The following is a 50,941-nucleotide window of genomic DNA, read 5'->3' on the forward strand; positions in this document are numbered from 1 at the left end:
AACGTTATATTTCAAATAGAAAGGATGGAAAAAGAGAAGGGTATAAATATTATTTTGAGCTCAATCAATGTAAAACTTGTCCGTTGCATGACCTGTGTACACAAGGGCGTGCAAGAAGAATTCTAACTATTGGGTTGAACACAACAGATTACTATGAAATGTCTCAATATCAGAAGACAGAAAAGTTCAAGGAAAAATATAAAAAAAGAGCTTCGATTGAAGGTAAAAATGCGGAGCTTAAAAGATTTCACGGCCTATCCAGAGCCAGGGGGTATGGTCTATTAAGTGTGTCCATACAATCAAAATTAGCTGCAATCGCAGTTAATATGAAGAGGATATCGGCAATAGTATCCTCTTCATATTCATCTGTTTTAATAAAAAAGCACATTTTTAAAGTGTCATGGTCATTCGAATAAAGGTTTATTAAGAAACATAGAAAAAAACGCTAGTTTTTCACTGGTCCCGAACCGTCCCCTGCTTCCACCTATTAAATCTCTATATCAACAACGTTACGTTCAACGATTCTGGCACTTTTTTTGCTAACTAAGCTACCACCTGCTGAAAAGAACACGTTTTGGGTAATGATTTCATCCATGGCCTGATCTATTGCTGCTGGGTCTGCAGGCTCAACTGGTTGATCTAAGGAAAGCGTAACGATTTTTTCTTCTTCATTTAGAAACTTTAGTTCTAATGTTTTCAATATACTCACCTCCTATATCTTTGTGTGTTGGAATGATTATTCAGCTGTAATAAGTTCTGTGTCATTACGTTTTACCGAATAAAGGGTTAGCTGCTGTAAAGGAACTAGAGCTGTTGTAACTGCTAGTAATTGATCTGGTGTGGCTGCAACTTTTACGTTGTTGAAGGTTTTGTTTTTAAGTATTACTTTACCACTTTCCAAATCAACACCATTTTCAAAGACTAACTGTAATCTTGAATCAATTGTTTGTGCGACTGCCATCTGCTGTCCACCTCCTTTCACATATATAATCGTTTGTAAGGTAGAAGGAGGTGTCTACTATTTAAAATTAATTGAACAAGGCGATGTTCAATTGAAACTAATTGGGAAAGGAACTAGATTTGGAATGAAGATATATTACTTCGAAGTAGCGGATGGTTCTTCTTTCTCGGTCCTTTATAAGAATAATCCAAAGTAAGTCAGAATATAAATATTGACATAAGATTTTAAACCTTGTATTATAATCCAAGTTAGTTAATCGGATTAAAAGGGTAAGCAGTTAAGCCGATTGGTTAAATATCAATTGACAGGGGGAGAAAAACAACATGGATACGTTATTTATTTTACTTAATATCATTATCATGCTTGCACTTATTGGTGTTTTATTTTACATGCAAAAGAAGCACGTTTCTTTTAGTAAGCGTGTGTTCACAGGTTTAGGTCTTGGTATATTACTAGGGGCATTGTTACAAATTGCTTATGATCCTGGATCTGAAATTGTTAGTACATCAACCGATTGGTTTAATGTTATCGGAAGAGGTTATGTAAGTTTATTAATGATGATTGTTATCCCACTCATCATGGTTTCTATTATTCAGTCGATTATTAACTTGGAAAAATCTGCTGAATTAGGAAAAATGTCAGCATGGATCATTGGCATTTTGGTAGCAACTGCAATGGTGGCAGCTTTTGTTGGTATTGGTGCAGCTTCTGTCTTTAATTTAGACGCTGGACAAATCGAAGCAGGTCAAGCGGAAAGCGATCGTGGTATTGCTTTAGAAGAACGTTTAGGAACGGTAGAAGATTTAACGATTCCGCAACAAGTATTAAGTTTTATCCCGTCTAATCCATTTTTAGACATGACAGGTGCTCGTGCTACTTCGACGATTGCAGTAGTAATCTTTTCTATTATTGTCGGTATTGCTGTTCTTGGTGTTCGTAGGAAACAACCAGAGCAAGCAAAGGTTTTTGTTGATTGGGTTAATGCTGTATATGCGATAGTTATGCGCATCGTAACACTCATTCTTCGCTTAACACCATTTGGTATATTAGGCTTAATGGCAAACACAGTAGCCAATACGGATGTGGCTGGTATTTTAGAACTTGGTAAATTTGTTGGGGCATCGTATGTAGCGTTACTCGTTATGTTTATTATACATTTAGTTGTCGTTGGTTTGTTTGGGCTTAACCCATTCACATTCCTTCGTAAAGTATTGCCAGTACTAGGATTTGCTTTTACATCTCGTTCTAGTGCAGGTACGATTCCGCTTAATATTCAAGCGCAGAAAAATAGTTTAGGAGTTCACCAGGGAATTGCCAATATGTCGGCATCGTTTGGTGCAACGATTGGGCAAAACGGTTGTGCCGGTATTTATCCTGCGATGTTAGCTGTAATGATTGCTCCATCACAGGGAATCGATCCACTTTCACCTGGATTTATTGTTCAATTAGTTCTAATTATTGGTGTTGCTTCATTTGGTATTGCTGGTGTTGGTGGCGGTGCTACATTTGCAGCATTAATCGTCCTTTCATCTATGAATCTACCAGTAGCTTTAGCGGGTCTACTTATCTCTGTAGAGCCACTCATTGATATGGGCCGTACAGCATTAAACGTAAATGGTGCCATGGTATCCGGTACCTTAACATCTAGAATCATGAATAAGTTGAATTTAAAAACGTTTAACGACCGCAATGCAATTGAAAGAGAAACAGGTCTCTAAATAGTTAAGGAATAAAAAAAGGACTTCCATCTTTGATTAAGTAGTTCCGATACTGTGGAGAAAATCTAAATAACAGGTGAAATAACTTACTAAAACACACTATGTTTAGCACCATAAATAACAGTACAAATAACAAAAAACAAACGCTTGGACATTAAAATGTTCAGGCGTTTGTTTTTTATATTGTCTTGTTAAACTAAAGCACCCAATACTTTAATAACGTCAGACAAGAAAGAAACTAGCGATTATTACTAAAACATATAAACAAGGTGCTATCTTATCTATTACACGTGTCTTAAAATTATGTTTCTTGTTGTACCACATTATTTTGACAATATCCATAATCAAAAATATTGTTAATAAGGGTACAAAGAAAACGATATAGAGTTGTTTATAACGAGAAATGAGGATACTTATAATAACTACCATTATAATTACAAACAAGAATTTAATACCTCTATACTTATTTTCGTTAAACAGCATCTCAATGACTTTTTCCTTTATTTTCAAATTATTATCGCTTCTTTATTCCACTAACCTGCTCCTTTACTTCAACAAGGAAAGGCGAATACCCTTGTTAAAGTTTCGCGCCTGTTCATTCAAGAACAATACTATAAAAGTTTCGACATATAGTATTCATCAACAAATTCATCATTTATAAGCAATGAATTTCTTTTTATTCCTTCAATTTCAAATCCTAATTTCTTATATAATGATAATGCTCCTTCATTTTTAGTTACGACTGTTAGTTCTAACCTACTAACATTTTGATTAGCGGCCCATTGATCTAGTTTGTTAATTAGTTGTTTTCCGATTCCCTTTCCTCTATAACCCTTCAAAATCCCAATAACTATGTAAGCCGAATGCTTATTCCGTTGTGCATTACCACCTATAACTATTAAGTAACCAACCAACTCATTATCCTTTTCAGCAACAAGTATAGTAGAGTTTTCAGCATTCTTAATGCCATCAATCATCTTTAATTGGTTTTCGGATTGAATATCTCTTTCCCCAGCTTCCCAAAGCATATACTGTGAACTTTCATCAACCTGCTTAATAAGATTTGCTAAATTTTCTGCATCAGAAGTTTCTACTTCTCTAACTATCATTAATTTTCGCTCCCTTATTTGTTTCACTCTTATTGAACTAATCGCGCCGTAAGTTTAAGAAAAACCCTTCACAAACTCTAAATTTATTTTAACATAAATTTACAATTACCTACTTGGTTAATAAAAATCAACATAGTAAATAGCACGTTGACAACAGAAGCTATTGTCAGTGTGTTATTTGGGTTGCGATTTCGTATGCTAATTCAAGTGTTCATATTCAATGAACATTGATATAGAGGGGGAAAAAAACAGATTAAATCTCATGTAATTTGGTCTGTCAATTAGTGTGCTACTTTAAAATGTTTCTCCACCGAAACGGAACTACTTAATCTTTGATGGGGATCCTTTTTAGAATGAAAAAAACTTATAGGAGACTTAACAAATTGATGTAGGTAAACTAGAAAAAACCACCTAAATGGCATAACTTATTCACTTAATGTAGTAAAATGGAAAAAAGGCTTCGGTAAAACATCATCCAACGTAGGCTTTTTCATTAAAATGGGAGGTTTGCTATTTATGACGATAACTATTGGTATAGTAGGAACGGGTAACTTTAGTGAAAAGCATGCACGCATTTTAGCCGAGATGGGAGATGTAAACGTGAAGGCGTTTTGCGGTACAAGTAAGCAAAAGGCCGACAGAATTGCATCTGAGTTTTCAGCAAAAGGGTATGACAACTTTGATGACATGTTAGATTCCACCAAATTAGATGCAGTGTATCTATGTGTGCCTCCGATGGCTCATGGTCAAATGGAAATGGAATTAATCAAACGTAACATTCCATTTTTTGTTGAAAAACCACTTGGGGTGGATAAAGAGATTCCAGGTGCAATTTTAGCTGAAGTGAAGAAAAAGTCATTGTTAACATCCGTAGGTTATCATTTCCGTTATAGTGAGTCGGTTCAACGGATGAAACAGGTAGTAGGTTCTCAAACAATCGGGATGATATCCGGTCAATGGGTAGGTGACATGCCTGGCGTATATTGGTGGAGAAATCAAGATTTGTCTGGGGGTCAATTTAATGAACAAACGACACATATTGTAGATATATTGCGTTATTTAGCTGGTGAAGTTGATGAAGTACATGCTTTCTTTGGAAACCGTATTATGCATGAAAAAGCTGAATCCGTTACTGTTGCTGATGTTGGTACGGTTAATTTAAAGTTTCAAAATGGCATTATTGCAAATGTTTCTAATGCATGTATTTCCCCTAGTGGGCAAAGCTCAGTTGGTGTAACAGTGTACACAAATCAAGGTAATATCGACTGGAAACCAACCGTGTTGAGAATGGAAACTGGTAATGATAAAGCAACGTATAATGATACAACGGATCCATATTTTATAGAAAATCAGGCATTTATTAACGCATTAAGGACGGGAGATGCTTCATTAATTCTATCCGATTATGAAGATGCATTCAAAACACAACAAGTAACCAGTGCTGCTGTAGAATCTGCAGTCAGTGGAAGGACAATTATTCTTTAGGGGGAGGAAGCATGGGGACGATTCTCTGCTTCCTTTTTAGGTTTCATCTGAATCGAGGTTCGGACTTTTACCAACGAGTTATAGACAATTTTAAATCTTTTTATGATTTAACGATAGTGTTGTAAACTAGGAGAAAGAATTCTATCTGGTATATTTGACAAGAAAGGATTGATACCAATGAAAGCCTACCAAATAAAAATAGAACTAGTGGATTCAACCCCTCTGATTTGGAGAAGGGTAATGATGCCAGCTGATGCTACATTCAACCGACTTCACGATATTATTCAAAATACGATGAATTTCCAGAGCGGTTATCCCTACGAACCGTATCATCTTTTTGAATTTGTATTACATGAAGATAACCTGGTGGTCACGATTAATGAAGAAGAATACCAAGAGAATAAAGCATACAAAAAGCTATATAAACATACGACACTGGATAAAGAGAAAGATCCATTTGGTGCGATTGCTCGTCATTTGAATACAACAATACGTAAGCCCCAAACACTAAAGATAGACCCGTATATAGAAAAAAACGGAGAATTAGATTATGTTTATGATTTCGGTGATGGTTGGAGAATTAAAGTTATATTAGAAGAGACGACAGAAGAATATTATTATGGCTACCCAACACTCATAGACGGTGCAGAGACTGCTCCTCCCGAAGATGTTGGTGGAATTCCAGGGTATTATGATTTTTTATCTATTTATCATGATGATCAACATCCGGATTATAAAATGATGAGAACTTGGGCTGATGAACAGAGATACAAAGAATATGATAAGGAATTTATTAATAGTTGTCTTAAAGCTATCAAATATAAGAAAACAGAATGGGACAAGCTGGGGAAAGATCCGTATAAGGGTTATTAGCAGTTAGTGAGGGATCATCATTTTAGATCCCTTTCTTTAAAAAATCAGTAATCAGTTGGAGTGTCATCATATGGTTTTTCGTTTCTTTGCCGTCTTCAGCCTGGGTTTGGTGCTCACCTGGGGATTTTCGTGGTAAATCTTCATGGAAATTACGACCTTCATACTAAGTGGTGGTAATACAATATCATGATACTATGTAATAGAAGATTTTAATTGTGTTTTAATATGCTCCATTGCTCCTGGATAAGCGGATAATAATTTACTGTTAATCATAATTGTTTCAGAATTATATAAATTAACGATATTGTTAATATCAATAGTGATGGTTTCTACACAAAGCTCTTCAGCATCTTTAATTCCTCAATCTTTTCTTCTTAGTAAGGCTTCCACATCCTCATCAGTCAATGACGAGCCTTTATTTTATGGAATCGTTAACAAATTTGTTTAGTCAAAACATAAAGATTATTTTATTATAGTAAAATAGTGATTGGATGTATGTAGTTTCTCCCACCCAATTATCAATATATACAGAAATATTCTCAACGTGCTTAACAAAAAAGCGCTTTCAGTCAATTTTTAATAAAATGAAAGCACTATCATCTAATGACTTATCTTAAATTATTTAATAACATGATATAGAAGGATTGGTGAAGCGTATGGACGATTTCTTAGCAAACTATGAATTAAAGGGAAGAAATGTGGATATTCCACTTCATTCACATCAAGAATATGAAATATTTCTGTTTCATAAGGGAACCTGTCGCTATTTAATTCATAATCAAATTTATGATTTAATACCAGGAGATATTCTTTTGATGGATGGACTTGCTCTTCATAAACCGAACCTGCCTGCTCATAGTGATTACGTTAGAAGTCATATTCACTTTAATCCACAAACAATCATGCCTTTATTAGAAGCGTTAAATGCCAGTCATTTATTAGAAGCTTTTGAAAGGTTGCATCATTGTTTGATCAGACCTACTGATTCTATTATTAGCAACCAAATTGCAAGCGTTATCAAGTGTATGCAAGAAATCAGCAAAGATGAAAACCGAACAGATGCTGAAAAGAAAATGGAGTTAAAGGTATTGCTCGTTGAAATTTTAATCATGGTTAACCGAATTGGTTTAGCTGATTCAACTATGCACCTTTCCGAAAAAAATGAGAAGGCAATACATGCTGAAAATATTGCTGCGTATATTCAGCAATACTTTTCAGAAAAATTGACCATTGAAAAAATTGCAGATGATTTAAATTTAAGTAAATCCTATGTTTCCCATGTTTTTAAAGAAATGTCAGGGTACACAGTGATGGAGTATGTAATGGCTTGTCGTCTGCAACAGGTCCAGTACCTCTTAGAAGCAGAACCAGACAAAGCTTTAAAAGATATTGCTTATCAAACAGGCTTTGAAAGTATATCTCATTTTAGTCGTTATTTTAAATCGAAAATCGGGGTTACACCTCGGGAGTACCGACGTGAACGCCTGAAAATATATCAATAAGGAGTTGTATAGAATGGAAAAAGTAAAATTAGGAGTTATCGGATTAGGTCAACAGGGTTTCACTTATGCGAACTTTATTAAAGAGGGAAGAGTTCCAAACATGGAATTGGGTGCAATTTGTGACACAGACACAGAAAAGAAAAAAGTTTCCGAAGAGAATTACCCAAATGTTCCATTTTTTGATGATTACAAAACAATGATTGATAGTGGAAAAGTGGATGCAATTGTTACATGTGTTCCACACTACTTGCATCCTGAAATGGGCATAGAAGCACTATCAAAAAATATTCACGCACTTCTTGAAAAACCTGCAGGTGTCTATACGAAACAAGTAAAAGAAATTAATGATTTTGCAAAGACAAAGCCAGAACTTACGTATGCGATTATGTTTAATCAACGTACAAACGAATTGTACCGTAAAGTAAAAGAAATTATTGATAACGGCGAAATTGGTGCAATCAGACGTACCAACTGGATTATCACGACATGGTGGAGACCACAAGCATATTATGATCAAGGTTCATGGCGCGCAACGTGGGACGGTGAAGGTGGAGGAGTTCTGGTTAATCAAGCACCACACCAAATTGATCTAATGCAATGGATTTGTGGTATGCCTAAAAAAGTTTATACAAAAGCACAGTACGGTTATCAACGCGATATCCCAGTAGAAGATGATGTAACAACTGTATTTGACTATGGTAATGGTGCAACTGGTGTTTTCATTACGTGTACGCATGATGTAATGGGTACGGACCGATTTGAGATTTTAGGAGATAAAGGAAAAATAGTCGTTGATGATAGTAAAAAAGTTACTATTAAGCGTCTTCATAAATCTGAAAAAGAAATGAGCGATTCCTTGTCTTGGCAAGAAACGATGAAATTATTTATGGGAGAAGGACCTGGTGCTATTTTTGAAGAAGAAGTATTGGATTTCGAAAGTGTATGGGGTGGACAACATGCCAGTGTGCTTGAGAATTTTGCAGCGAACATTTTAGATGGTACAGAGCTTATTGCACCAGGTAGTGATGGCATTAATGGTGTGACATTAGCGAATGCGATGCATTTATCCAGTTGGTTAGGAAAAGAAGTAGATTTACCATTAGATGAAGAATTGTATTTAGAAGAATTAAATAAATTAAGAGCTCAAGAAAAGTAATAAAAGACAATAGGTGGTGTCAAATAGATGCTCCAAGTAGCGATAATAGGATTAGGTGATATTTCTACTATTCATATTGATGCAATTCAAAATAGCAGTATAGCAACATTAGTAGCTGCTTGTGATGTTGAAGAATCGTTAGGAAAAAAAGCAAAAAACGCAACTTTTTATATGGATTATAAAGAAATGATCGAAAAAGAAGACTTGGATTGTGTACATGTATGTTTGCCACACTATTTACATCGTGAAGTAACAGAGTATTGTGTAAAACATAATGTACATGTCTTTTTAGAAAAACCTTTAGCTAGAATACCTGAAGAGGGCATATCAATTGTGGATGTGGAAAAGAAATTCCCACAATCAAAAATATGCGTGTGTCTGCAGAATCGCTTTAATAAAACGGTTGAAAAGTTACTTGAAATTGTTGCTAGCGAAAAATATGGCAAGGTAAAAGGTGTTAAAGGCTTAGTTACTTGGTTTCGTCCAAAAGAATACTACGATGTGAAACCGTGGCGTGGATCGATGAAGTACGCTGGTGGCGGCGTTATGATTAATCAATCTATTCATACATTAGATTTGATGCAATTAATTGGTGGGCGTGTGAAATCCATTCGTGGCTCGATTGATACTTTAGTTGATTATGGGTATGAGGTGGAGGATACTGCCACAGCCCATATCCAATTTGAAAATGGTGCGACTGGATTGTTCTTTGCTACCGTTACGTATTCTTCCAATTCATCTATCGAGTTCCAAGTACTACTCGACAAAGCAAAACTAACCATTAAAGATAGTATTTTAACCATTTCAAGTGATACCGAAAAGAAGGTTTGTTTAGTAGAAGATGAAAAGCTACCTGGTTCTAAATTTTATTATGGAGCCAGCCATGCAAAGCTTATCGGACAATTTTATCAAGCAATAATTAACGATACAGAGGACTATGTGCATGCGCAAGAAGCACAAACCTCATTAGAAATGATTGGTGCAATCAGACATTCTTCTGAAATAAAAAAAGAAATTCAAATGGAGGCTTACCAATGACAAAAGGGAAAATCGGCGTTCAAATGATGATGTTAAAAAAGAAAGTGGAAGAATTAGGTGCCTATGAAACCTTGAAACAATTACATGATTTAGGTTTTCACTCTGTAGAAGTATCTCAAATACCAATGACAGAAGAAAATGTAAGTGAGATGAAAAGAGCAAGCGATGATTTTAACATTGCAATAACCGCTACAACAGCTCCCCTAGAACCAATGACCCCAGGAGCAGAGGCAGAAACCTTACGAGATGATTACGAGAAAATTGTTGCAGATTGTAAAGCATTAGACTGTAATTACATTCGAATTGGGATGTTGCCATTTACGATAATGGGTGATAAGGATAAAATTATCGCTTTTATCGATCGAGCTGAGGAGATGGCGAAACGATTAAAAGATGAAGGGATTTCGCTTTATTACCACACACATCACATCGAATTTCAACGTTACGATGGAAAATTCTTGTTAGATATGATGAAAGAAAATACATCTGTGTTGGGCTTTGAATTAGATGTTCACTGGATTCACCGCGCTGGTGTAGATCCAGTATCATTTATTAAGGAATACAAAAATCGTGTCTCACTAATACATCTAAAGGATTATCGAATCGGTGACTTAGATATCACAGATGATGATTTGAAGGATATGCAAAACTTCTTCTTTAAATTTACCAACCTGATTGAATTTGCTGAAGTTGGAGAAGGCAATCTTAATATTCCGGCAATTATGGAAGCGGGACTTGAAGCGGGTGCAGAACACTTCTTAATTGAACAAGATGATACCTATGGTCGTGATCCGTTTGATTGCTTAAGAGATTCAGCTGAAAACTTAAGAAAAATGGGGTACGCAGATTGGTTTTAAAGTTAAACTGGAGTACTGCAAGATGGAAGTTCTAGCATACAATTGATAGAACATGGATTAGATTTCCGAATCGTATAAAGGGGTGTTTTAAAAGTGGGAAAAGCAGATGGAATGAATTATGCACCAAAAGGGAAACCAAACCCTGTCGTCGAGCCAAATGAATTTGTATTTGCTGCGGTGGCATTGGATCATGGTCACATTTTTGGTCAGTGTAATGGACTAGTGGAAGCTGGTGCCACACTCAAATGGGTTTATGATCCAGACCCAACTAAAGTGAAAGATTTACTAGAAAAATTTCCAGACGCAAAAGAAGCTAATTCCTTAGAGCAGGTGTTAGAAGATTCGGAAGTTAAACTTATTGCAGCAGCGGCTGTTCCAAGTGAAAGAAGCAAACTAGGTAACAAAGTACTCCGATCAGGCAAGGACTACTTCACGGATAAAACTCCATTCACGACTTTAGCTCAACTAGAGGAGACAAAAAAAGTAGTGCAGGAAACAGGGCGAAAATATATGGTTTACTTTAGTGAGAGATTGCATGTAGAAGGTGCAGTTTTTGCAGGTAATCTAATTAAAGAAGGGGCTATCGGTGACGTTATTCACGTAACTGGCTTTGGCCCACATCGTTTAAATGCACCAAGCCGTCCTAACTGGTTTTTTGAAAAAGATAAATATGGTGGAATTCTATGTGATATCGGTAGTCATCAAATTGAGCAATTTTTATTTTATGCGGGATGCAAGGATGCAGAAGTGTTGCAGAGTAAGGTAGGTAATTACGGTAATCCAAGCACGCCTGAGTTAGAGGATTACGGAGATGCAACCTTAGTTGGCGATAACGGTGCAACTCAATTCTTCCGTGTTGACTGGTTTACTCCAGATGGTTTAAGCACATGGGGAGATGGAAGAACGTTTATTGTGGGTACAGAAGGAACAATCGAAATTAGAAAATATGTCGATATAGCTAGAGAAGAATCTGGAGACCATTTATACCTTGTTAATAAAGAGGGAGAAAAACACTATCGTTTAAGAGGTGAAGTTGGATTTCCGTTCTTTGGTGAACTAATCTTAGATTGTATCAACCGCACAGAAAAGGCAATGACGCAAGAACATGCATTTAAAGCTGCTGAGTTATGCATAATTGCTCAAGATAATGCTAGAAAAGTAAAATAAAGAAAAGGTTGCCTGAGATAGGGCAACCTTTTCTTTTAGGAAATATTGTTTCATTTTAAACGTTTAACTTCCAACTGATCTAAGATTGTGATGGAATTGTTTCTATGATGGAAGAATTTTTTGTGACTGGTATCCTAGAGTGGAAGGAACTGCCCAATTGGATGCAAGGAGTAGGGGTTACCTGACAATAAGCAAATTTAATATTTTATCTTTATAGAAGCAAATAAGAGAGGGTGTAGCGCTAGGTAATGAGCACTACACCCTCTCTGTTACATATATAGGGAATATATTTAGTTATTTTAATCAATTTCATAATACCTATTTCAACGCCATCCATAACAATATGTAGTTGGATAAAAACATTTCCAAACTATATATCGTTATAGATGACTGTTTAAGGTAATTATGAAATTGATTCATTTGTCACTTGATTCGATAATTGTAATTGTTTCTTCTCAATTTTTTGGTAAGCAAGAGTTGCTGAGGATAGGATTACTAATCCTAGTAAACTTGCACTAAAGAAAAATCCAATACCAGGAATCCATGTTAGAGCATAATAAACGGCTGCAAATCCAAAAATCATAAAGAAACTTGGCAACGGATTAAAAAACATAATCAAAATCGAATTCTTTATATGCCTTCTAAGGGTTTGTTCAAAAGTTATAAAAGATGCAAGTAAATAACAAATGAATAATAGATACATATAACCGGTAATAATCATGGGATAAATTAACCACTGGGCCTGGTTAATCGGGTTTTGATGCAAAAAATTAAGGTTAAAAACTATTAAGAACCCGATAATTCCAATGATTACTCCTATTTTGTTACTATTTTTAAATTCCTTCTTATAATAACTCCAGAAGGTTGAAAAGATGATAGGTTCTTTTTTTTGTATAAATTGTCTTAAAACAGAAAGTAAGGCAACACTTGATGGAAAAATACCAAAAACAACTCCTCCAAGCAAGGTGAATCCTATCCATAATATATTCAAATAAGCTAGCCGATATATCCAGTTACAAAAAGAAAATATCCCTCCGGAGAAAGTTCCAAGATGCATATGACCACTCCTTTATTTATGTTTCTTCTACTATATCATGCAACAGATATTTTTCGTCTTTTATATTTGTAATAGTAAAAATATTATCAATCAGGTAAAAGTAGTGCATTGAAGAAAGCGCATTCAAATCCTATAATGAAGCTATATTAAAGATTTGAGGTGAGAACATGGAAGGTGAAGTAAAGGGTTCTAAACTTGAACAGGCAAATCAAGTCAAACTCAAGAAAAAGAAGAAGAAACGAAATGGAGATCCGTTTAGTGGTTGGCAAGAAAACTTATCTGGGTATCTATTTATTGGACCGATGTTTTTAGGTACATCCATTTTAGTTCTCTTCCCAATCATCGCATCATTAGTATTAAGTTTTACCGATTGGAATTTTGTATCCGGTTTCAAAAGTGCCAGTTTTGTCGGGATTGAAAATTTCAAAACGTTATTTGACAATGATATATTTCTAAAATCATTAAAAAATAACTTTTTAATTTTATTAGCAATTCCAGTAACATTAATGATTTCTCTATCAATTGCAGTAATTATTAATAAGTATATTTATTTTAAAGACCTTTTTAAAGTTATATTTTTTATGCCATTCATATCTAGTGTTGTAGCGGTGGCAGTTGTCTTTAGAGTTCTATTCCATCCTTCAGAAGGTCCTGTCAATCAGCTATTGATGTCGCTAGGTGTTAATGATCCTCCCGGTTGGATTTCGGATGTATCTTTTGCATTACCATCAGTGATGATAATTATGATCTGGACTGGTATTGGTTTTAACTTAATTATTTATCTAGCTGGTCTTCAGAATATTCCTAAAGAATTATATGAAGCAGCACAAATTGATGGGGCATCTGCTTGGTATCAATTTACAAAAATCACAGTACCACTTGTTTCACCAACAACTTTCTTATTAATGATAACCGGAATTATTTCTAGCTTTAAAATATTTGATTTGATTATTGTGTTAACTGACGGTGGCCCAGCAAATGCCACGATTACGCCGGTCGTTTATTTATACCAACAGGCATTCTTGGAGCTAAAAACTGGTTATGCATCATCTATTGCATTAGTTATGTTTATCATCATTCTGATCATTACGTATCTTCAATTTGTTGGTCAGAAGAAATGGGTTAACTATTAAAGGGGGGAGGAGAAAGTCTTATGAAAACAGACATAGATATTAGAAAAATAACCATGACTGTGGTTATGGCGATATTTGGAATACTGTTTTTGATGCCATTCATTTGGATGATTTCAGCGTCTTTAAAGATTGAAGAAGAAGTTTTAACCTTTCCAATTCAATGGATCCCTGAAACATGGAATGCAGTAGCTAACTATAAAGAAGTTTGGACAGGAGACATGCCATTTTTATTATTGTATTGGAATTCCATCAAGGTCACGGTGCTAACGACGATAACTTCTGTATTAGTATCAGGACTTGCAGCTTATGGATTTGCAAAGATTAATTTTAAAGGAAGAGAATTACTATTTATAGTTGTACTTGCTACATACATGATTCCACCGCAAACGTTACTCGTAACGCAATTCCTACTTTTTCGTTGGTTAGGACTCTATGATACACATACTGGTCTTATATTACTAAATAGCTTTAGTGTATTTGGAACATTTATGCTAAGACAGTTTTATCTTGGTATCAGTAATGAAATCATTGAATCAGCGAGGATGGATGGTGCGGGTCATTTCAGAATATTTTTTAACATCGCATTACCACTTGTTAGACCTGCAATTGCAACCTATGCAATTTTACGGTTTATCTGGACATGGAATGACTTCCAATATCCGTTGATCTTCTTAAGATCAGAAGCGCTTTATACCATTCAGTTAGGAGTGCAAAGCTTTGGAGATCAACATGGAAGTATATATACGCTTATGATGGCAGCTTCTGTGTCAGCAATTGTACCATTATTAATTATTTTTATTATTGGTCAAAAGCATGTTATTGAAGGCATTCAACTTGGAGGCGTTAAAGGTTAAAAGTGGTTGTTCCATTACTTTTATACAAAGTGATGTGCGATATAAATAAAAGGAAATCAATAAAAAGGGAGGAAAAAGTAATGAGGAAAAAATGGGGTTTGATGTGGTTAGTTGCAATAATGCTTACATTATTATTAGCTGCTTGTTCTGGCGATGAGGAGTCAAATACAGAAGGTGATGATTCAGATGATACTCAAAATAATGAAGAAGATGGTGAACAAGTAACGCTTAAATTTGTTCATTGGCTTACTGAAGAGACTGCTAACTTTGAGCCGATTATGGAAATGTATGAAGAAGAAACAGGTGTGAAAGTTGAAGCTATTCCACTAGTGGAAAGTATGAGTTCAGAGGATTATTATAAACAATTAGATTTGATGGCATCAGCTGGAGAAACCATTGATGTTATGATGTGGTCCAACGGTAATGATTTAGTAAAAAGAATTGACGCAGGTCTTGTAGCTCCGATAGATGAATTTGTCGAAGCTGAAGGAATTGACATCAATGAAGTATACAATAATTCATATTCTCCAGTAGACGGTAAAGATTATGGTCTACCAATGAAGAGTATTACAAATGCAGTTATGATCAATAAAGCCCATTTAGATGAAGCAGGTCTTGAAATCCCTACCGAATGGACTTGGGATGAGTATCGTGAGTATGCAAAGGCAATGACAACAGATGATCATTATGGTTCTTATTTACACACATGGCATGATATGTTTTCTGCGTTAAAATTAATTAGTAAGGAAGAGAATACAGCGCTGGTAAATCCGGATGGTACGTCAAATGCAGATGACCCGTTGGTTAAAGAATCATTAGAATTTAGATATGCATTAGAACAAGAAGATAAATCTTCTGTTCCATATTCTGAAATTCTTTCGCAACAAATGGATTATCGTCAACAATTCTTCACGCAAGAAGCAAGTATGGTTCCAATTGGAACTTATATGGTTACAGAATGGGGACAATTTACGCCGGAATTTGAAATCGCATGGGCTCCTTGGCCAAAAAATGAAGAAGATGGAGTGAACTATGCTGATGTTAATGGGGATCTAATTAGTATTGGTGAAAGCTCCGAACATAAACAAGAGGCGTATGACTTTATACGTTGGATGACAACCAAAGGAATTTCAGAACAAGGTATTTGGTTGCCAGCTTGGAAGGAAGCTGACCTTGATACTGTATTAGAAAAACTTGTAAACAATACAGAAAAACCTGATGCGATGCATTTAGAATCATTGAAGAACGCAATTACATCGATTACACCAACAAGTAACGCTTCACTTCCAAGTTATATTACAGAAGTGGTTACAGATTTTAAAGCAGAAACCGAATTGTATCTTCTGGGTGAACAAGATATTGATACAACGGTTCAAAATGTTCAAGAGAAAACACAAAAAATTATAGATGCCAATCAATAATTCATCTAAATTTTTTGGTAATAGGTGATACAATCAAGAGGGGAATGTTTTCTCTCTTGATTTTCCTATTTTCTAATATAAGAGGGGTAATAGAGGTAGTGAGGTGCAGTGATGTTTAAAAAAATAAATCAGCTTTCATTAAGAAGTAGACTAACCATTGCCGTTGTATTATGCATCCTACTACCTTGGTTGAGCACGTATTTTGTTTCTCAGTATGTCACAAAGGACGTATTAGAAGAAAGAGCAGTAAAGCAATCTACTGACACCTTAAATATGATTGAAATGGGCGTTAACAATTTATTTGATGATATTATGTACACGTCTAATTACATTCAATTTGATACCAGTTTTAATCGCTTGCTTAAAACACAGCAAACAATTATGTCTGATCCCGAAAACTTAGAGCAGCAATCTGCTTTAAGTTATCTACGTATTTCGGAGGCTTTAGATGGGATAACAGAATTATTATCTCCTACTTATATTACACTTTTTTTAAATGATGATTTTTATTATACAAACTACTCTATATCTAAACATCATCCATCTGCCTTTAAACAGGAGCCTTGGTTTCAAGAACTCGATCAGTTAAACTTTTATCAAACAAAGTGGATTGGTGCCCACCCTACGTATATTAATTCAGATGAAGAAACAACTTCACACCTAATCAGTGTTGCTAGAACGATCAAACAAGGGAGTCAAATTCTAGCTTATTTAGTTATAAGTATGGAAGAAAAGGAAGTAGCTTCTTTTTTAAGTAACTTCCAAAATAATAGCAACAATAAATATTATCTAACAAGTCAATATGGGGAAATCTATTCTAGTGTTAACGAAGAGGACATTGGTACGACACTTCCTTATGACGTAATGAATCGGTCTTATTCCATAGTAGAATTTGAATCAGAAGACCATCTTTTGGTTTCAGTTCCTGTTTCCTATTCTGGATGGAGACTAATTAGTTTGGTACCTTACGAAGATACAATCGGATCTATCAACACAGTTACGCGAACTACGATTATTATTCAGGGTGCCTTTCTACTATTGTTTTTAGCTGGATTAATTATATTGGTAAGAGAAACGACGAAACCATTAACCAGGTTAAACTTAATTACGAAATCGGTGAAAAGAGGTAATTTAAAGGTTCGTGCAAACATTGAGGGAAAGAACGATGTAGCCATATTAGGTCAATCCTTTGATCATATGCTCGATACGATTGAAGAGATGGTCGTGCAAGTACAATTACAGGAAGAAAAGAAGCGAATAGCTGAGTTAGATATGCTTCAAGCACAAATTAATCCACATTTTCTATTTAATGTATTAAATGCTATACGGTTAAAAATTCGAATGAATGGTGATAAAGATAGTGCGGAACTCATTTATGCGTTATCAGCGTTATTAAGGATGACGGTTAATAGAAATAATGCTTTTGTAACACTAAATGAAGAGATAACAGTAGTAAAGCATTACATGCAGTTGATGAATTTTAGGCATCACCATACGATTTCGTTAAATATTGATGTAGATGATGCTATAGGAGATTTAGAAGTTCCGAGATTTTTCTTACAACCACTGATTGAAAATGCTATTATTCACGGATATAAACATACAGAAGGTGTTATAACCATTAAAGCGGCATATAATGATCAAGCCATGCTGGTGTTAGAAATTATAGATGATGGCATTGGAATGGATAAGGAAAAGGTAGAACAATTAAAAGGAAAAGTTTTTCAAGATGGGAACAAGGATCCAATAGATACAAAAGGATCTTTTAATGGAATTGGTGTACAAAATGTTTATCAGCGATTAAGAATTATTTATGGAGAAGATTTTGATCTAACTATAGTAAGCAAAAAAGACAAAGGTACAAAGTTCACATTCTATATACCCTTAAATGAGGAGTGAAGTAGCCATGTATCAAGTAGTTTTGGTTGATGATGACGTAATGGTGTTGGAATTTATGACCAAAATGATCCCATGGCAGGATCATGGTTTTGAAATAATTGCAAGTTTTCATGATAGTTTAGAAGCACTGCAATATATGAAAACAAATGATTTCGATGTTCTTATTACCGATATAGGAATGCCTCATTTAAATGGAATCGATTTGCTCGGTATATTAAGGGCGGAGAATATCAAATCTATAAATATAATCTTATCTTGTCATGATGAATTTCATTTTGCTCAACAAGCATTAAAGTTGGATGCATATGATTATATATTAAAAGAATCGATGGAAGAACCCGTAATCACTGACTTACTAACTAGATTAATAGAAAGAATGGATGAAGAATTAAAAGAAAAGACCAACAATAAGAAAATTGGACGATTCTTAAATAAAAACAACAGAGAATTAAAATCGAAATTTATTGAAAAAGTAGTAGATGGTAATGTATCCCAAAATGAAGTGTGGTGGGAGGAACAAGAAGAACTGCTTGGGATGAACTTCCATGATGAAAAATTCACACCAGTTTTATGTTATATCGATTATTATCAAGACGTGGTTGAGAAATATAAAAGTGATACAATACTACAATTCAGTATCAACAATATTATTGAAGAAGAGTTAAAAAATTATCAACAGGATATTCAAATATTTTATTTGCAAGGTAAATTTTTTGTACTATTTAAAAAAGAGAGTAATTCGAGTCAACTAGAAAATCAACTCATAGATAAAGCGATTAGAAATATGCAAGAAAAACTGGAAACCTATTTAAAGATTACAACAACCATCGTAATTGGAAATAAATATCAGGATAAACAAGGTTTAATCACTTCCATGCAAGAATTACTTGATAATAACAAAAGCCGATTTTATTATCCGCACAATAGTCTTCAAGCGTTGCACATTATCACTTTTAATGAAAAAACTATTTTTCATGAATACCAAGAGGTAATGCAAAAAGTTAAAACCCTTATCCTTGAAAGAGATGATTCTAATGTATTTGCATTTATAGAAGAGTATATTTCAGTCATAAGAAATGGAAAATTTCATCCGAATATGGTGTTGGATTTTGCTGTGAAATTAGTGTTAGATATCAAATTATCGTTAAACACCCTAATGCGATTTAAAGATGATAAATTACTACAAATGACGAACAAAATCATGAATGTTGACACAATTACACACTTAGAAATAACTTTAATAGAGATCTTCACTTTGTTTTTAAAGCATGTGCACGAGTTTAATCAACTACCTAGACATGAAGAAGTCCTAAAAGCACAGATATATGTTAGACAGCATATCAATCAGAAAATGTCATTAAAAGATGTTGCAGCATACTTACACTTAAATGCAAGTTACTTCAGTCGGTTATTTAAACAAGAAACGGGAGAGAATTTCATTGAGTATGTAACCAGAATAAAAATGGAACAAGCAACAGGTATGATTGAAAATACAAAGAAATCCATTGATCAAATTGCAAATGAACTAGGATTTGAGAGTAAAAGTTATTTTTTAAAGACCTTCAAAAAACAAACAGGAATGTCTCCTCGACATTATAAATATAAATTAGCTTCACATTCATAAAAAGGGAATATTATTTAGTTCGTTTAATCAATTTCATAATACCCATTTCAGCGCCATCCATAACAATATGTAGTTGGATAAAAACATTTCCAAACTAGATATCATTATAGATGGCTGTTTAAGGTAATTATGAAATTGATTCTGTGTAACAAATAAAAAATGAATAGTAGAAGCGGGATCATATTGGTTCTCTAGTGGAAAATAATAATCGGTTTAACGCTGAAGCTGTCTTTATTTCTGGCACTTCTGCGGGTGGACAAGTCGCGAATGTGGTTGGACTAGGTTTAGTAGGGTGGGAATATGGAGATATACTGAATCCTGACTTAAAAGTGAAAGGGATTATTCCGGTTTTTTCTACTAATGGGGCGTCCAATGTCGGTATTGACAGAGGATAGCCCTCCATCATTAATTTTTCAAGATACTGCAGATGGTGTTGTAGATGCTTCTATCTCAGAATTACACAGTGGATGAAAATAGAATCCATTGGGTGTAATTGCTCTTCATTTGAAGACAACCATACGCAAACCGCAAACCGCAAACCGCAAACCGCAAACCGCAAACCGCAAACCGCAAACCGCAAACCGCAAACATAGAAAACATAGAAAACATAGAAAACATAAAAAACATAAGGGATCAATTTAAATCCCTTATATAGAAAAATTAATAATCAGTTGGAGCATCATCGTATGGTTTTTCTGTTTCTTTGCCGTCTTCATCATGGGTTTGGTGCGCACCGGGAAATTTTCGTGGTACATCTTCGTGGAAGTTACGACCTTCATAAACAAAATTACTATAAAATTGCTGGTCTTCCTTCCAAGGGGTTTCTTTATTTTGCACAGGATCTTCTTTGCCAGTTGACGAACCATAAGGACCCTCAGGATACTCCTCTGCTGTTAAAAAGTTTCGTTGCGTTTCTGTATTAGAAAAATCCGTGTAATCTTGATTATCCTTTTTATTGCTGCTCATATTATCACCTCACACTCCTAGTTTGAACAGTTATTATAGAATCTATGTTGGGAATTATAAGCAAGGATGTACATAATTACTAAGCACCTGGAAAAGTACAAAGGGACAAGGTGATTCTGTCCCTTACGTATTAATGTTTCACTTCTGAATAATAATCAAATGTATCCATGGCTAAGGTAACCCCTTGTGAAAAAGCGGCACCTCCACCTAAGGCAGCGCTAATCGCAACAGTTTCCATAATTTCATCCTCTGTAGCGCCGTGTTCAACAGCCCCTTTTGTATGATACATGATACAGTATTCATCTTGTGCATAAATGCCAATACCTAGAGCCATTAATTGTTTTTCTTTTTTAGCTATAGAACCTTCTTGGAAACAGGCCTCGGTAAAGTCAAAATAACCTTGTGTCATTTTAGGAAGACGGTCTCTAAAGCGCGAACTACCTTCTTTATAATCTAAAATAGACGCATCAAAAAAATTGTCTAATTCTTCTTCTGGATTCATGTCCATTTTCTTTCACCTCATTAAATTAAGTAATATACCTATCTTCTATTATTTAGGATAAATTATACATCAAAAAAATTGGAGATATTTATATCGAGTGATAACGATGATTAGTTACTTGACGGACTCTTGTTGGTCATTTTTTTACACTTTTATGACAGTATGTGAAAATATAAACATAATATTCATTATTGTGATATTATTCACATGTCATTTTCGAAATAAGTAATATTATATCTAAAAAGGGGGATAATAGTTATGTCATATGTTAAACCAGAACAAGTGGTCGAGAGTATGATTCAAGCTGGTGCCACCAAAGCAACTATGTCGATAAAAGATATGTTAATCCGTGGTATTCTTGCTGGTGGTTTACTTGGAGTTGCAACAACACTTGCATTTACAGCCGAAATCCAATCAGGAATGGGTATCCTTGGTGCGATTCTTTTTCCTGTTGGATTTGTGATCGTCATTTTACTCGGACTTGAACTAGTTACGGGGAATTTTGCACTAATTCCGGTTGCAGTGATGAATCAAAAAGCAACGGTTAAGGGCATGTTGTCTAATTGGTTTTGGGTTATCATCGGTCACTTAATTGGAGGGGCACTGTATGCTTTTCTGTATATGATTGCCATTACTAGCTTAGGGCATGTTACAGATAATGTAGTAGCAGCAAAAGTGATTGCTGTTGCCGAAGCAAAAACCTTAGGATATAAAAGCCTCGGCTTTGACGGGCAAATTGTTTTATTCGTGAAAGCTATGTTATGTAATTGGATGGTAACGCTAGGAGCAGTGATGGCCATGACATCTAAATCAACAGGTGGAAAAATAGTAGCCATGTGGTTACCCATTTTTATGTTTTTCGCACAAGGTTTTGAACACGCCGTAGTAAATATGTTCGTCATTCCAGCAGGTATGATGTTAGGTGCCGATGTTAGTTTTGCTGACTGGTGGTTATGGAATCAAATCACAGTTACGATAGGTAATGTCGTAAGTGGTGTGATCTTTACTGGGGTAGCTCTTTACGTTACATACAATAAGACGAACCCGAAAATAAAATTAGAAATAGCTGAAACAGTCGTTACTAAAAAACAAACAGCAAGGTAGGAAGCAGGGGACAGTTCCTGCTTCCTTTTTTTGTGAAGTTTGAATTTTTTGCTAGATAAATTATAAATACTTATCCGAATTCAGAAAAAGTGTTATATGACATTATATGTGTTAATTGACAAGTGCCTACCTTCTTAAAGAACTCTGATTTCGGTTTACTCCACGTTAACAAACCACTATTTTATAATTTAACTGTCCCAATGTTTTCTTTAAATCGAAATGAAATTTAACATGCCTAATTTGTTTAATATTACATCTAATAATTCTTTTAAATATGCTAAGTAGCATATTACCGAAAATAAATTATTGTAAAGACAAAGAGGCTTGAATGTTGAAAAAATAAAGAATAATTGAAAAAGAGAAAACGTGTTACGCAAAGTAAATGAAGGCTTTCGAAACATTAAGCTTTAAGAATTTCACTGTGTTACATCGAATCTGTTAGTTAGGGTTAAATAGGAAGCAGAGAACCGTCCCCTGCTTCCGTCCCCAGAATAAAATTGGAACGAATCTATATTTCTCCCCGTCTAGTAGGGGAGAGGAGGGTAACATGTATAGTAAAAGTGATGTTAAAAAAGCGATAAAGGGGAATAAAAAAGCATTTGAAAAAATAATCGAGTTTGAAAAAGACAGACTGTATCGCATTGCTTACTTGTACGTAAAAAATGAGAATGATGCGGTTGAAATTGTGCAACAGACTGCTTATAAAGCTTTCATTTCGATTGATAAGTTAAAAAAGCCAGAACAGAGCTCTGCATGGCTTAAGAGAATTGCAATTAATAATTCGATTGATTTTCTTAGACAACAAAAAAAGGTTACACCCTTTATAAAAGAAACGTTGGAAGCTATCCCTGCTAAAGAAATAAATATTGACGATAAAATGGATTTATATCAGTTGATTGATCAATTAGATGAGAGACAAAAAACAATAATTATACTGAAGTATTATGAAGATTTACCTAATCATGAAATTGCTAAAATTATCGGTTGCCCAGAAGGAACAGTAAAGTCCAGTTTACATCGAACGTTACTAATGTTGCGAAGAAAAATGGAAGGAGGCTGTATCAATGAATGATGATATTCAAAAGTTTAAACGAAAAGTAGATAGCATTTCCGTCCCGGAGCAACAACTACAAAGTGCAATAAGTCATGCAATTGATACTGCTAATAAGAGTAAAAGTAAAAAAAAGAGAAGGTATCAGCAATTGATAGTCAGTCTAACTGTAACAGCAGTTCTTTGTTTTGCACTTATAAGTTCTGCATTCGTTTCTCCAGTAATGGCAAGGGTGTTAGCTAATGTTCCTTTAGTTGGTTCAGTACTGTCCCATTATGACATTGGTCTCGAACAAGCCTATGAAAAAAATCTAGTAAATAACATTGGAGAAACAGTTAATGATCGGGACATTGATATAACAATCACAGAAGTTTATTATGACAATTTTCGGTTAGTAATTGGGTACACCGTTCCGATAAAGGAGGACATGAATAATCAATCTATATTGGAAATGAGTATGCCTGAATATGAAGTCCAAGTAAACGGGAAACACCTTTCTGAACAAACAGGGAACTGGCATAGAGAAGGAGATGTCATGGTTGGGATTATTAGTACGACTGTAAACCTACCAGAGGAATTTTCTATAAACGTCTCCTTCAATGAGATTCTAAATACTACAGGAAATTGGAATTTTGAATTTCCTGTAGTTATAGAAGATTCGGGTTTGTTATACAATGTAAATCGAATAGCTAAGGCTGAGAACTATGCGTTTACACTTCAAAACATTCGTGTGACACCAAGTGGAATGAAAATTCAAGCAGAGTTAGACATACCATTGGGTAAAGAAAACCAAGGGGTTTCCTCGTATGAACTTCAGGTCCAGACCGGAAATGCTGATTATTTAAAACTTATAGAAGGAAATAGTAAAAACATTCCCCTCGTCCATTTTGATAAGGAAGTAATAAAAGTTGATGCCTTATATGAACCATTAAAGAGTAGTGAAGTATTAACGATTATCCCAATATTAGATGATGGTAATACACAAACTTCGTTAAACGATTTAGCAATTGAAGTTAATTTGAGTGAAGTTAAGTCCACAGAAATAATCAATGAATCCGAACAGTATGGTTTGGTTGAAAAGCATCTGGATAAAGAAACATTCCTTCGTGAGAATATGATAGAAGAGGTTGTAGAAGAATTAGACATTGAATTAGGTGATTATTATAAAGCAGAAGTCGGGGTCTTGGACACGCATATTGCTTACGAATTGCAAAAGAGTAACGATCTAAATGTTAGAGATATTGTTAAACCACTCGCATTAATAGAAGAAACAGATGAACGTGAGAACGCCGAAGCACATGCCTTTGTAATCTATAAAAATGAAAATGGAATGAATAGTGTGCTTGAGGTTGTTAGAAATGGAGGTGAATGGGAGGAAGTAGATTCTTTCCAGATTCAAGGTAAAACAATCGAGGAGCTTGAGGAACTATTTAATGCTATGTGAGAGTGAGAGACAGGCTCTTATCCCTAATAAACGAAGCAAGGGAACACGTTCCCCTTGCTTCTTTCTCTTTTTATGAATGGGTAGACAGGTATGGTGGTGAACTATCCCTATTAATGTGTGTAACCTCGATATTGAAGCAGCGCATTCTACATAGCTTACCGATAACGACTAATTGGTCAACGGACACAAAATAATAAGGGAAACGCTCAAAAGTAAAACAGTTCCTATTAGCATTATATAATCATCCGTCAAATTTTGGGTCAGCTCTTACGGTTCACAGGTGCGACAACGGCGAGAGGATATTGCTGTTTTTTATATAGATATTTATTTATAATAAAAAGTAATAGATTTAAAGTGATTTAATAAGGAGAAATATGTATGGTAAATCCGTTACAAAAAGAAACGTCTTTATCCAGCCTGAATACGAGACCAAAAAGTTCAGTTACCCGTTCCATTTCTACTATTCTACTATTCGCAAATATCTTATCTATCATTCTAAGTGGTTTTTATTTAATAGGACTGCATGGCTATGGCTTATGGAATATATTTGGAGTGCTTTTTGTCCTAACACTAATCGGAAATATAATTGTTGCTGCTTTTCCAAGTGACCATAAGTGGTTAGATTATAGTTATTTATTGTTCACAATCATTGCTATGATTTTGCTGCCTGTCTTAAATTCACTTGCATCATTCCAACTTTCAAACACTGATTCACGTACTGCTTTATCAGTTATCATTATCTTCATCCTACTAATACTAGGAACAGTAATGGCTGCAATGACAAGAAAAAGTCAGGGAGACAATCCGTTCACTAACCGATTCACGGTACATTTCGCGAAGGAGCGTATGTTTTCAAAAAGAAGAGTGATGACTGGGATTTGGAGTCTGTTTTTGTTAGGGGGGGTGTATGTCGCTTACGAACTACTGCAAGGAAAAAGCGGCGGTGTCATCGAAATGTTTTTCCCGGGATATGCTCTATTTTTCAGCATTGGTACGATAGCTATTGTGCTATTCATTATTAAAATGCATTCGGGAAAAAGTAGATCGTTATTGATTCATTTACTCACGCTGATTGGATTAGGTGTTGCTGTTTGCTTTAGTTTGCCTTTGTTTGCAACGTTATTTTCAATGGAGGAAGCAGAAACGCGTTTTACTGATGCGTTAGGAGATGAGTGGAAAGAATCTATTCCTGAGGAAGTTAAGACTCACTTTTTAACAACTCCTTTCTCACTACCAAACTACTTTTTTGGAACTGAAACAAATGGATACACAGTGCAGGAAGACATTCTTTTTTTTGAAGGTGAGGAGGGAATAGATAAAGACATTCAGTTACGGTTTGATGCCTACTTGCCACCTGAGCAAACAAATTTACCAGGGAATCGATCTGTACTCATTCGCATTCATGGAGGAGGATGGACGATTGGTGATAAAGGTTCGGGTAACAACGCCCAGATTAACAAATATTTTGCTAGTCAAGGCTATGTTGTTTTTGATGTGCAGTATGGGCTTAGCAGTGAAGAGAAATTTGTGGAGTTCGCGCCGGTTCCTGACAATATTGTTGCAGACTTTACTATTGATGATATGGTCCGTCACATCGGGTTGTTCACCGATTATCTAGTGGAAAATAATGATCAGTTTAACGCTGATTTGAACGCTGTCTTTATTTCTGGTGCTTCTGCAGGAGGGCAATTGGCGAATGCAGTCGGACTAGGCTTAGCAAGTGGGGAGTATGAGGATATACTTAATCCTGAGTTACATGTAAAAGGAATTATTCCGTTATATCCTGCTAATGGGTTGGCGGATGAAGTTGGTATTGATGGTTCCGATGCTCTCACGAATCCAGCTGAATTAGTGACCGGGAATAGCCCACCATCATTAATTTTTCAAGGTACAGCAGATGGAGTTGTAGATGCTTCTATCTCAAAAACGTTTGCTGAAACCTATAAAGAAAACAACAATCCGCAATCGGTATTACTTATGATGCCTTATGCCGGTCACAACGGAGATTTCTATTTCTCTAGCTATTACAATCAAATGTTTATCTATTATATGGAACGATTTATGTATTTGAATTAGCGACATGGTTAAGTGTGCGCTTTAAATAGTTTTCAAAAAACAAGCCTATTCTCGTTAAGGAGAATAGGCTTGTAATCTATCATTTATGAAACAATTGAAGCATTCTCTTTCTATATACGATAACTAATCCAGCTAAAAGTAGCATACTTCCTAGTGCCATAACGTTCCAGTTACTAGTTGCAGTGTCTGGGAGTCTATCACCTTCATCGTCATTGTTTGAACTAGCTACCTTTTCTGAACGATTATCCTCATCTTTATCTGAACCCGAGTCTTGTCCATCTTCGTTGGTGTCCTTGTTATCTTCAGGTTGTTCCGCACTTGGCTCTTCTTGTTCATCATCTGTATTTGGCTCTTCTTGTTGATTATCTGGATTTTCTTGTTCATCACCAGAGTCATCTTTGCCATCGTCCTGTCCGTTATCATTGTCTTGACCATCATCATTACCTTGGTCGTCGTCATTATCAGAATCTTCATCTGTAGTCGCTTCCCCTAGCGCGTACACGGCAATTGTACCAGTTACTTCGTGTGCAGCTAGTAATAGCTCTTGTCTAATTGGGCTTTCCTCTGCTGTGATAAACGTTAATCCTTCAGGTGCAGAATCGCCGCTCTCTGTGGTCACTTTTGCATCTTGGCCATGAAAAATACGGCTAGAAAAATAACTATCAAATTTTGGCGCTGTTGGATTTGATAAATCATAAACCATAATACCGCCTTGACGTTCTAATCCGATGAATCCATAGTCTTTTCCTTGGACATGTCCAGAAATCACACTTTCTGGTTCTGGTCCTTTATCATCACTTCTTGAGTCAAATCCATCATCATCATTGTTAGTGTTAAAGTAATCAGGATAAAAAGTCGACATTTTCTGTTCGAAATCGTCTCCACTATCATATACTTGCTCCAAGCTTTCAGCGTCCCAAATCGAGAAGGAACGAGCGCCGTATCCGTAGACTGCTTCATACTTCCCATTTTCATTTGTTGGGTGAGAAGTGGAACTTGTAAGTCTTCCTAACTGTTCATTTTCAAAAAGGCCATTTGCAACCATGTCATCTAATTGTTGTTGCGTGTAGCCCGCGTACAAGTCGGCATTTAGTTCATAACCAATATCTTTAGCAATATCCTTCACACGCTCTTCTTCAGAGAACCCGTCCCAATCCTGTGCATCACCTTCATTCGCAGTCAGGATGTATGATTTTCCATTCGCTTCAAACATAGCCATGCCGTCTGGTTGATAGATAGAAAGTACTGGCCAGTTTTGAAGATTAATACCATTGTCCTTATTAGAAGCGTCTAACATATGATTAGTTGAAAAGTCTTTATAACCTAAACTTTTGACCTGAACAAATTGTTTAGCATTAATGTCTAATTTTGCAATGGCATTGTCTTCTTGTATCCCGACATACGCATACTGACTAGCATGATCAACAATGATATACTCTGGCTCTAGATCCTCCGCATAAGTACTATCTGGGTGAACTTTTCTAATGTCATCAGGAATAGTAACGTCAGAAAAATCAACAGTAGTGACAGCACTTTGGTCAAGTTGTTTAATATCTCCACTAACATCAATAATACTAACGGAACCATGTGGATTTACTGTGTAATCATCATTTGGTTCTCCTTCATTGGCTACAAGTGCTTTTGAACCATCTGGAGAGAATGTAACCATATCTGGTGAAGCGCCTACTTCAACATTAGCTAACGAGTTACCATCTGTATCAAGGAATACAACGTATCCATTTTCGGTTTTTGGATCAGCAGGTGCTGTAATTGCGATATAGTTCCCCTCTGGATCAATCGCAACGCTAGTTACATCACCTGCTTCCACTCCAATTTCACTTAATGGAATTCTTTTCTTAAGAGGAATGGTCGTCTGATTGTCTTGCAATACGGATAAATCTAGTATGTCTAGCGCTTTTTCTGCTCCGTTTACAGAGAATGCTTGATAGTTTTTAGCATCATAGGCAACGATTTCCGTACCGCCATCATCAATTTCCGCTCCACTAGCGTAGCGCGCAACTAACTCAACAGCTAGTCCATTTTCATTTTCTGAGAAATATGTAAGTTCTTGATTTGCTGCAAAAGCATGCATCGGGGATGTAAGAAGTAATACAGATGATGTCATCGCAAGAATACCTTTAAAAACATTCTTCATAATTTTCCTCCTATTAAATTTATTATGTTTGTAGACACAATTTAATAGTATAGAAAGATTATTAAGATAAAGTTAAATTACTGTTAATTAATGTAAATGCGAAGAGGGGGAACCGTCCCCTGCTTCCTTCCCTGCTTCCTTAGTTTTGTGGAATTAGGTAATCAATTACTTCGCCTATTTTTAGACTTTGTGTGTGGGTGATTGTAATGTTTTCTGTTGTTAACATTTGTTCGAGATTAGGTAAGTGATTTGTTATGATTTGTTTTGAATCATACATGACATCAACTGTATTAGTGTGATTTATAATAGATTCTTTAAGATCACTAACCCAGACTCTCGCCCAATTTTCATAAATATCATCTTTATTCATCGAATTTACAATCTTACCGTCATGTAATACTATCAGAATATCACTTAAGTGCGTAATTTCATCGACACTATGTGTAGCAATAATCGTACTTCGTGTGCCATCTTCCATGAATTCTATGATGTCTTCTTTCATCTTTCGTTGTGATTTAATATCTACACCCGAGGATGGTTCATCTAAAATGAGTAACTTCGGATTATGACATATCGATAAGATAAACTCAACCTTCTTTTTAATTCCAGTCGAACACCTTCCAAATTTCATTCGCTCATCAATCGCATATCGCTCGCAAAAATAACGATATCGGTCTTCATTCCAGTTATCATACCAATAAGAAATCATATGCGAGAGTTCTTTTATAGAAATATAAGGGAATGCATCTAATAGGTTACCAGCATAACCTACACTTTGTTTAAATTGGGCATCATCAACTTGTCGGTCTTCTCCAAAAAAGGTTATTTTTCCTTCATCAGCATGAAGAATATTCAATAATAATCGAAATAGAGTACTTTTACCAGATCCGTTTTCACCTATTAAAGCTACGACAGTACCTATTTCCACATGGAAGTCTACAGTTCCAAACGTAAAATATTTAAAATCCTTACTTAACCCTTCAACTGATAGTAATGAGGTATTCACTCCATTTCCCCCTTCTGATCAAAGTGTTGCTTAAACACTTTATCAAAAATCTCGATAATTTCTTCCTCTGTACATCCAATTTGTTGCGTCTGCTGTATAGCCTTTTCAAATGTATACATTGCTATCTTAAGCTTTTCATTATCTTTATCTTTTCCTTCTAACTTTTTCACAAAGGTACCCTTGCCTTGAACAGTCTTAATGAGACCTTTATTTTCTAAATCCTGATATGCCCGACGTGTCGTAATAACACTACACGCTAAGTCGTGGGAAAGAACCCGGATCGATGGAAGAGGCGTATCTGGAGGTAGTTGTCCGCTTATGATTAATGTCTTAATTTGTGTTTCAATCTGATGATAGATAGGTTCTCTACTATCTTCTGACACTTTAATCGGTAGTTGCATGTTACCCCCTCCATTTCATTATAGATAGTCTCGCCTGCGTAAACGATTAGATAGTAAGTAATACCAAAAAGTGCAACCGGCAATCCCTATAAGTAGGAAAGTGATAGCAGGAATCCATTGGTATTCTTTAATCATTAATAAACTTAGCTCTACTACACTACGGTCAGTAATTCTTCGGAAAAAGTACCAAAATAAAAAGAAACTAAGGAGTATTATAGTAGGGACGATATACAATACTCTACCATTGGTACCATATTCAATAAAAGAATTATAGCCTCCAATTGCTAGTGCATAACCAAACCAAAAGACCATAAAGCTCATCCATTCCATTGGTGTCAAATAGGTAGGACTAAGCTGTGTTAGACCAATACTAATAATAAGATAAAAAATAATAGATAAGGATAGGAATGTTATCAACATAATAATAATCCTGCTTAAAGCTAGTGTTTTTATTGAAATAGGTAGCGCACGAAATAAGGCCATTCGTTTGCTAAATGGATCTTCTTTTATTGTGCGAAACGTTAAATATGGACTAGACATAAAGATAGCAGCAAAAGATGGTGTAATGAGGAGGAATATTAAGTCTAAAAAAAGGCTTTTATAATCCGTTGATCCTTCCCCGAAAATATACTCTACTGCCATACTTAGCTGTAACGTTGTAGCCGTTGCAAAGAAAGAAGTAACTGCCATCGTGAATAAGAATGGAACGAATTGCTGTTTTATTTCTTTTCTCGCTAACCACATTGCTTGTTGTATCATAGACAACCCTCACTTAGATTTTTATTTTTTCTGGATAACTGTCCGTAATCCTCCAGAAAATAGTTGTTTTACAAAGTGTAAACGACGAATTAGGGACGTAGACTTAAACCACCTAGTGTTGTGGTAGCTATCACATCACTAGTATCGTCTAGAGTTAAATCAACACGATGTTTCCAATTATTCAAAGAAGTCCTTAATCATATTTCTGTCCTCAAAACCTAATAAATCTATACCAAAAAAAGCAAGTACAGCAAATAGAATACTCCAAGTGGAGATGCTTGCAATCATCCAATACGTTGTTCTGTTTTTTGATCCACCTGAGGTTAAACAGAAAAATGTTGTTAAATGACTTCCAACGAATAGCGGACCAATAAAGGCGAGTCCTGGTAGTCCATATTTATTCCATAAGTTTTGTGCTCTAGCTGTACGTTTACTAGAAGTATCTTGACCTTTTTTCTTTTTACGATTATTTCTCCATTGCTTAATTTTATCTATGAACATAACAAGGAGTAATATAGTCAATATATTACCTAATAAACCAATAATTAGCGCAGGCACAATGGAAAGTCCTGCAAGGATAGAAACGGGAATAACTCCCCACGCTTCGAAAAAAGGTATCGCTGATAATAAAAACACAAATCCATAAGCTATAAATAATTCAGTAAAATCCATCTTCATCTTCCCCTTAAGTGTTATAGTGTATATATCGATATAAACACCATAACAGCTATATCTAGTTTTGTCTAGATTTTTTTGAATAAATAAAGGAAGCAGGGGACGAGTTCCCTACTTCCTTATGGTAAAGCTAGTGTATTTTCGAAATAACAGCTACATGGTAATTGTTTGCAGCGCTTTTTTATTTGTGTTGCTTGTGCAACGATTTCTTCCACAGTTTGATAGCTTGTATGCTTATTGGAGACTGCTGCAATGGATACGGAAACTAAAGGTATCTGGTCCATGGTTCCAGATCGATTTTCTGATGTTATGTATCCTTGAGTTAAATGCTCGGTTGAATAAAATTTACGGATTAGATAATCAAATTCATTTATAATTGTCCCACATAGGCTATGAATGTCATGGTGATACAAGATAGCAAGAAAGTCATCTCCGCCAATATGTCCAAGGAAGTTAATAGGGTCATGGATATATTTTTTTAATAGTAAAGCTGTTTCTTGAATGAGATTATCCCCTTTTGAGAAACCATATACATCGTTATAAGTTTTGAAGTTATCTAAATCAATATATAGTACAGTATATTTTTGGTGATTTAAAATAGTTTGTAACTTCTCGGAAATAATTTGATTACCCGGTAATCCTGTAAGTGGATTCATATTTGTTGCAATCTTTGACTGCGTTTGTGCTAACGTCATTAGTAATTTTTGAATACTGACAACTCCGTAATACTGGTTATGTTTTGCGACAACAATATGGTCGTAGAGATGTTCATTTTTTCGTTCCATGGCCAATTCACTTACTTTAAAAATAGAAGTGGAGTAGTCAAAGATAAGGATATTCGTATTCATTAGTAATTTTACTGATCTTCCCATATATATATTGTATCCATACAATGTTCCAAGTTTTTGATAGAAATTAGTTCGTGTAATTAATGCAATTGGAATGTCATTTTCCACAACAACTATTCCTTGATTGCTCGGGTGTTCATTAAATAATTTATCTACTTTATCATTCGTTGTGGATGTTGTTACAGTTAGGGCTATCTCGGTAATTTCACCAATGAACGTATGCATTTACAAACTCCTCGGCATTGATTAGTGGTTGTGATTAGGTGAAAGATGTATCATCATAGTTACTGAAACTGTTGACTCGGCATTGCTAAACCATATCCCTGTCCTAAATGCACACCGCTTTTTTTCAAAAATTGAAGGTCTTCCTTCTTTTCTATCCCTTCTGCAAGTACTTTCGTGTTGGACTTTCTAGCAAACTCGACGAGTAAACCAATCAATTGTTGTTGGGACTCATTACGGTGGATATTATGAATTAAAGTTCGATCAAACTTTATAAATTCAGGTTTAAGGTGTACCAGTGTTTTTAAACTGTTAAAACCACTTCCTGCATCATCGATTGCGATTCTAAATCCTTGAGATCGATAATTAGATAATACGCGTTCAAACATTGTAAAGTCCGTGACGGCAGTTTTTTCTGTTAATTCAAATACTACTTGATTTGGTGATATCTCGTGTTGTTGCAGTAACTCTAATGTTTCACCACTTTTATAGTTTGAATCGACTAATACTTGAGGTTGTATATTGATAAATAACAAATGATTTTTTTGTTGTGGATGCTTTTTAACTTCACTATGGAATTTCTTAATAGCTAAATTTCTGGCAAGCTTTTCAAAATGGAATACTTGGTTGGTATGACCAATAAAATCATAAAAACTTTCCGTAGTAGGAAATTGTTTCGATTTTGGTGGTCGATTTAATGCCTCATAACCAATCATTTGTTCTGATTCTAAATCGAGGATAGGTTGATAATAAGTAGACAAAGACTCAGATTTCATTATTTTCTTTAGCTGCATAAATTTCAAAAAATCATTTGCTTTCGATAACCTTTTTACATGTGAATGATTTAGGTAGGAGAGAATGTCTAAAATACTTAATTTTGAAAATAATGAGTTATCCATCATGCGCTCCCTTTATATAGTTATTGTAGAATGTCAATCATTTTCTTAAGTATAGGCATAGTTACGTTTGCTCAGCTTTATACGAGGTAAGAAGGTCCTATAACGTGAACGCTTAATCTTTACTTACTAGGTAGCCCGGATAGAGGGGCAATTGTGAAACTAAAATAATTCCTGCGTGATCGATAATTTATTAGAATCATTAACTTTTAAAAATAATATTTATTATAGAACGAAGTAAATTCTGGAATCTAGTCTTTTATGGATGAATGTCCATTAAATAATGATGTATTCTATCATACTAAATATATATTAATAGCATAGTATTTTTACAATAACTTTACCGAAAATTAATATATTCTGTGTCTGTGGAAAACTGAATTTAAGATAGTTGTGGAGCATTAAGTTGAATAAAAAAGGAGACAGGAAATCGTCCCATGCTTACCTCCACCCTTCATTTGGAAATTGTACAGGTTAAAATAAATAACAAGGGTTTTAGCTGAAATGTAAAGTCTTGGTTGAGGTGAATGGTCGTTTTATTTATATATGAAAAATTGTACTTTACAACACCTTCTTTAAAAGTTAGCATATAAAAGATTGGTATAAGATAGAGATAAATGGAAGGAGGTGAAAGTTATGAATTTCAACGATTTAACAAGTTTTAATAAAATGATTACACCTACAATTATTAAATTCATTTTTTGGGTTGGTGTTGGTTTTTCAATTATATCTGGACTTATTCAAATAGTAGCTGGTATTAGTTCTCCATGGGGAGGTGGTGTTCAAGTTATCTTGGGCTTGATCACATTGGTAGTGGGACCTCTTTTAGCTAGAGTGTATTGTGAATTAATGATTGTGATATTTAAAATGCATGAAACTTTACGAAGTATTGACGGGAAAATTATTAATAAAACGGAAGATTGATATTTTGAGAGTAAACTCCTTTTTGTGAACAAATTTTTACTTAGAGGATTTACTCTCATTAAATTTAATGCTTTACTTCAAGGATATCTCCATGAGTTGTATGAGGAGATATCCTTTTTTAATTTGTAGATTTTGATTGCAGCTATAATTATTCCTTCGTTAGTTTTAGAACTGTGTTCGGTTATTTCAGAAGAATAGCTAGTGCGTTGAAAGTATCTACAATTGATAACAAGACTTTATTGAATTTGCTTTCTGTTTCGACAACATCTTCACTTAATTGCTTGGTTGTATTCTTCGTACCTCAATGTTAACAGTCTGCTAGTGCGATCGTATAAGTTTTTAACCCCTAAACTGATTTCATCAGATGCTTATGCTGATTTAGAGGCTCTTAAATTTATTGCGATGAAAACTGAAGTTGGAGAATAAAGGTTTTAGCTAGCACGGAAAACTGCACTTTTAGCTAAACTGAATGTTTTATCAAATGACCGTTATCGGTTATTATTGTATATATAAAATTTACATAGAGTTGGTGGAGCATGAAAAACGAATTCGAACATTTAAAGCTTGAGAATCAAATTTGCTTTTTACTTTACGCAGCATCAAGAGAAATGACGAAACAATATAAACCGCTCTTGGAGGATTTAGGTGTTACGTATCCACAATACCTTGTTTTATTATTGTTGTGGGAAAATGACCTACTCACTGTTAAAGAGATCGGCCAGATGTTGTATCTAGATTCCGGAACACTAACTCCAATGCTCAAACGGATGGAGGAACAGTCTCTATTGGAAAGAGAGCGCTCTTCAAGTGATCAAAGGTCTGTTTTCGTTAAACTTACACCAAAAGGTTACGATCTTAAACAAAAGGCAAACTGTATACCAAATCATATTCTATCTTCAACTGGAAACAGTGATCAAGAAAACCAGTATATGAAAACTGCCCTTGTTCAACTTTTGGAAAAGCTGAAGGAAAGTAAATAATACAGTAAATAGAAAGAAACGTTCACTTCAAAAGTGAACGTTTTTTTCTATTATTCTACAACTTCTAATGTTACTTCGATATTATCTTTTGTAGCTTTTGAATATGGACAGAAAGCATGTGCCTTATGAACAAGCTCTTCTAATTTCGTATGTTCGACACCGGCACCTTTCACTTGTAATTTTACAGCTAGCTTAAACCCTTGATCCGTTTCATCCTTAACTAGACTGACATTTGCTATTACTTCCGATTCAAACGATACTTTCTCTTTTTTTGCAATCATCTGCAACGCACTGTCAAAACATGCGGAGAATCCAGCAGCGAATAGCTGTTCAGGATTAGTAGCATCAGGTATTTTTTTCTTTCGAGGTGTGCCAGGCATAGCAACGTCAAGATTAAGATTCCCCTCTAAAGATTCGACTCGTCCGTCTCTACCACCGACAGCTTTTACAGATGAAGTAAATAATGTATTGGTCATGTTTATTTCTCCTTTTATATTATTAGTATTTTTAATTGTGCACAATTTAATTGTACACAATTAAAAATATAAGTCAATACATTTACTTTGAAGAGGGGATGGAAACGTATCGTGCACTTTAATATTCTCATGTTTCTAATAGAGAGCCAGTTGAACACTCTCCATAGACTTAGCTAAATAACCGTTAGTGAAATAAGTAAGTGGAGTGGTGCCAGCTACTAGGGGGATGTTTGAAGTAGAAGTAGTCTAGCCAGAAAAGGAACCGAGGAATCAATCCCTGTTCAATCATATGCTTCTGCGTAAAAATACCTAAAAAATATGAGAGCTATTGTTGAAACCATTGAATGTTAGGAATAATGTACTGCAATAAGTGTGTATCCATTTTGAAAAAGGCAAACTTGTCGAAAGGTAAGGACGCAAAACTAAGGACCTAAAGCTTGATAAAGTTATGGTGGCCTAGTTACCGAATAAAGTGAAGTGCTTTTATTCTAAGTTTCTAGGGGGCGTTGTTTATGCGGGAGTTTGTTAAAAGAATTATAAAATGTCGAATGAGAGGCATCCATAAGATTAGTGTTAGTGAAGGTATTTGTGTTCGCTGCAATTATAAAATAAATGAAGATTAAAGTCATGCTTGAATTTTATAAAATAGGTAGTGTTTAGTGTAAAAAGTCCCAATCGATGGATTGGGGCTTTTTTGTTATTAGTTTTGCTATAGTCTCTTTTTAGCAAATCAAAAAATAATATAAGAGACCTATTACACTTTCAACTATCGATATTTCCACTAATTCACCTCGAACCATTACTCGTTTTTTTCAGGTGTATTACACGTAATTAGTATGACTTGCTTTTTTTGTTATCCTCAATTACCTCTATTTAATCAACATTACATTTTTCATAAAAATATCTACTTCTGATTTCTAAAAAACAGGAGTATGGTCATAGTTTATTTATTATCTTTATCTTCAGGAACATATTCTAATATATCTCCTGGCTGGCATTCCATTGCATTGCATATTCCTTCCAATGTTGAGAAGCGAATCGCCTTGACTTTTCCTGTTTTTAAATTGGAAAGGTTAACACTAGACAAGCCAACTTTTTTAGCTAGGTCGTTTAACCTCATTTTTCTATCTGCTAATACGCGGTCTAATCGAATGATAATGGCCATGTCTTCACTTCCTTATAAAGTTGTATCGTGTTCATTTTGTAAGTAGGCGCCATATTGAAAAATTTGTGCCACAATTAAAAGTAAGAATCCCCCTACTATACCTGATAGGGATATAGTGGTTAAAGTGATACTAAAAATGTTTGTAACAAATATCCCGATAGCTATGCTGATAATTACTTTACTAAACAAAGCATATCCGATTACGACATAGGCTAGATGTTTAAAACGCTGCACATTTTTATGGCTAAAAGGTGTATCATCATCTGTAATTGAGGTGAGAATTTTTTTTATTTGTATAGCTCCATAAAGGAAAGCGGGCATGGATGTTAGGGTATGTGTTGAAAAATAGGTGATATATGCTGCTTTTGCCTCCAATTCAAACATACTTGGGAAAGATGGTTGTAAGATGGCGAAAGGAACTAGAGAAGAAAAAGAGATATTTCCATTAGTAGATACATTTCCTTTAGTATTTACACCTAATGACCAATGACCCACACCCTTTTCAGCGAAGAAAGCTTGTTCTGGTAAAAAACTAGCCCATACAAGAAGCACGATGGACGCGATAAAGTATAAAATGTTAAACCATATAATTACGTTTAGTACAGTTATGATTTTAAGCGACAGTTTTTTCGAGTTTGCAATGTTTGTTGTATTCATTTTTTCACCTTCCTTAATTCGGTTATTACTGTTCATTGTATGTGTTTTATATATATTAATCAATATAAATTTAATGATAAACATTATTTTAATAATGTTATACTGCGTATTTGTGTACTACCTTAGAGATAATAGCCCGTACTTTGGCCCGTCTTAATATGTTTTTATTCAACTCCTTATAAGAATTAATTCTATATAAACAAAGCCAACTCGAAAAAATCCAAAAAGAAATAACGGATTGATGATTTATATCCGTTTATACGGAAGGCTAATTCCAAGACATGAGATTTTAATAGCGAACATGTAAGAAAAAATAGAAAAGTCAAAAAAATTTAGCAATGATTCATTAGTGGAAACATAGTATAACAATGTTGAAAATAACACTTATAATCAACTACAGAAAGTACCATTATCTTACAGTATTTGACTAAAATTCTAATTAGTAGTATAAAAGTAAAAGGTAAAATACTATGAATCTACTATTTTCGACTAAGATCATGTTCACATGAATATTGTTAATCGTTGGTAGGCTCGAGATAAAATGTATAAAAGGGGGAAATAAATTGGAAAAGCAGAGTAAGACGTTTTCTAAAAAATTTATATGGATAGCTTCCATTGCAGCTATCTTGATTGTAGGTGCAAGTGTGGCTGCTGCAACTATATTCAATAAGAATCCAAAGGAACAATTTTTTAGTGCAGAAGTGAATTCGTTGAATTTTATGAAGGATGCAGTCGAAGAACGTTACAATGATGAATTGGATTGGGTAGAAGCGACTAAGGAGAAGCCTAGTGAAACTACAATGGAATTGTCAGCAGAATTTAACGATCCTTCAGGCTTCGATTCGACTGGTATGCAGGAGTTTATTAATAGCTCAACAATTACCCTAACTAACGGATTTGATCCAAAGAATAAAAAAATGACTCTGGAAGCAAAGGCAAGCATGGCGGGAATTTCCTTAGAAGATATTAAATTCTTTTTATCATCGGATAATGTGATGCTATCGCTACCGTTTCTTGAAAAAGTTATCGAGGTGAAAGAAAGTGATCTTCCCGACTTAATAACTCAATTTGATCCAACGGGTGCAACAGCAGTCGAAGAATTTGAATTCGATAGATTTTTTAATCAAAAACTGATGAGTGAAGAAGACATCAAACATATTCAAGAAACATACGTTCAAATGATATATAAAGAATTACCAGAGGATGCTTTTAGTGCTGAAGATGATACGGTTGATGTAGATGGTGAACAGGTCGAGGCTACAAAACTTTCTCTTCAACTGTCTGAGCAACAGCTGAAGGATATCATCGAAAAGGTGCTTACAGCATTAGAAAATGATGAAAGACTAAAAGAATATTTGAAAGAGCAAATGGCGTTAGATCCAGCTATTGCAGGTACTTATACTTCAGAAGATATGGCACAACTAATAAATGACTTCGATACAGGTATTGCAGAAGCTAAGAAGGAGTTAAAAGATTTACAAATTCCTAACGGCTTAACTGCAACGGTATGGACTGAAAATGATTTAATCGTTAAACGAGATTTTTCCATTGAAATGGCACCGGCTGGAGAAGAATTAGTTACATTCACCATTGCAGGTACGCAGCTATTAGAAAAAGAAACGCAGGTGTTTGACTATGAACTTGGGTTTGATGATGGTACAGAAGCAGATAGCTTAACGCTAACTGGTGATCTCTCATGGAAGGACGGCAAAGCGGATGATTCCATCACGGTTTCAGCAGCTGGTGTTGAACTTTCTTATACGGGTGCAGAACAAGTTAACGATGGTACAAGAGAATTTGATCGTCAGTTCGCGTTTAATGATTCGGCCTTACCTTCTGCTTTTCAATTAAACTGGAATGGGTCATCCACCTATGATAATGATCAAATGAATTCAACTCATAACTTTTCTGTCGTTGGTGAAGGGATAAGTGAGGATATATTCCAATTAAATGTTAGTAATGATGCTGAGTTAGTGAAAAGTATTGAATTTGACACCGGTTCTAAAGAAGTGCTTGATTTAGGTTCCATGAGTCAAGAGGAAATTCAAATGTATATCATGGAAGAAGCAGGTCCTCAGTTGGAACAGTGGATGACGCTCTTTAATGCAGGTTATTAATGAACGGAAGTGTTTAGCATGGTTAGTGTAAGCAGAACTTTCTTTTTTATTAAACAATATCAAAAACAGCTACAAAAGAAGTGGAAGTCTCTTCCTCTTCTTTTGCTGTTTCCAATTCTCATCATAGGCTTGTGCTTTTTTGTTGTTGTGTCCTTTTTTCTACCGGAAGAAGAACAGGCAATCGAAATAGGATTAGTCGATTTAGATGGGTCGGACGAGACAACAATGCTTGTAGATATGATTGATGATGCCACCTTACTTGGGTCTTTTATACATATAAAAAAATACACCGAACAAGAAGCCGAAAAAGCGATAGATACGGATAAAGTTAGTGCTTATATTACGTTTCCAGAGAATTTTACAGCAGATCTATTTCAAGGTCGTTCCGTTGAAGTGCCGATAATCGGAAATTCCAATAACCCAGTGGAAAGTTATATAATTAACGAATTAATTAACAGTATGACACGGTATATTGCATCTGCGCAGGCGAATATTCTTACCATTAACCAATATGCAAAGCAGCTGCCTATGGAGGAAAAGGAAAGAGAAGAGATGCTTTTTCAACAGTTTAGTCAGTTTATGCTCTACACACTATCCAAAGATAAAACAGTTCATGAAGAAGAAATTACGAACTTAACCACGTCTTCTCCCACTCATTATTACTCACTTGCTGGATGGTTTGTATTGATTACGATATGGATGCTTGGAATGTATATCCTATTAGGAAAAGAAGAAGGATCGGCGATGTGGAACAGGATGAAGTTATACGGAGTTACGCTATTACAAAGAATAACCTCCCGTATATTAGTCTCTCTATTCTACGGGCTTCTCCTTGCAATGGTTGGGTTTTATTTGTTTATTTCAGTGATGGATATAGAATTTTACTGGAATGATTACCTTCGTATTGCAATCTTAATCAGCTTATATAGTGTGATTTTTCTAATTGGATTGGCATTAATTGACCTTTTATTTTCATCTAAAAAAGTATCCTTGATTACACAGATTTGCTACACAGGACTTGTGTTGTTCCTTAGTGGAGCGATTATACCTTCTTTATATTTTCCGGAAAAAGTAAAAATAGTGGTGCCGTATCTTTTCTCAAACCAAGCCTTTCAGTGGTTAACAGAAGTTGCGATTGATGGACGGCTGTATGCGGATTATATGGTATTAATCTTGATAGCTGCAGCTAGTTTATGCCTGTTGATTGCCTGCTCCATGTGGAAGGAGCGTGTAGAATCATGAAATCTATACTGATGACAAGGTGGATGCATTGGCGTAAACAATGGTTAAGTTTAATTGTATGGCTACTGTTACCGATTTTAGCAACAGCAGTATTTATTACAGTAGCCGATCAGTGGCAGGAGGACACGAAAATTCCTATTGGACTGGTCGTGGAGGATGACTCCACAATGGCAGAAGCGTTAGTCCAATCGATCGGAAGTACGTCACTTCTTCAAATTGAAAGAATGGATAAGAATCAAGCGCTAGTAAAGCTTGAACAACATGAGTTAGATAGTGTGTTTGTTATTGAGGATGGATACCAAGATAATATAAAGGAAAATAATCGGAATGAGGTCATCACAGCTTATTCTTCTGATATGTCAATTGCTTATATGCCAGCAAAAGAAACGGTTGCATCATATGTACAACAGGATGCAGGAAGCTCAAAAGCGGCACTTACAATCAAAGAGATGGTTGCAGAATACGATACAGAGATGACCTGGACGTGGGAAGAAATTGTTGAGACAAGTAATCAAATACGTAAAGAACAGTCGCTACTACATTCCAGTTTTTCTTTTTATAATCAGAAAAATCCTATTGAAGGAACCAAGGAGATTTCCTTGTGGAATATATGGGGTGTTTGGTCCTTATTTGCCTTCTTTACCACCTTTTTTATCTTTGATTGGGTAATTAAAGAGAAACAATCGCGTATTAAAGTGAGGCTTTCTCTGCTTCGTTTCTCTTTTAAAGCATACTTGTTAAAGAATTGGTGCATTTATCTAGCACTATTTATTCTATTTGATTTGATTAATGCTAGTGTACTAGTCGTCTATTTTGATCAACCGGTAGAGGGCTCACAAATGTTGGCGATGATTGGGTTTCGACTGACGATGTGTATGGCTGCCTTTTTATTTGCACAATGCTTCAAAACAAGCTTTTATTACTATATAGCAGTCATACCTGTTACCCTTTTTATGGCTATTATTGGAGGGGCATTGATTCCGATTGATGGATTATCGAAGGACTGGTCGTGGATTACCTACTTAAGTCCAATCCAAGCCTTTTTAGAAGGGAATATGGTTAGTGGCTGGATGATTGTTCTACTCATAATTTTCTTTATTTGGTATTGGAGAAAGGAGAAGGCCTATGCTTAAAGTCGAAGCTTTATCGAAGCACTATGGTTCGAAAAAAGTGCTATCAGATGTTTCGTTTCAAATAAATCCGGGAGAAGTTGTAGGTCTCGTTGGTGAGAACGGAGCTGGTAAATCAACCTTACTTAATATACTAGCTACACTTATTTCTCCCGATAAGGGCAACCTTAGTTTTGATGATCATAGCTACGATTCAGATCTACAGAAGGTTAGAAAGAAAATTGGTTATATTCCACAGGATATTGCGGTATGGGAGGATTTCACAGTAGAGGAGAATATGGTTTTCTTCGAACAGTTATCTTGGAAGAAAAAGTCCAAGGCAGAGCTGCGCCAGCTGTGTCAGAATATGAAGCTTGAACAATGGAAGGAAAAAACGCAGTCGCTATCTGGTGGGATGAAGCGGAAATTGAATATCGCGATTAGCCTTATTCATGATCCAGATATCCTTTTGTTAGATGAGCCAACTGTTGGGATCGATTTAAAATCGAGAAAAGAAATTGGTAGCTATTTACATGGTTTAGCCAAACATGAAGGAAAGACCGTTATTTATACATCGCATGATATGGAAGAAATACTGTCCTTCTGTGACCGCGTTTACTGTATTGGTGAGGACCCTTTTTATAAGGAATTACTTGAAGAGAATGGAAAGCTAGTGCAAGTGTTATAGTCTTAGTAATGTTAGAGCTTTTGTATTTTTTGATACAAGGCTCTATTTTTTATTAGTTTTAAAAGAACAAAAGACACGAATAAACTAATATTTTATTATTCACATCTTTACATAATACTTTGAAGTGACAAAAAAGAGAGGTACTAGACACCGCCTGTTTTTTTGAGAATGCTGTCGAAAAGTATAATAGTTAAAATTGAAACTTATTATTGTGATGTGTCGTATATACTGGGAAAGAAAGAGAATTTAACGTGTTGGCAGAGATAATCTGTATTTATCATGAAGGAGGATGGTTTATGCTAAAAAAATGGCTAGCAAGTGTTGGAATTGGTAATACAAAGATTGATACACAGTTAGATGATGACAAGCTAATACCTGGTGAGATCTTTAGTGGAAAAGTTGTGATGCAAGGTGGGAATACTGAACAGCAAGTTGACCGAATTTATCTTTATGTCATGACAGAAGCGCTTAGAGAAAGAGACGACAAGAAATTCTATGAAAAAGTTGTGCTGGAAAAGTTCGCCTTAGCCGATTTTTTTACAATTGGAGCAGGGGAAAACCGTGAAGTAGAGTTTAACTTTACCTTACCACTGAACACGCCTCCAACTTTAGGACGTACAAAAGTTTGGATTCAGACTGGTTTAGATGTGCCAGCAGCAATAGATCCAAAAGATATAGATTTTCTCTCTGTAGAAGCTCACCCAACTATGCGGACTGTATTAGATGCATTAACAAATGAATTAGACTTTCAATTATACAAAGTGGATATGGAATACTCGAAAAGGTATGACTACATACAGGAATTCGAATTCCGTCCGAGTAGAGAGTTTAGGGCAGATTTGGATGAGTTAGAGGTGTATTTCTTTTTAGCCTCTAATCAGGTGGAATTAGTTCTTCAAGTAGATCGTCGCGCTAAGGGTATCGGTGGATTTTTTGCAGAAGCGTTGGAGATGGATGAGAGTTATACAAGACTCACTCTCTCACATAATGAATTAGAACAAGGCACAGCCTATGTTGCTGATAGATTAAGAGATACGATTAGGCAATTCATTTAAATCATATCTTGGTGAAAAAGATTATAAGGTAAAAACTTATTAAGCCGCAAATCTTTCTAAGAGGAGCTGAAAAAATGGTTGTTGTTATTTTTATCTCAGTATGTGTAATTATTGGGATACTCATAAAAAGTGTTAGTGGATCAGGCAATAACTATCAAAGTGGAGATATACATTCCCACAACCATAATTCGTCAAACAATAGCTATCATTCTTTGTCGGATGATAATCACGACTTTTTTGATGGAGGAGATGGTGGAGGCGGAAGTGATTAGTTTTGACTCCCATTATGAAATATTTAAAGCAATAATGAATGTGTTGGAACTAATTAAACAATAATTTGTCTATCCTGTAACTGTGGATAGGCTTTTTTATATCAAAAAGAGCAATCCCTCTAGTATAAAAGGGAGCAGAGAACCGCCCCTGCTTCCTACTGCAAATAAGATAGTCCTTTATTGGTGAGGTTGTTAATGAGTTCGGCTATTTCCTTTGGTGTTTTATCCATTCCATTTTTTAGCCAATTTTCTAAAATATGAATGCTACCACTAATTGTGAATATACTTACATATTCGGAGATTTCTGAATCGATTGGATAGGCGGATAACCAATTTTTTACCGTGTGATCACTTGCGACCATCATCACGCGCTTCTTGAATCCTGAATCCCCATGTTCACTAAATAGCGTTGTGCAAACATCACTGTTTTCTGCCACGTATTCAACAATCTTTTCTGTCATTTGTAGTGTTTGGTCATCTTGATTGTAATTGTAGGACGTAAGTGTTTCATTCATATCTGCGATAATTTCTTCCTCTATTTGATTAAGAAGGTCAAACTGATCCATATAATGAGAGTAGAATGTTGACCTGTTGATGTCTGCAAGTGTACATATTTCTTTAACTGTCACAGTTGAAATGGATTTTTCTTTTAACAACTTCATTAAACTTTCCTTCAAAACCATTCGCGTATATTTTTTCCGTCTATCAAGCTTAGAATGCAAACGCTGACACCTCTTTTTCTTTTCAATTATCCAACAAAAATAACGTTTGTGTTGTGAAAATAACACATGATAATAAACTGTTTGTTGAATATCCAACACGGTGTCATTATAATGGGAAAGGTAAATCAATGCAAGAAGGGGATGGTTTCGATCGACATAGCAGCACGAATATTAAAACATAAAAAGTCAGTTGTTATTACTTTTATAATTATTGCCGTCGTCAGTTCTATCGCGCAATTTTTTGTGTCGGTCAATTACAATATGGTAGATTACTTGCCAGATGATGCGCGATCAACAACTGCAATGGACATCATGGAAGAAGAGTTTGATGGCTCTGTTGCAAATACAAGAGTCATGATCAACGACGTTACGGTCCAAGAGGCACTCCAAGTTAAAGAAGAGCTTGCAGCCATTGATGGAGTGAACAATGTAACGTGGTTAGATGATGCGATTGATATAAAAACCCCGCTAGAAATAGCTGATAAGGATACGGTTGAAACCTATTACAAGGATGAAAAAGCGATTATTTCCTTCAGTATTCGAGATGGTGAAGAGGTACAAATAACCAATGAAATCTATGAATTAATTGGTGAGGAAAATGCCATGGCAGGAGAGGCGCTTGATACGGCTATCTCTCAAGAAATGGCTGGATCCGAATCGATGTATGCAGCGGCATTGTTAGTCCCAATTATTATTCTAATTTTAGTCATTTCTACAACTTCATGGTTAGAACCGTTGTTTTTCCTGACAGCGATTGGAGTCTCCGTTCTGATTAATTTAGGAACAAATATTTTTGTCGGAGAAGTCTCCTTTGTAACCCAATCGGTTGCACCAATCCTGCAACTTGCGGTCTCACTCGATTATGCGATTTTCTTGCTGCATAGTTTTTCAGATTACCGGAAAAAAATGGCGGATCCTAATGAAGCGATGGCGCTCGCCATTAAAAAATCGTTCCCTGCGATTGCAGCTAGTGCAGCGACGACCTTTTTTGGCTTTATGGCATTAACATTCATGAACTTTGAGATTGGTTCTGACTTAGGATTAAATCTTGTCAAAGGGATTGTGTTGAGCTTCGTAAGTGTGATGGTATTTTTACCAGCACTAACGCTTTTATTTTATAAATGGATTGATAAAACACAGCACAAACCGTTGCTTCCAAGTATAAGAAAAATCGGTAATAGTGTTGTTAAAATAAGAATACCTGCATTGATACTCGTATTCCTGCTAGTTGTTCCGGCATTTTTAGCACAGAGTAACACGACTTTTACTTACGGGACTGGGGGGCATCCAGAGGAAACGCGGGCTGGTAGTGACCAAATTAAAGTCGAAGAGACATTTGGAAAATATACTCCCTTGGTGTTACTCGTTCCAAGAGGGGATGTCGCCAAGGAAGAAGAGCTTGTACAAGAACTAGAAACGCTCGAGCCGGTGACAAGTGTGCTTGCTTATGTCAATACAGTCGGTTCGGCAATTCCGCCGGAGTATTTGGACGAATCAATAACCGAGCAATTTTATTCAGAAAATTACAGTCGAATCATTCTTCATACGGACGCAGGAGCAGAAGGTGACGAGGCCTTTTCATTAGTTGAAACGGTGCAGGCGACAGCTTCTGACTATTATAGTGATGATGCTTATTCCCTCGGGGAGAGTGTAACTTTATATGATATGAAACAGGTTGTCCAAAAAGATAATACAGTTGTAAACTTGCTGACAATTATCGCGATTGCACTTGTGCTGTTGGTGACATTTAAATCAGTTTCTATTCCGCTCGTGCTGCTACTTACGATTCAATCTGCAGTATGGATTAATTTAGCTGTTCCTTACTTTACAGATTCACCTTTGGTTTATGTGGGATATTTGATTGTCAGCACCGTACAGCTTGCCGCAACGGTCGATTATGCGATTCTTCTCATGGAAGCTTATAAAGAGAATCGAAGGGAAATGACAGCTTTAGAAGCCATTAAGAAAACAATCGGTGAGAAAATATTTTCGATTGCCATTTCAGCTTCGATTTTATCAAGTGTTGGCTTTATTTTATGGATAACGTCAACGAATCCGATTGTAGGATCAATTGGATTATTGCTTGGAAGGGGAGCGTTACTTGCGTTTATTATGGTTGTTTGTTTCCTTCCTGCCATGCTTTTAGTGTTTGATAAAGTGATTGAAAAAACGACTTGGAAAGCAAATTTTCATAAAAAATAATTCGTGGGATGGAACAAAGCCCCGGCTGAATGAAAGTTTTAATAAAGGAGAAATGATAATGAGAATAAAACGAATACTTCTTGTCTTTATGGCTACTGTTCTTGTCTTGCCGTCATTTCTAACTGTGTCTCCCAACAAGGGTATAGCAGCGGAAGATCCATCAGGAGAATATGCTACAAAGGATGAGGTAGTGTACGGGACGCTTAGTGCCACTGGTGAAAAACAAGAGATTTATATCGTAAATATTTTAGATGTGGTGAAAGCAGGAACCATTGTCGATGAAGGTACGTATTCTAATCTGAAAAATTTAACTGATTTATCGGAAATGGAACAAACAGGTGATACAGTCGAATTTACCGCACCAGAGGGTAAATTTTATTATCAAGGGAATAAAAATGATGCACAATTACCATGGAATATTAAGATTTCCTACTTATTAGATGGGAAGGAAATAGCTCCAGAGGAACTTGCTGGTAAAGACGGACATGTAGAAATTAACATCCATACGTCTGCCAATGAGAGTGTTGATAAGGCATTTGTTGAAAACTATCTATTACAAATATCGCTTAACCTAGAACCTGAAATCTTTAACAACATCAAGACTCAAGATGGAATGGTTGCTAATGCAGGTAAAAACAAACAAGTAACATTTACCGTAATGCCTGAACAAGAAGGTGACCTTAGCATTGAGGCGGATGCGGTTGATTTCGAAATGCAAGGCATGGAAATAGCAGCCGTTCCACAATCGATGTCGATTGAAGCGCCAGATATGGATGAAATGACTGGGGAAATGAAGTCATTAACCGATGCAATTAAAGAGATAAGTGACGGTACTGGGCAATTAAATAACGGTGTTTCCGAATTAAACAACGGTGTAGCGGGCTTGCGAGATGGGTCTGGACAGTTTAAACAGGGAATATCGGATATTAACGGAGCATCAAACGGACTGATTAATGCTTCTGTATCGATTGATGAAGGTCTAGCTAAGATGAGTAACTCTCTTGGTGAGAGCTTAGGTGAGATGGATTTAACCGATTTGAAAGAACTTCCTGAAGGACTTTCGCAATTAGCAGATGGACTTCACCAAACAGCAGATGGATTAACAAAACTAAATGAGAACTACACAAAAGCTTATAGCGCATTAGATGAAGCTATGATGGCAATTCCTGATCATGAGATAACACCTGACGAGATTGAAGAATTAAAGAAAAGTGATGCAAATAAAGAAGTCGTTGATCAATTGGTCGAGACGTATACCGCTGCTCGCAAGGCAAAAGGAACCTATGCCGAGGTGAATGAGGCATTCGTTGCTGTGGAACCAACGCTTACAAAAGTGAGTGGCTCAGTTACGGAAATGGCAAACACAGTCGACGGGATGTCGACGGAGATTGCTTCTTCACTAGAAGGCATGGATATCAAAGCGTCTTTAGCGGAATTGCAGAGTGGACTGGAGACAATGTCTGCTAACTATAAAGATTTTCATGGTGGACTTGTAAGCTATACGGATGGTGTGGCTCAATTATCCCATTCATATAAAGACGTCCACTCTGGAATCGTAGAGTTGTCAGGTGGAACTGGTGAACTAGAATCTGGTGTAGATGAGCTTGATAACGGTACAGACACATTATATGAATCTACCAAAGATATGCCTGAAGAAATGCAAAAGGAAGTTGATCAGATGATTGCTGAATACGATAAATCTGATTTCAATGCCGTATCGTTTGTCTCAGGTGAAAAAGAGAAGATAAACTCAGTACAGTTTGTGATTAGTACAGAAAGTATTGAGAAAGAAGAACAAGAATCTACTGAAGAGGAAGTAGAAGAAGAAAAGGGATTCTGGGAACGTTTGATGGATCTTTTTAAATAGAAGCAGGGGACGGTTCTCTGCTTCCTAATCCCTATAAATCCGGAAGTATTTGATTGTTTAGAATTCAGGAACTACAAGATCTAATAGCCATCTAATGGTTATAATCTTGTAGTTTTTATTTTTTTTTTAAGATAAAAAACTCCACCATTAATCCTCCATTAATGCCATTTTCAGTTTTAAAAAATATATTAATAAAGACTTCAAATGAATAACAGGTATCAAGGAAGCAGAGAACCGTCCGGGACCAGTGAAAAAGTCTACGAATTTAACTCAATTATTCAAATTTACTAAAATTTAATAAATTCCACCAAAACTTCGCGATAATTCAACGAGAAAAAACCCCCTGAATGGTATAATTAGTATGACCAAATACCAAACCATTAGGGGGTTTTTTCTATGCTTCGACTAGAGCCAAAACAATTAAGTCTTCATTCTATATTATATAGTAAAATACCAGAAAATCATATACTTAAAACCATTTCAACTGTAGTAGATTTTAGCTTTATCAATAAATTACTAGAGAACAGTTATTGTAAGCAATTTGGACGACCGGCGAAAGAGCCGGAATTGATGTGCAAACTTCTTTTTCTGCAACATCTCTATAATTTATCTGACGAGAAAGTTATCGAAGAAGCCAGCTTGAATTTAGCTTATATGTACTTTATCGGTATTAATCCTGAGGACGATCTTCCTGATAAAAGTCTGCTTTCGAAGTTCAGAACACAGCGTTTAGTAGAAGGATCCCTTGATGAGATGATTACGGAAATTGTTAAGCAATGTGTAGATAAAGGCATCATTGAGGGAAAGAGTGTAAGTATAGATGCCACACATATGGAAGCCAACACCATTAAGAAAACCCCAGAGCGTCTGATGAAACATTTGGGTAAAAACATTATGCAGACCTACGAAGAAGAAACAGGAAAACCGTTAGAAAATGTGCCATCGGCACCTAACTATAAAGAAATTGAGGACCACAACGAAGCGAAAGCTGTGATGAAGGCTTATTTGGAAACAGTGATTGATCAAGCAGAAGAAAAGACTTCTGAGAAAGAATCAAAAACGTCAGAAATCATTCAAAAGGCAAAAGATATTCTTGCTGACCCTAAATTTATGCATCAAAAAGGAGTGCGTTCTCTCATTGATGAAGATGCACGAGTTGGTCGTAAAAGTAAAACCCAAGGTTTTTATGGTTATAAAACGGAGTTTGTCATGACAACAGATGAACGAATTATTACATCTGTTCGAACCGCGAATGGTGCTTATATGGATGGAAGTTATGCCAAAGAAATGTTGGAAGAAACAAAGCGATCTGGTGTGAAGGTGGAAGAAGTCTACGGTGACAAGGCCTATTTCAGAAAGGCAATTCTGAATGTTATAGAAGAAACAATGGCGAAGGCATATATACCAGTAAGTCACTCCGTATACAGAATAGATGAAAGCGAATATACCTATAATAAAGATTCGGATGAATGGTATTGTAGTCAAGGCAATACGACTGTAGACAAA

The 50,941-nt window shown here is 35.5% G+C and carries 47 protein-coding genes and 1 riboswitch; of the genes, 30 read left to right on the forward strand and 17 right to left on the reverse strand.

Going from position 1 to position 50,941, the window contains the following annotated elements:
- On the forward strand, nucleotides 1-416 hold a 416-nt coding region (locus QQS35_RS16570), incomplete at its 5' end, for a transposase (protein WP_285933342.1).
- Nucleotides 417-487: 71 nt separating this feature from the next.
- Here the strand turns inward: QQS35_RS16570 and QQS35_RS16575 are convergent.
- Nucleotides 488-700: a DUF2922 domain-containing protein gene (locus QQS35_RS16575; protein ID WP_285933343.1), complete on the reverse strand. Its 213-nt coding sequence runs from the start codon at nucleotides 698-700 to the stop codon at nucleotides 488-490.
- 36 nt (nucleotides 701-736) lie between these two features.
- Complete coding sequence (locus QQS35_RS16580; protein WP_285933344.1) at nucleotides 737-961, reverse strand: DUF1659 domain-containing protein; 225 nt, start codon at nucleotides 959-961, stop codon at nucleotides 737-739.
- Nucleotides 962-1,284: 323 nt separating this feature from the next.
- Between QQS35_RS16580 and QQS35_RS16585 the strand changes: the two genes are divergently transcribed.
- Complete coding sequence (locus tag QQS35_RS16585; RefSeq protein WP_285933345.1) at nucleotides 1,285-2,679, forward strand: L-cystine transporter; 1,395 nt, start codon at nucleotides 1,285-1,287, stop codon at nucleotides 2,677-2,679.
- A 611-nt stretch (nucleotides 2,680-3,290) separates the two neighbouring features.
- Here the strand turns inward: QQS35_RS16585 and QQS35_RS16590 are convergent.
- Nucleotides 3,291-3,788, reverse strand: coding sequence for a GNAT family N-acetyltransferase (locus QQS35_RS16590; RefSeq protein WP_285933346.1), 498 nt, complete (start codon nucleotides 3,786-3,788; stop codon nucleotides 3,291-3,293).
- A 516-nt stretch (nucleotides 3,789-4,304) separates the two neighbouring features.
- On the opposite strand from QQS35_RS16590, the gene QQS35_RS16595 reads away from it, so the two are divergent.
- The 7 genes from QQS35_RS16595 to QQS35_RS16625 all read left to right on the forward strand — a co-directional run bounded on the left by QQS35_RS16595 (nucleotide 4,305) and on the right by QQS35_RS16625 (nucleotide 11,866).
- On the forward strand, nucleotides 4,305-5,273 hold the full coding sequence (locus QQS35_RS16595) for a Gfo/Idh/MocA family protein (protein WP_285933347.1): 969 nt from the start codon (nucleotides 4,305-4,307) through the stop codon (nucleotides 5,271-5,273).
- A gap of 177 nt (nucleotides 5,274-5,450) precedes the next feature.
- Nucleotides 5,451-6,146, forward strand: a complete 696-nt coding sequence (locus QQS35_RS16600; RefSeq protein ID WP_285933348.1) for a plasmid pRiA4b ORF-3 family protein — start codon at nucleotides 5,451-5,453, stop codon at nucleotides 6,144-6,146.
- A 656-nt stretch (nucleotides 6,147-6,802) separates the two neighbouring features.
- Nucleotides 6,803-7,648 (forward strand): helix-turn-helix transcriptional regulator, encoded by an 846-nt coding sequence (locus QQS35_RS16605; RefSeq protein ID WP_285933349.1) that lies wholly within the window; start codon nucleotides 6,803-6,805, stop codon nucleotides 7,646-7,648.
- 13 nt (nucleotides 7,649-7,661) lie between these two features.
- A complete protein-coding gene (locus tag QQS35_RS16610) occupies nucleotides 7,662-8,804 on the forward strand; it encodes a Gfo/Idh/MocA family protein (RefSeq protein WP_285933350.1) in 1,143 nt (380 codons plus the stop codon).
- Between the two features lie 27 nt (nucleotides 8,805-8,831).
- The gene (locus QQS35_RS16615; protein ID WP_285933351.1) at nucleotides 8,832-9,842 is read left to right on the forward strand and encodes a Gfo/Idh/MocA family protein; all 1,011 of its coding nucleotides are present in this window, start codon (nucleotides 8,832-8,834) and stop codon (nucleotides 9,840-9,842) included.
- The gene (locus QQS35_RS16620) at nucleotides 9,839-10,699 is read left to right on the forward strand and encodes a sugar phosphate isomerase/epimerase family protein (RefSeq protein ID WP_285933352.1); all 861 of its coding nucleotides are present in this window, start codon (nucleotides 9,839-9,841) and stop codon (nucleotides 10,697-10,699) included. The genes QQS35_RS16615 and QQS35_RS16620 overlap by 4 nt, the downstream gene beginning before the upstream one ends.
- Nucleotides 10,700-10,792: 93 nt before the next feature.
- A complete protein-coding gene (locus tag QQS35_RS16625; RefSeq protein ID WP_285933353.1) occupies nucleotides 10,793-11,866 on the forward strand; it encodes a Gfo/Idh/MocA family protein in 1,074 nt (357 codons plus the stop codon).
- A 403-nt stretch (nucleotides 11,867-12,269) separates the two neighbouring features.
- Here QQS35_RS16625 and QQS35_RS16630 read toward each other — a convergent pair whose 3' ends face one another.
- A complete protein-coding gene (locus QQS35_RS16630; RefSeq protein ID WP_285933354.1) occupies nucleotides 12,270-12,923 on the reverse strand; it encodes a YesL family protein in 654 nt (217 codons plus the stop codon).
- Between the two features lie 167 nt (nucleotides 12,924-13,090).
- Here QQS35_RS16630 and QQS35_RS16635 point away from each other — a divergent pair, with 167 nt between their 5' ends.
- From QQS35_RS16635 to QQS35_RS16660, 6 genes are all read left to right on the forward strand, one after another.
- Nucleotides 13,091-14,056: a carbohydrate ABC transporter permease gene (locus QQS35_RS16635; protein ID WP_285933355.1), complete on the forward strand. Its 966-nt coding sequence runs from the start codon at nucleotides 13,091-13,093 to the stop codon at nucleotides 14,054-14,056.
- Between the two features lie 20 nt (nucleotides 14,057-14,076).
- Nucleotides 14,077-14,910, forward strand: coding sequence for a carbohydrate ABC transporter permease (locus QQS35_RS16640; RefSeq protein WP_285933356.1), 834 nt, complete (start codon nucleotides 14,077-14,079; stop codon nucleotides 14,908-14,910).
- Between the two features lie 80 nt (nucleotides 14,911-14,990).
- Nucleotides 14,991-16,331 carry an ABC transporter substrate-binding protein gene (locus tag QQS35_RS16645; protein WP_285933357.1) on the forward strand — a complete coding sequence of 447 codons (1,341 nt, stop codon included), beginning with the start codon at nucleotides 14,991-14,993 and terminating at the stop codon, nucleotides 16,329-16,331.
- A gap of 111 nt (nucleotides 16,332-16,442) precedes the next feature.
- Entirely contained in the window at nucleotides 16,443-18,230 is a 1,788-nt protein-coding gene (locus QQS35_RS16650) for a sensor histidine kinase (protein WP_285933358.1), read from the forward strand.
- 7 nt (nucleotides 18,231-18,237) lie between these two features.
- Nucleotides 18,238-19,854 (forward strand): response regulator transcription factor, encoded by a 1,617-nt coding sequence (locus QQS35_RS16655; RefSeq protein ID WP_285933359.1) that lies wholly within the window; start codon nucleotides 18,238-18,240, stop codon nucleotides 19,852-19,854.
- 194 nt (nucleotides 19,855-20,048) lie between these two features.
- Nucleotides 20,049-20,249, forward strand: a complete 201-nt coding sequence (locus QQS35_RS16660; protein WP_285933360.1) for a hypothetical protein — start codon at nucleotides 20,049-20,051, stop codon at nucleotides 20,247-20,249.
- Between the two features lie 265 nt (nucleotides 20,250-20,514).
- Here QQS35_RS16660 and QQS35_RS16665 read toward each other — a convergent pair whose 3' ends face one another.
- Nucleotides 20,515-20,820: a hypothetical protein gene (locus QQS35_RS16665; RefSeq protein WP_285933361.1), complete on the reverse strand. Its 306-nt coding sequence runs from the start codon at nucleotides 20,818-20,820 to the stop codon at nucleotides 20,515-20,517.
- Nucleotides 20,821-20,950: 130 nt separating this feature from the next.
- On the reverse strand, nucleotides 20,951-21,328 hold the full coding sequence (locus QQS35_RS16670) for a carboxymuconolactone decarboxylase family protein (RefSeq protein ID WP_285933362.1): 378 nt from the start codon (nucleotides 21,326-21,328) through the stop codon (nucleotides 20,951-20,953).
- 252 nt (nucleotides 21,329-21,580) lie between these two features.
- Between QQS35_RS16670 and QQS35_RS16675 the strand changes: the two genes are divergently transcribed.
- The 4 genes from QQS35_RS16675 to QQS35_RS16690 all read left to right on the forward strand — a co-directional run bounded on the left by QQS35_RS16675 (nucleotide 21,581) and on the right by QQS35_RS16690 (nucleotide 26,997).
- Nucleotides 21,581-22,426, forward strand: a complete 846-nt coding sequence (locus QQS35_RS16675; protein WP_285933363.1) for a formate/nitrite transporter family protein — start codon at nucleotides 21,581-21,583, stop codon at nucleotides 22,424-22,426.
- A 547-nt stretch (nucleotides 22,427-22,973) separates the two neighbouring features.
- A complete protein-coding gene (locus QQS35_RS16680; protein WP_285933364.1) occupies nucleotides 22,974-23,498 on the forward strand; it encodes a sigma-70 family RNA polymerase sigma factor in 525 nt (174 codons plus the stop codon).
- Nucleotides 23,491-24,921, forward strand: coding sequence for a DUF4179 domain-containing protein (locus tag QQS35_RS16685; protein ID WP_285933365.1), 1,431 nt, complete (start codon nucleotides 23,491-23,493; stop codon nucleotides 24,919-24,921). The genes QQS35_RS16680 and QQS35_RS16685 overlap by 8 nt, the downstream gene beginning before the upstream one ends.
- A 378-nt stretch (nucleotides 24,922-25,299) precedes the next feature.
- Nucleotides 25,300-26,997 (forward strand): alpha/beta hydrolase, encoded by a 1,698-nt coding sequence (locus QQS35_RS16690; RefSeq protein WP_285933366.1) that lies wholly within the window; start codon nucleotides 25,300-25,302, stop codon nucleotides 26,995-26,997.
- Nucleotides 26,998-27,076: 79 nt separating this feature from the next.
- On the opposite strand, the gene QQS35_RS16695 is transcribed toward QQS35_RS16690, so the two are convergent.
- From QQS35_RS16695 to QQS35_RS16725, 7 genes are all read right to left on the reverse strand, one after another.
- Nucleotides 27,077-29,152, reverse strand: coding sequence for a choice-of-anchor I family protein (locus tag QQS35_RS16695; protein ID WP_285933367.1), 2,076 nt, complete (start codon nucleotides 29,150-29,152; stop codon nucleotides 27,077-27,079).
- 139 nt (nucleotides 29,153-29,291) lie between these two features.
- A complete protein-coding gene (locus QQS35_RS16700) occupies nucleotides 29,292-30,158 on the reverse strand; it encodes an ATP-binding cassette domain-containing protein (RefSeq protein ID WP_285933368.1) in 867 nt (288 codons plus the stop codon).
- Nucleotides 30,155-30,559, reverse strand: coding sequence for a GntR family transcriptional regulator (locus QQS35_RS16705; protein ID WP_285933369.1), 405 nt, complete (start codon nucleotides 30,557-30,559; stop codon nucleotides 30,155-30,157). Before QQS35_RS16705 ends, QQS35_RS16700 begins: the two co-directional genes overlap by 4 nt.
- Nucleotides 30,560-30,577: 18 nt before the next feature.
- Nucleotides 30,578-31,318, reverse strand: coding sequence for a hypothetical protein (locus tag QQS35_RS16710; protein ID WP_285933370.1), 741 nt, complete (start codon nucleotides 31,316-31,318; stop codon nucleotides 30,578-30,580).
- A gap of 177 nt (nucleotides 31,319-31,495) precedes the next feature.
- Nucleotides 31,496-31,990, reverse strand: a complete 495-nt coding sequence (locus QQS35_RS16715) for a small multi-drug export protein (RefSeq protein ID WP_285933371.1) — start codon at nucleotides 31,988-31,990, stop codon at nucleotides 31,496-31,498.
- 122 nt (nucleotides 31,991-32,112) lie between these two features.
- On the reverse strand, nucleotides 32,113-33,066 hold the full coding sequence (locus QQS35_RS16720) for a GGDEF domain-containing protein (RefSeq protein WP_285933372.1): 954 nt from the start codon (nucleotides 33,064-33,066) through the stop codon (nucleotides 32,113-32,115).
- 59 nt (nucleotides 33,067-33,125) lie between these two features.
- Entirely contained in the window at nucleotides 33,126-33,962 is an 837-nt protein-coding gene (locus QQS35_RS16725) for an EAL domain-containing protein (protein WP_285933373.1), read from the reverse strand.
- 633 nt (nucleotides 33,963-34,595) lie between these two features.
- Between QQS35_RS16725 and QQS35_RS16730 the strand changes: the two genes are divergently transcribed.
- Complete coding sequence (locus QQS35_RS16730; protein ID WP_285933374.1) at nucleotides 34,596-34,883, forward strand: DUF4282 domain-containing protein; 288 nt, start codon at nucleotides 34,596-34,598, stop codon at nucleotides 34,881-34,883.
- Nucleotides 34,884-35,419: 536 nt separating this feature from the next.
- Nucleotides 35,420-35,863, forward strand: a complete 444-nt coding sequence (locus tag QQS35_RS16735) for a MarR family winged helix-turn-helix transcriptional regulator (protein WP_285933375.1) — start codon at nucleotides 35,420-35,422, stop codon at nucleotides 35,861-35,863.
- Between the two features lie 50 nt (nucleotides 35,864-35,913).
- Here QQS35_RS16735 and QQS35_RS16740 read toward each other — a convergent pair whose 3' ends face one another.
- The 3 genes from QQS35_RS16740 to QQS35_RS16750 form a co-directional block, all read right to left on the reverse strand.
- Nucleotides 35,914-36,339 carry an organic hydroperoxide resistance protein gene (locus QQS35_RS16740; RefSeq protein ID WP_285933376.1) on the reverse strand — a complete coding sequence of 142 codons (426 nt, stop codon included), beginning with the start codon at nucleotides 36,337-36,339 and terminating at the stop codon, nucleotides 35,914-35,916.
- A 381-nt stretch (nucleotides 36,340-36,720) separates the two neighbouring features.
- Nucleotides 36,721-36,807, forward strand: a riboswitch (cyclic di-GMP riboswitch).
- 475 nt (nucleotides 36,808-37,282) lie between these two features.
- Entirely contained in the window at nucleotides 37,283-37,504 is a 222-nt protein-coding gene (locus QQS35_RS16745; protein WP_285933377.1) for a helix-turn-helix domain-containing protein, read from the reverse strand.
- A gap of 12 nt (nucleotides 37,505-37,516) precedes the next feature.
- Nucleotides 37,517-38,161, reverse strand: a complete 645-nt coding sequence (locus QQS35_RS16750) for a DUF2975 domain-containing protein (RefSeq protein WP_285933378.1) — start codon at nucleotides 38,159-38,161, stop codon at nucleotides 37,517-37,519.
- 563 nt (nucleotides 38,162-38,724) lie between these two features.
- Between QQS35_RS16750 and QQS35_RS16755 the strand changes: the two genes are divergently transcribed.
- The 6 genes from QQS35_RS16755 (at nucleotide 38,725) to QQS35_RS16780 (ending at nucleotide 44,644) form a co-directional block, all read left to right on the forward strand.
- Nucleotides 38,725-40,278 carry a DUF6583 family protein gene (locus tag QQS35_RS16755; protein WP_285933379.1) on the forward strand — a complete coding sequence of 518 codons (1,554 nt, stop codon included), beginning with the start codon at nucleotides 38,725-38,727 and terminating at the stop codon, nucleotides 40,276-40,278.
- 18 nt (nucleotides 40,279-40,296) lie between these two features.
- Nucleotides 40,297-41,520 (forward strand): ABC transporter permease, encoded by a 1,224-nt coding sequence (locus tag QQS35_RS16760; protein ID WP_285933380.1) that lies wholly within the window; start codon nucleotides 40,297-40,299, stop codon nucleotides 41,518-41,520.
- On the forward strand, nucleotides 41,517-42,653 hold the full coding sequence (locus QQS35_RS16765; protein WP_285933381.1) for an ABC transporter permease: 1,137 nt from the start codon (nucleotides 41,517-41,519) through the stop codon (nucleotides 42,651-42,653). The genes QQS35_RS16760 and QQS35_RS16765 overlap by 4 nt, the downstream gene beginning before the upstream one ends.
- Entirely contained in the window at nucleotides 42,646-43,317 is a 672-nt protein-coding gene (locus QQS35_RS16770; RefSeq protein ID WP_285933382.1) for an ABC transporter ATP-binding protein, read from the forward strand. Before QQS35_RS16765 ends, QQS35_RS16770 begins: the two co-directional genes overlap by 8 nt.
- Nucleotides 43,318-43,613: 296 nt before the next feature.
- Entirely contained in the window at nucleotides 43,614-44,372 is a 759-nt protein-coding gene (locus tag QQS35_RS16775) for a sporulation protein (protein WP_285933383.1), read from the forward strand.
- A 74-nt stretch (nucleotides 44,373-44,446) separates the two neighbouring features.
- On the forward strand, nucleotides 44,447-44,644 hold the full coding sequence (locus QQS35_RS16780) for a hypothetical protein (protein ID WP_285933384.1): 198 nt from the start codon (nucleotides 44,447-44,449) through the stop codon (nucleotides 44,642-44,644).
- Between the two features lie 155 nt (nucleotides 44,645-44,799).
- On the opposite strand, the gene QQS35_RS16785 is transcribed toward QQS35_RS16780, so the two are convergent.
- A complete protein-coding gene (locus QQS35_RS16785) occupies nucleotides 44,800-45,306 on the reverse strand; it encodes a TetR/AcrR family transcriptional regulator (RefSeq protein WP_331490816.1) in 507 nt (168 codons plus the stop codon).
- A gap of 171 nt (nucleotides 45,307-45,477) precedes the next feature.
- Here QQS35_RS16785 and QQS35_RS16790 point away from each other — a divergent pair, with 171 nt between their 5' ends.
- The 3 genes from QQS35_RS16790 to QQS35_RS16800 all read left to right on the forward strand — a co-directional run.
- Nucleotides 45,478-47,568 carry an efflux RND transporter permease subunit gene (locus tag QQS35_RS16790; RefSeq protein WP_285933386.1) on the forward strand — a complete coding sequence of 697 codons (2,091 nt, stop codon included), beginning with the start codon at nucleotides 45,478-45,480 and terminating at the stop codon, nucleotides 47,566-47,568.
- A gap of 58 nt (nucleotides 47,569-47,626) precedes the next feature.
- The gene (locus QQS35_RS16795; RefSeq protein ID WP_331490817.1) at nucleotides 47,627-49,435 is read left to right on the forward strand and encodes a YhgE/Pip domain-containing protein; all 1,809 of its coding nucleotides are present in this window, start codon (nucleotides 47,627-47,629) and stop codon (nucleotides 49,433-49,435) included.
- A 396-nt stretch (nucleotides 49,436-49,831) separates the two neighbouring features.
- A partial coding sequence (locus QQS35_RS16800; RefSeq protein ID WP_285931612.1) for an IS1182 family transposase occupies nucleotides 49,832-50,941 on the forward strand: 1,110 nt, incomplete at its 3' end.

This window comes from Aquibacillus rhizosphaerae (genome assembly GCF_030282825.1).
Lineage (GTDB): Bacteria > Bacillota > Bacilli > Bacillales > Amphibacillaceae > Aquibacillus_C > Aquibacillus_C rhizosphaerae.

What these genes read in the sequence shown, in the direction of transcription:
- QQS35_RS16790 (WP_285933386.1), top strand. Translation starts at nt 45,478, where the DNA reads ATGGGAAAGGTAAATCAATGCAAGAAGGGGATGGTTTCGATCGACATA.
- QQS35_RS16725 (WP_285933373.1), bottom strand. Translation starts at nt 33,962, where the DNA reads ATGGATAACTCATTATTTTCAAAATTAAGTATTTTAGACATTCTCTCC.
- QQS35_RS16600 (WP_285933348.1), top strand. Translation starts at nt 5,451, where the DNA reads ATGAAAGCCTACCAAATAAAAATAGAACTAGTGGATTCAACCCCTCTG.
- QQS35_RS16670 (WP_285933362.1), bottom strand. Translation starts at nt 21,328, where the DNA reads ATGGACATGAATCCAGAAGAAGAATTAGACAATTTTTTTGATGCGTCT.
- QQS35_RS16765 (WP_285933381.1), top strand. Translation starts at nt 41,517, where the DNA reads ATGAAATCTATACTGATGACAAGGTGGATGCATTGGCGTAAACAATGG.
- QQS35_RS16620 (WP_285933352.1), top strand. Translation starts at nt 9,839, where the DNA reads ATGACAAAAGGGAAAATCGGCGTTCAAATGATGATGTTAAAAAAGAAA.
- QQS35_RS16695 (WP_285933367.1), bottom strand. Translation starts at nt 29,152, where the DNA reads ATGAAGAATGTTTTTAAAGGTATTCTTGCGATGACATCATCTGTATTA.
- QQS35_RS16740 (WP_285933376.1), bottom strand. Translation starts at nt 36,339, where the DNA reads ATGACCAATACATTATTTACTTCATCTGTAAAAGCTGTCGGTGGTAGA.
- QQS35_RS16705 (WP_285933369.1), bottom strand. Translation starts at nt 30,559, where the DNA reads ATGCAACTACCGATTAAAGTGTCAGAAGATAGTAGAGAACCTATCTAT.
- QQS35_RS16605 (WP_285933349.1), top strand. Translation starts at nt 6,803, where the DNA reads ATGGACGATTTCTTAGCAAACTATGAATTAAAGGGAAGAAATGTGGAT.
- QQS35_RS16750 (WP_285933378.1), bottom strand. Translation starts at nt 38,161, where the DNA reads ATGAATACAACAAACATTGCAAACTCGAAAAAACTGTCGCTTAAAATC.
- QQS35_RS16645 (WP_285933357.1), top strand. Translation starts at nt 14,991, where the DNA reads ATGAGGAAAAAATGGGGTTTGATGTGGTTAGTTGCAATAATGCTTACA.
- QQS35_RS16580 (WP_285933344.1), bottom strand. Translation starts at nt 961, where the DNA reads ATGGCAGTCGCACAAACAATTGATTCAAGATTACAGTTAGTCTTTGAA.
- QQS35_RS16780 (WP_285933384.1), top strand. Translation starts at nt 44,447, where the DNA reads ATGGTTGTTGTTATTTTTATCTCAGTATGTGTAATTATTGGGATACTC.
- QQS35_RS16785 (WP_331490816.1), bottom strand. Translation starts at nt 45,306, where the DNA reads ATGAAGTTGTTAAAAGAAAAATCCATTTCAACTGTGACAGTTAAAGAA.
- QQS35_RS16680 (WP_285933364.1), top strand. Translation starts at nt 22,974, where the DNA reads ATGTATAGTAAAAGTGATGTTAAAAAAGCGATAAAGGGGAATAAAAAA.
- QQS35_RS16635 (WP_285933355.1), top strand. Translation starts at nt 13,091, where the DNA reads ATGGAAGGTGAAGTAAAGGGTTCTAAACTTGAACAGGCAAATCAAGTC.
- QQS35_RS16720 (WP_285933372.1), bottom strand. Translation starts at nt 33,066, where the DNA reads ATGCATACGTTCATTGGTGAAATTACCGAGATAGCCCTAACTGTAACA.
- QQS35_RS16640 (WP_285933356.1), top strand. Translation starts at nt 14,077, where the DNA reads ATGAAAACAGACATAGATATTAGAAAAATAACCATGACTGTGGTTATG.
- QQS35_RS16775 (WP_285933383.1), top strand. Translation starts at nt 43,614, where the DNA reads ATGCTAAAAAAATGGCTAGCAAGTGTTGGAATTGGTAATACAAAGATT.
- QQS35_RS16690 (WP_285933366.1), top strand. Translation starts at nt 25,300, where the DNA reads ATGGTAAATCCGTTACAAAAAGAAACGTCTTTATCCAGCCTGAATACG.
- QQS35_RS16685 (WP_285933365.1), top strand. Translation starts at nt 23,491, where the DNA reads ATGAATGATGATATTCAAAAGTTTAAACGAAAAGTAGATAGCATTTCC.
- QQS35_RS16615 (WP_285933351.1), top strand. Translation starts at nt 8,832, where the DNA reads ATGCTCCAAGTAGCGATAATAGGATTAGGTGATATTTCTACTATTCAT.
- QQS35_RS16655 (WP_285933359.1), top strand. Translation starts at nt 18,238, where the DNA reads ATGTATCAAGTAGTTTTGGTTGATGATGACGTAATGGTGTTGGAATTT.
- QQS35_RS16795 (WP_331490817.1), top strand. Translation starts at nt 47,627, where the DNA reads ATGAGAATAAAACGAATACTTCTTGTCTTTATGGCTACTGTTCTTGTC.
- QQS35_RS16770 (WP_285933382.1), top strand. Translation starts at nt 42,646, where the DNA reads ATGCTTAAAGTCGAAGCTTTATCGAAGCACTATGGTTCGAAAAAAGTG.
- QQS35_RS16585 (WP_285933345.1), top strand. Translation starts at nt 1,285, where the DNA reads ATGGATACGTTATTTATTTTACTTAATATCATTATCATGCTTGCACTT.
- QQS35_RS16650 (WP_285933358.1), top strand. Translation starts at nt 16,443, where the DNA reads ATGTTTAAAAAAATAAATCAGCTTTCATTAAGAAGTAGACTAACCATT.
- QQS35_RS16595 (WP_285933347.1), top strand. Translation starts at nt 4,305, where the DNA reads ATGACGATAACTATTGGTATAGTAGGAACGGGTAACTTTAGTGAAAAG.
- QQS35_RS16590 (WP_285933346.1), bottom strand. Translation starts at nt 3,788, where the DNA reads ATGATAGTTAGAGAAGTAGAAACTTCTGATGCAGAAAATTTAGCAAAT.
- QQS35_RS16665 (WP_285933361.1), bottom strand. Translation starts at nt 20,820, where the DNA reads ATGAGCAGCAATAAAAAGGATAATCAAGATTACACGGATTTTTCTAAT.
- QQS35_RS16745 (WP_285933377.1), bottom strand. Translation starts at nt 37,504, where the DNA reads ATGGCCATTATCATTCGATTAGACCGCGTATTAGCAGATAGAAAAATG.
- QQS35_RS16710 (WP_285933370.1), bottom strand. Translation starts at nt 31,318, where the DNA reads ATGATACAACAAGCAATGTGGTTAGCGAGAAAAGAAATAAAACAGCAA.
- QQS35_RS16675 (WP_285933363.1), top strand. Translation starts at nt 21,581, where the DNA reads ATGTCATATGTTAAACCAGAACAAGTGGTCGAGAGTATGATTCAAGCT.
- QQS35_RS16730 (WP_285933374.1), top strand. Translation starts at nt 34,596, where the DNA reads ATGAATTTCAACGATTTAACAAGTTTTAATAAAATGATTACACCTACA.
- QQS35_RS16630 (WP_285933354.1), bottom strand. Translation starts at nt 12,923, where the DNA reads ATGCATCTTGGAACTTTCTCCGGAGGGATATTTTCTTTTTGTAACTGG.
- QQS35_RS16735 (WP_285933375.1), top strand. Translation starts at nt 35,420, where the DNA reads ATGAAAAACGAATTCGAACATTTAAAGCTTGAGAATCAAATTTGCTTT.
- QQS35_RS16715 (WP_285933371.1), bottom strand. Translation starts at nt 31,990, where the DNA reads ATGGATTTTACTGAATTATTTATAGCTTATGGATTTGTGTTTTTATTA.
- QQS35_RS16760 (WP_285933380.1), top strand. Translation starts at nt 40,297, where the DNA reads ATGGTTAGTGTAAGCAGAACTTTCTTTTTTATTAAACAATATCAAAAA.
- QQS35_RS16610 (WP_285933350.1), top strand. Translation starts at nt 7,662, where the DNA reads ATGGAAAAAGTAAAATTAGGAGTTATCGGATTAGGTCAACAGGGTTTC.